The 57,671-nt window shown below is 47.4% G+C and carries 40 protein-coding genes (1 of these 40 running past the window's edge); 12 read left to right on the top strand and 28 right to left on the bottom strand.

The genetic code is table 11. The features are described from left to right. From U9S71_RS12530 to U9S71_RS12515, 4 genes are all read left to right on the top strand, one after another. On the top strand, window positions 1–560 hold the final stretch of the coding sequence (locus tag U9S71_RS12530) for an NADP-dependent malic enzyme (RefSeq protein ID WP_326327846.1). The gene continues 1,747 nt to the left of window position 1, outside the view; only the last 560 of its 2,307 coding nucleotides appear in the window; its start codon lies off the left edge, out of view; it ends in the stop codon at window positions 558–560. Between the two features lie 6 nt (window positions 561–566). Further along, window positions 567–1,148, top strand: a complete 582-nt coding sequence (ruvA, locus tag U9S71_RS12525; RefSeq protein WP_326327845.1) for a Holliday junction branch migration protein RuvA — start codon at window positions 567–569, stop codon at window positions 1,146–1,148. Window positions 1,149–1,259: 111 nt separating this feature from the next. Beyond that, window positions 1,260–8,243, top strand: coding sequence for a T9SS outer membrane translocon Sov/SprA (gene sov / locus U9S71_RS12520; RefSeq protein ID WP_436410327.1), 6,984 nt, complete (start codon window positions 1,260–1,262; stop codon window positions 8,241–8,243). Window positions 8,244–8,291: 48 nt separating this feature from the next. Then, on the top strand, window positions 8,292–8,789 hold the full coding sequence (locus U9S71_RS12515) for a hypothetical protein (protein ID WP_326327843.1): 498 nt from the start codon (window positions 8,292–8,294) through the stop codon (window positions 8,787–8,789). An 85-nt stretch (window positions 8,790–8,874) separates the two neighbouring features. Here the strand turns inward: U9S71_RS12515 and U9S71_RS12510 are convergent, their stop codons facing one another. The 27 genes from U9S71_RS12510 to U9S71_RS12380 all read right to left on the bottom strand — a co-directional run bounded on the left by U9S71_RS12510 (window position 8,875) and on the right by U9S71_RS12380 (window position 49,494). Then, a complete protein-coding gene (locus U9S71_RS12510) occupies window positions 8,875–10,104 on the bottom strand; it encodes a DUF4998 domain-containing protein (RefSeq protein WP_326327842.1) in 1,230 nt (409 codons plus the stop codon). An 18-nt stretch (window positions 10,105–10,122) separates the two neighbouring features. Then, the gene (locus U9S71_RS12505) at window positions 10,123–11,337 is read right to left on the bottom strand and encodes a DUF4959 domain-containing protein (RefSeq protein WP_326327841.1); all 1,215 of its coding nucleotides are present in this window, start codon (window positions 11,335–11,337) and stop codon (window positions 10,123–10,125) included. Between the two features lie 15 nt (window positions 11,338–11,352). Then, entirely contained in the window at window positions 11,353–13,290 is a 1,938-nt protein-coding gene (locus U9S71_RS12500; protein ID WP_326327840.1) for a RagB/SusD family nutrient uptake outer membrane protein, read from the bottom strand. Between the two features lie 65 nt (window positions 13,291–13,355). Next, on the bottom strand, window positions 13,356–16,820 hold the full coding sequence (locus U9S71_RS12495; protein WP_326327839.1) for a SusC/RagA family TonB-linked outer membrane protein: 3,465 nt from the start codon (window positions 16,818–16,820) through the stop codon (window positions 13,356–13,358). Between the two features lie 158 nt (window positions 16,821–16,978). Then, the gene (locus U9S71_RS12490) at window positions 16,979–18,151 is read right to left on the bottom strand and encodes a FecR family protein (RefSeq protein ID WP_326327838.1); all 1,173 of its coding nucleotides are present in this window, start codon (window positions 18,149–18,151) and stop codon (window positions 16,979–16,981) included. A gap of 94 nt (window positions 18,152–18,245) precedes the next feature. Next, complete coding sequence (locus U9S71_RS12485; protein ID WP_326327837.1) at window positions 18,246–18,773, bottom strand: RNA polymerase sigma factor; 528 nt, start codon at window positions 18,771–18,773, stop codon at window positions 18,246–18,248. A gap of 228 nt (window positions 18,774–19,001) precedes the next feature. Further along, window positions 19,002–20,516, bottom strand: coding sequence for a carbon-nitrogen hydrolase family protein (locus tag U9S71_RS12480; RefSeq protein ID WP_326327836.1), 1,515 nt, complete (start codon window positions 20,514–20,516; stop codon window positions 19,002–19,004). Next, on the bottom strand, window positions 20,513–20,737 hold the full coding sequence (locus U9S71_RS12475) for a DUF6814 family protein (protein ID WP_326327835.1): 225 nt from the start codon (window positions 20,735–20,737) through the stop codon (window positions 20,513–20,515). Before U9S71_RS12475 ends, U9S71_RS12480 begins: the two co-directional genes overlap by 4 nt. 1 nt (window position 20,738) lies before the next feature. Continuing rightward, entirely contained in the window at window positions 20,739–22,316 is a 1,578-nt protein-coding gene (locus tag U9S71_RS12470; protein WP_326327834.1) for an MFS transporter, read from the bottom strand. Between the two features lie 110 nt (window positions 22,317–22,426). Further along, complete coding sequence (locus U9S71_RS12465) at window positions 22,427–23,185, bottom strand: glucosamine-6-phosphate deaminase (RefSeq protein ID WP_326327833.1); 759 nt, start codon at window positions 23,183–23,185, stop codon at window positions 22,427–22,429. 6 nt (window positions 23,186–23,191) lie between these two features. Then, entirely contained in the window at window positions 23,192–24,424 is a 1,233-nt protein-coding gene (nagA, locus tag U9S71_RS12460; RefSeq protein ID WP_326327832.1) for an N-acetylglucosamine-6-phosphate deacetylase, read from the bottom strand. A 30-nt stretch (window positions 24,425–24,454) separates the two neighbouring features. Beyond that, window positions 24,455–25,771 carry a sugar MFS transporter gene (locus U9S71_RS12455; protein ID WP_326327831.1) on the bottom strand — a complete coding sequence of 439 codons (1,317 nt, stop codon included), beginning with the start codon at window positions 25,769–25,771 and terminating at the stop codon, window positions 24,455–24,457. A 10-nt stretch (window positions 25,772–25,781) separates the two neighbouring features. Then, entirely contained in the window at window positions 25,782–27,134 is a 1,353-nt protein-coding gene (locus tag U9S71_RS12450; protein WP_326327830.1) for a Gfo/Idh/MocA family protein, read from the bottom strand. A 166-nt stretch (window positions 27,135–27,300) separates the two neighbouring features. Beyond that, on the bottom strand, window positions 27,301–28,782 hold the full coding sequence (locus tag U9S71_RS12445) for a sialate O-acetylesterase (RefSeq protein WP_326327829.1): 1,482 nt from the start codon (window positions 28,780–28,782) through the stop codon (window positions 27,301–27,303). After that, entirely contained in the window at window positions 28,763–31,150 is a 2,388-nt protein-coding gene (locus tag U9S71_RS12440) for a hypothetical protein (RefSeq protein WP_326327828.1), read from the bottom strand. The genes U9S71_RS12445 and U9S71_RS12440 overlap by 20 nt, the downstream gene beginning before the upstream one ends. After that, on the bottom strand, window positions 31,140–33,491 hold the full coding sequence (locus U9S71_RS12435; RefSeq protein WP_326327827.1) for an alpha/beta hydrolase family protein: 2,352 nt from the start codon (window positions 33,489–33,491) through the stop codon (window positions 31,140–31,142). Before U9S71_RS12435 ends, U9S71_RS12440 begins: the two co-directional genes overlap by 11 nt. 49 nt (window positions 33,492–33,540) lie before the next feature. Then, window positions 33,541–34,347, bottom strand: a complete 807-nt coding sequence (locus tag U9S71_RS12430) for an SGNH/GDSL hydrolase family protein (RefSeq protein WP_326327826.1) — start codon at window positions 34,345–34,347, stop codon at window positions 33,541–33,543. A gap of 39 nt (window positions 34,348–34,386) precedes the next feature. Then, entirely contained in the window at window positions 34,387–35,751 is a 1,365-nt protein-coding gene (locus U9S71_RS12425; protein ID WP_326327825.1) for a putative oxidoreductase C-terminal domain-containing protein, read from the bottom strand. 10 nt (window positions 35,752–35,761) lie between these two features. Continuing rightward, window positions 35,762–37,117 carry a Gfo/Idh/MocA family protein gene (locus U9S71_RS12420; protein ID WP_326327824.1) on the bottom strand — a complete coding sequence of 452 codons (1,356 nt, stop codon included), beginning with the start codon at window positions 37,115–37,117 and terminating at the stop codon, window positions 35,762–35,764. A 39-nt stretch (window positions 37,118–37,156) separates the two neighbouring features. Then, complete coding sequence (locus U9S71_RS12415) at window positions 37,157–38,350, bottom strand: DUF4998 domain-containing protein (RefSeq protein WP_326327823.1); 1,194 nt, start codon at window positions 38,348–38,350, stop codon at window positions 37,157–37,159. A 41-nt stretch (window positions 38,351–38,391) separates the two neighbouring features. Continuing rightward, window positions 38,392–39,585 carry a DUF5000 domain-containing lipoprotein gene (locus U9S71_RS12410; protein ID WP_326327822.1) on the bottom strand — a complete coding sequence of 398 codons (1,194 nt, stop codon included), beginning with the start codon at window positions 39,583–39,585 and terminating at the stop codon, window positions 38,392–38,394. A 16-nt stretch (window positions 39,586–39,601) separates the two neighbouring features. Further along, entirely contained in the window at window positions 39,602–41,500 is a 1,899-nt protein-coding gene (locus tag U9S71_RS12405; protein WP_326327821.1) for a RagB/SusD family nutrient uptake outer membrane protein, read from the bottom strand. A 10-nt stretch (window positions 41,501–41,510) separates the two neighbouring features. Further along, window positions 41,511–44,639 carry a SusC/RagA family TonB-linked outer membrane protein gene (locus U9S71_RS12400; protein ID WP_326327820.1) on the bottom strand — a complete coding sequence of 1,043 codons (3,129 nt, stop codon included), beginning with the start codon at window positions 44,637–44,639 and terminating at the stop codon, window positions 41,511–41,513. Between the two features lie 147 nt (window positions 44,640–44,786). Beyond that, a complete protein-coding gene (locus U9S71_RS12395) occupies window positions 44,787–45,971 on the bottom strand; it encodes a Gfo/Idh/MocA family protein (protein WP_326327819.1) in 1,185 nt (394 codons plus the stop codon). A 20-nt stretch (window positions 45,972–45,991) separates the two neighbouring features. Then, window positions 45,992–47,005: a Gfo/Idh/MocA family protein gene (locus tag U9S71_RS12390; RefSeq protein WP_326327818.1), complete on the bottom strand. Its 1,014-nt coding sequence runs from the start codon at window positions 47,003–47,005 to the stop codon at window positions 45,992–45,994. A gap of 264 nt (window positions 47,006–47,269) precedes the next feature. Continuing rightward, on the bottom strand, window positions 47,270–48,343 hold the full coding sequence (locus U9S71_RS12385) for a LacI family DNA-binding transcriptional regulator (protein ID WP_326327817.1): 1,074 nt from the start codon (window positions 48,341–48,343) through the stop codon (window positions 47,270–47,272). 59 nt (window positions 48,344–48,402) lie between these two features. Beyond that, the gene (locus U9S71_RS12380; protein ID WP_326327816.1) at window positions 48,403–49,494 is read right to left on the bottom strand and encodes an SGNH/GDSL hydrolase family protein; all 1,092 of its coding nucleotides are present in this window, start codon (window positions 49,492–49,494) and stop codon (window positions 48,403–48,405) included. A 342-nt stretch (window positions 49,495–49,836) separates the two neighbouring features. Here U9S71_RS12380 and U9S71_RS12375 point away from each other — a divergent pair, with 342 nt between their 5' ends. The 8 genes from U9S71_RS12375 (at window position 49,837) to U9S71_RS12340 (ending at window position 56,700) form a co-directional block, all read left to right on the top strand. Further along, complete coding sequence (locus U9S71_RS12375) at window positions 49,837–51,168, top strand: site-specific integrase (RefSeq protein WP_068840810.1); 1,332 nt, start codon at window positions 49,837–49,839, stop codon at window positions 51,166–51,168. 4 nt (window positions 51,169–51,172) lie between these two features. After that, window positions 51,173–52,174, top strand: coding sequence for a hypothetical protein (locus tag U9S71_RS12370; protein ID WP_068841432.1), 1,002 nt, complete (start codon window positions 51,173–51,175; stop codon window positions 52,172–52,174). Window positions 52,175–52,327: 153 nt separating this feature from the next. Then, window positions 52,328–52,627, top strand: coding sequence for a helix-turn-helix domain-containing protein (locus tag U9S71_RS12365; RefSeq protein WP_301992429.1), 300 nt, complete (start codon window positions 52,328–52,330; stop codon window positions 52,625–52,627). Further along, the gene (locus tag U9S71_RS12360; RefSeq protein WP_068840808.1) at window positions 52,627–53,673 is read left to right on the top strand and encodes an AAA family ATPase; all 1,047 of its coding nucleotides are present in this window, start codon (window positions 52,627–52,629) and stop codon (window positions 53,671–53,673) included. The genes U9S71_RS12365 and U9S71_RS12360 overlap by 1 nt, the downstream gene beginning before the upstream one ends. Before the next feature lie 69 nt (window positions 53,674–53,742). Beyond that, window positions 53,743–54,696, top strand: coding sequence for a DUF8464 domain-containing protein (locus tag U9S71_RS12355; RefSeq protein ID WP_326327815.1), 954 nt, complete (start codon window positions 53,743–53,745; stop codon window positions 54,694–54,696). A gap of 70 nt (window positions 54,697–54,766) precedes the next feature. After that, complete coding sequence (locus U9S71_RS12350) at window positions 54,767–55,129, top strand: plasmid mobilization protein (protein WP_019974742.1); 363 nt, start codon at window positions 54,767–54,769, stop codon at window positions 55,127–55,129. Next, the gene (locus U9S71_RS12345; protein WP_326327814.1) at window positions 55,110–56,021 is read left to right on the top strand and encodes a relaxase/mobilization nuclease domain-containing protein; all 912 of its coding nucleotides are present in this window, start codon (window positions 55,110–55,112) and stop codon (window positions 56,019–56,021) included. Before U9S71_RS12350 ends, U9S71_RS12345 begins: the two co-directional genes overlap by 20 nt. Before the next feature lie 4 nt (window positions 56,022–56,025). Next, window positions 56,026–56,700, top strand: coding sequence for a hypothetical protein (locus tag U9S71_RS12340; RefSeq protein WP_326327813.1), 675 nt, complete (start codon window positions 56,026–56,028; stop codon window positions 56,698–56,700). Window positions 56,701–57,067: 367 nt separating this feature from the next. Here the strand turns inward: U9S71_RS12340 and U9S71_RS12335 are convergent, their stop codons facing one another. After that, window positions 57,068–57,562 (bottom strand): MepB family protein, encoded by a 495-nt coding sequence (locus U9S71_RS12335; RefSeq protein WP_326327812.1) that lies wholly within the window; start codon window positions 57,560–57,562, stop codon window positions 57,068–57,070. Window positions 57,563–57,671 lie beyond the last annotated feature (109 nt).

Below are 57,671 nucleotides of genomic sequence, written 5' to 3'. Positions count from 1 at the left end.
TGCTGACGGCCAAAGGACCCGTATTCTTTGGCGACACGACGGTAAATGCGAACCCCACGGCCGAAGAACTGGTAGACATTACCATCTTGCTCCACGAAACGGTAACGAAAATGAATATCACCCCGCGTATCGCACTGCTTTCCTACTCTAACTTTGGATCGAATAGTGGCGACGTGCCGGATAAGGTACGTAAGGCGGTCCAGATACTCCATAAATCGCACCCCGACATACAGGTGGATGGTGAAATGCAGGCAAATTTCGCGATGAACAGTGAGTTGCTGGCTTTCAACTTTCCCTTCAGTACGCTGAAGGGTTCGCCCGCGAACACCTTGGTATTCCCCAACCTCGAATCGGGCAATATTGCGTATAAACTGCTGCAGGAAATTGGCGGCGCAGAGGCCGTGGGTCCTATTCTTCTGGGCATGAACAAACCCATGCATATTCTGCAATTGGACAGCTCGGTACGCGAGATCGTCAATATGGTCACCATTGCCGTGGTCGACGTACAGTCGAGAGAACCCCAAACCAGTAAACAGACAAATAACCAGAAAAAGAAATAACACGACATGTATGAATACCTGAATGGGAAACTGGCGTATAAAGCCCCCACGCATGTGGTCCTCGATGTTGGTGGCGTGGGTTACCATGTCCATATCTCGTTACACACCTACACACAAATCAAGGACAACGAACAATGCAAATTATTCATCAGCTTCCAGGTACGGGAAGATGCACACACGCTCTTCGGTTTTGCGGAAGAAGGTGAACGCCGGTTATTTGAGCACCTGATATCGGTATCGGGCATTGGCCCGAACACGGGTCGGATGATCCTTTCGTCGATTACGCCCGAGGAAATACAAGAAGCTATCATACAAGGAAATGTACCCCTCATCAAACGCATCAAAGGGATCGGTCCGAAAACGGCACAACGGATGGTCCTTGAATTGCAAGACAAACTGAAGAAACAGGGGCCAGACGCGTTGACCGTGGTACACCGGCACCAGAGTATACCCGAAGAGGCCTTGAGTGCCTTGGTTATGCTCGGGTTTGCCCGCATACAAGCCGAAAAGGTGCTTGCCGGCGCACTTCAAAGTAATCCCGACTTAACCGTAGAAGCCTTGATTAAGGAAGCGCTAAGGAAACTTTGAGGTTTTTTATATAACTTGGCCGCGTAAATTGCTGTTTCGCGTATTATAAATAACGTCTACTTGGAAAGAACATTACGAATCCGTCTTTTGTTACTGCTATTGCCGCTATTCATGGTGGCCATAAATGGACGTGTACTAGGTCAGGTGCGCGATTCGCTTGGCCGAGATAGCATCAAGCTGCGGTACCCGATAAACGACCTTCCTTTCCTCAATCTTTACCAAAAAAAACAAACGCTCGACCTTGGTACGCCATCAAACATCGAACGGGAGGTGATATTTGATCCGGTGACCCGCCAATACATTATCCGTGAAAAATTGGGAAACCGATTATACCGGCCATCGCAATACCTCACCATTGATGAGTATCGGGAATACGAGCGTAATTTACTGAAACGGGATTATTGGCGCACGCTCTCCGATCAGCAACTAGCTGACTATAGGCAAGATCGGTTAATACCGACCATCTATGTTCAAAGCGAAGCTTTCGAGAAGATTTTCGGTGGTAATACCATCGATATCATCCCCCGTGGGAGTGCCGATATCAGCATCATGGCGCAACGAAACAAGAACGCCAACCCCATGTTCAACGAGCGGCAGCGGCGCCAGTGGGGGTTCGACTTCGACCAGCGCATCCAAATGAACTTGACCGGGCAAATCGGTGATCGGTTGAAGCTAACGACCAATTACAACACCGAAGCACAGTTTGATTTTGAAAACCAGATCCGGTTGGACTACACCGGAAAGGACGACGATATTATCAAGCGGATCGAGCTGGGAAATGTGAGCATGCCGCTCAATACCACACTCATTAACGGCACACAGGCTTTATTTGGTGTTAAAACGCAGCTGCAATTCGGCCGATTGAACGTAACGGGTATTTTCTCGCAACAGCGATCGCAGCAGCGAGAGATCACCATCAAGAACGGCGCACAGGAAAGCGAGTTTGCACTGAAGGCCGACGAGTACGAAGACAACCAACACTATTTTCTCGCCCAATATTTCCGCGATAATTTCAACAGGGCCATGGCCTTGGCTCCCATCTTAACAACCGATGTAAACATCACCCAGATTGAGGTGTGGGTAAGCAACCGGAGTAATTCGGTAGACGACTCGAGAGACGTATTGGCATTGATGGACCTCGGGGAATACCAGCCTTATAATACGGCAATCATCAATCCGGGGAATACGCGCTACCCTTCTACGGGAATACCGGGGGAACCCGTGCAATGGTATTCCAACACCCTCATGCAGGTGTTGCCAGATGATGCGCGGCTTACCCAATCTAATGGTGCACAGCAGTTTTTCCAAGGTAATGGCGCTAATGACAACTACGCGAAGCTCACTTATGCGCGAAAGCTCCGCGAAGGCACGGAGTATACAGTAGACCGCCGATTGGGCTTCATCTCGCTCAATATGCCGCTCAATAATGATCAGGTGCTGGCCGTAGCCTACCGCTATACGGCGGGCGGGCGTGAATACCAGGTGGGCGAATTCTCCACCGATGTGCCGGTGACTCCCTCCCAGCCCCAAATGCTGGTGGCCAAACTACTGAAAAACGAGATACTGAAGACGAACCTGCCCATTTGGGACCTGATGATGAAAAACATCTACTCCATCGGTGCTTACGGCGTGGGACAGAATAATTTCAGATTCAACATTTATCGTATAGAAGATGAAAGCGGCGTGGAACGGCCTGCGATGTACGAAGGGCAGAACACCCAAAACAAACTGTGGATACAGCTTACGGGGCTCGACCGGTTGAACCCCCAAAACGCGCAGCAACCCGATGGTTTCTTCGATTTCCTTCCCGATATCACGATTGATCCTGAGCGTGGCCGTATCATGTTCCCGTTGGTAGAACCTTTCGGTAGCGATCTGGCCAGCCAATTCATGCCGGGAGCCGAACAGGCGCTAATCGACAAGTATACGTACCAAGCACTGTATGACTCTACCAAGGTAATCGCGCAGCAGTATTTCCCCAACCAAAACCGATACCTCATCAAGGGGTCGTATGAATCGGAGGTGGGCACCGAATTCCAGTTGGGCGCCATCAACGTGCCACGCGGTTCGGTACAGGTCTTTGCGGGGCCGGCGCCCTTGCAGGAAGGCGTCGATTTCATGGTCGATTATGACATCGGTCGCGTGCGCATCCTCAACCAAGCGCTCCTGCAATCAGGGCAACCCATCCGCATCAAAATGGAAAACAACCAGCTGTTTGGCCTGCAGCAACGCACCATGCTGGGTGGCCGGCTCGACTATGCGGTAAACGATAAGCTGCAGTTGGGTGGCACCATCATGAGCCTTACGGAGCGTCCGCTCACTCAAAAGGTAAATATCGGGGAAGAACCGATTTCCAATACCATGTGGGGCTTGGATATGGCTTATAATTCACCATCACGGTGGCTCACACGTATGGTTGATAAGATTCCATTCCTTGATACCAAAGAGCCGTCGTCTATCTCATTCTACGGCGAATTCGCACAGTTGCTACCGGGGCATCCCCGGGCATTGAACTTTGCGGGTACGCGCAGCGGCATCACCTACATCGACGACTTTGAAAACAGCCGCTCCTTTATCGATATCAAAGGTGCCTTCACGTGGCAGCTGGCGGGCACCCCACAGCTCTTCCCCGAAGCCCAATTGACGAACGATCTCCAATACGGATTCAACCGGGCACGCTTCGCTTTTTATAACATAGACCCGATATTCTACCGCGACATCAACCTCACGCCGAAAAACATCGGCGAAACGGAACTGTCTAAACATCGGGTGCGCGAAGTGTTGGAACAGGAGGTTTTCCCCTTCCGCGAATCGACTACCGGCCTACCCATTTTCCTATCCACATTAGACTTGGCGTTTTACCCAACAATACGCGGGCCCTACAATTACACCGCGACGGGAGTAAACGCCGACGGCACGCTGGCTAACCCCCGCAGCCGTTGGGGCGGCATGTTCCGCAAAATCGATGCGCCCGATTTCGAAGCCCAGAACATCGAGTTTGTGGAAATATGGATGATGGACCCCTTTCTAACCAATCCCGATTCGGATGGGGGTGATTTGTATTTAAACCTCGGCAACATTTCGGAAGACATCCTGAAAGACGGACGGAAAGCCATCGAAAACGGCATGTCCCCTTCCGGTGACCTGTCGCAGATCGACGAGACCAACTGGGGCCGCGTACCCCGCAACCAACCCGTTATCCAGGCATTTGATAACGACCCCACAGCGCGGGCGCGTCAGGACATCGGTTTAGATGGCCTCATCGATGCAGACGAGCGTGGATTCCACGGTGATTTCCTCAGCCAAATGCAAGGCTTGCTGATGCCCGATGCCTCACAAGAGCTCACGAACGACCCATCGGGCGATAACTTCCAGTATTTCCGCGGCCCGGAACTCGACGGCCAGGACGCAGGTATCCTCAAACGGTATGAGCGGTTTAACGGACCAGAGGGCAATTCGAGAACACCCGAACAGTCCGTGGGTGTGGAGACTTCAGCATCGACGCTGCTTCCTGATGGCGAAGACATCAACCGCGACAACAACATGAATGAGGCCGAGGAGTATTATCAATACCGAATATCGCTCCGGCCACAGGACATGCAAGTAGGCGAGAATTTCATTTCCGACATGCACACCGCCAAGGTGGAGTTGCGCAATGGCAGTACAACAGACGTAAAGTGGTACCAATTCCGCATCCCACTCACCCAATTCGAAGATCGTGTGGGCGATATCCGCGATTTCAAATCCATCCGGTTCGTCCGCATGTTCATGACCGATTTTGCTGACACCGCCGTGGTCCGACTGGCACAATTACAGCTGGTGCGGGGCGAATGGCGTAGGTATAACGCGGAAAACAATAACGCGAAAGTAATCGCCGACCCCAGTATGGGGGCCGTACCGCTCGATAACTCGACCATTGAAGTTGCTGCTGTAAACATTGAACAGAACGGCAACCGGCAGCCCATTCCTTACGTGGTGCCACCCGGTATTGAGCGCCAGCTCGACTGGGGTAACCTCAACAACAACGTACAACTCAACGAACAGTCGCTTTCGCTCGATGTGGAAAACCTTCGCGATGGCTATGGCCGCGCCGCCTACCGTACGGCCACCAATGATTTCCGGGCGTATGGTCGACTTGAAATGTTCATCCACGCCGAGGGGCAGTACTTGGAAGACGGCGAATTCCGGGCATTCGTACGGGTGGGCACAGACGACCAGTACAATTACTACCAGTATGACATGCCGCTGAAAATAACCCAGCCGGGCACCCGTGACGCGGAACTGATCTGGCCACAGGAAAACCGCATGAACATACGGATAAGCATTTTCCAGGAAGCCAAAGAAGCACGCAACAACGCGACCCTCAACGGGCAGCCGTGGCCCTATAACGAGCCGTTCACCTTCTTCGATGGCGACAACCGCGTTACCATACTAGGACAGCCCGATATCAGCAAAATACGCTTTTATATGCTCGGCGTCATGAACCCCTTACGCGATAGCGAAGTAAGCACACCCGGCGACGATGGCCTGGATAAATCGGGCCTGTTTTGGTTCAACGAACTGCGGCTCACCGATTTTGACGACAAAGGAGGCTGGGCCGCCACAGCACGGATGAATGCCCAACTCGCCGATTTTGCAAACATTACGGTATCAGGCAGTAAGAGCACCATCGGCTTTGGTTCCATCGAACAGCGCATCGGTGAGCGGAGCCGCAGTGACGATCTGTATTTTGACTTGGTGACCAACGCCGAACTGGGTAAGTTTTTCCCGGCCAATTTCGGACTCCGGATACCGCTTTTCTTTAGCTATACCCGCCAGGTGGGCACGCCCGAATATAATCCGTTGATACCTGACATTGAACTGAACAGTGCATTAGCGAATCTATCGCGCAACCGAAGGGATTCGTTGCTGCGCGCTACGCAGGATTTTACCACGCGCAGAAGCTTAAATTTCACCAATATACGTAAGATACGCACCAATATCGAGAAACCGGTGCGCCCGTGGGATATTGAAAACTTCAGTGCCACCTACGCCTATTCACAAAATTACCACCGCGATTACCTTACGGAAACCGCGCTACAGAAGAATTACCGGGCAGCGTTGGATTATACATTTGCGAGCAATGATGACCTTACGTTTGAGCCCTTTAAAAAATTGATCAAAAGTAAACACTTGGGTATTCTTAGCGACTTCAACTTCAATTTGATGCCGTCGCTGCTCAATTTCCGGATCGATGTGAACCGCATATACAATGAAAATACGTTGCGCGTAAATAACTCGGCCGACAACTTCCTGCCGGCCATGGGCACGCTGTACAATAAGAATTTCACCATGAACCGTATTTACGGGATCAGTTGGAACCTATCCAAATCGCTGAAACTCGATTTCAACGCCACCAACTATGCCATTGTGGACGAGCCCGATGGACGTTTGAACGGACTCAAACGAGATACGCTGTGGGAAAACTTCTGGCGCCTGGGCCGTACCACCGATTACAACCACATGTTGAACATTACCTATACGCTACCTATCCATAAATTGCCGGGGTTGGACTGGATGAATATCGATGCGCGCTATGGCACACAATTTAACTGGCAAACCGAGCCCCGATTGTCTATGCTCAGTGCTGACATCAACATGGGTAACAGCATCCAGAACTCGCGTACCATACAGGTTAACCCCACCCTCAATATGGCGGGCTTATACAACAAGTTCGGATTCATCCGGAATAATACCGGTCTGGATGCCAGTGGTACGGCGGCCTTTTTTACCGGTCTTTTAACGAGCATCAAAAATGTCAATGCCGCCTACACGCGGGTGCAAAATACGTTCCTTCCGGGCTACACACCACGGACCAATATGTTCGGGTATGATTTTGACCGTAATGCACCCGGTTGGGGCTTTCTTTTCGGAAGCCAACGCGACATCCGCCAGCGAGCTGCCGAGAACGGATGGATTACCACGGATACGCTGCAAACCCAATTGTACATGACGTCGCTCACGGAAGACCTATCTATCCGGGCGATATTAGAGCCCATCCGCGACCTGAATATCGAGTTGACAGCGGTAAAGCTCAACAACGAAAATTACACGACCTCGTTTCAATATTCGACGGCGGCCAATGATTTCCGGAGCCTCACCCCTGTTACCACGGGTAATTACAGCATCTCCTACCTTACCCTAGGCACTGCGTTCAAGGACCATGAGGCATTGTTCCGCGAATTTGAACGCAACCGTCAAACCATTTCCCGGCGATTCGGCCAGCTCAACCCGAATTCCCTCGGAGAAACCGATGGTTACGCGGACGGATACAATCGCACGGCTCAGGATGTCGTGGTCAACTCGTTCCTTGCGGCTTACCGTGGAAAAGATGCCCGCAGCGTCAAACTCGGTAGTTTCCCGAAAATACCCATACCCAATTGGAACATTACGTACAACGGGCTGAATAACATCCCGCTGTTCAGCGAGTTCCTTACGTCGCTGACCTTACGGCACGGGTACAACACCCGATACTCGATAAACGGCTATAACTCATTGATTCGATATAACGAAACCAGTGGATTCCCATCCGAACGGGATGTTAACACCAATTTCCTCCCTGAGTTCCAGTTCCAACAGGTGTCTATTTTCGAGCAGTTCACGCCGTTGATCGGCTTTGATGCCCGATTTAAGAACAACCTCACGGCCAACGCCGAGTACCGAAGGGCACGCACGTTGAACCTCAGCCTGCAGAACAGCCAACTGGCGATGCTCAGCGACCAGGCGTTCGTATTCGGCGCGGGCTATCGTGCCACGGGTTTCCAGATGCCCTTCGGCTGGTTCAGCGGTTTCCGTATGGACAACGACCTGAACTTCCGGTTGGATGTATCGATCAACGATCTGAAAACATTGGTGTATCGGTCAGACATCAACGAGTCCGAAGTGTCCGCGGGCAACAAGAGTATCTCCTACCGGCCATCGGTCGACTATGTAATCAACCAGCGATTCAACATCAGGCTGTTCTTCGACAGTAACTCGGTACGGCCATACACCTCACAGACGTTTGCAACTTCGTATGCCAACTTTGGGTTTAATTTACGGTTGATGCTGCAGTAGCGTAAATACATTGCTGAGCTGGAAGCCAATGGTACATATTGGGATAACTTGGGAGTGCAGGGGACGGCTCCGGGAAAATTAAATGAAGAGACCGCGCACGGCGCAGCAGGTGCCGCGCGTCATTGCGGGGGCGCAGTGAGTCATTGTTGGGGCGCAATGGAATGCGCCGGGGGTGCAGCGCCACCCGGAGGGGCTGCGGCGGCACATGGCAGTAGTACGATGAAGCAGGACGGGGCTACAGTGCCCCGGTGCGCTTGGACAACGCTAGCCAGCAGGGGTACCAACGAACGTTGCCGGGGCATAGCCCCGCGTTACGGCGGGACAACGGACCGCTACAGGATCATATCGAACGACTGTCGGGCCACCGGGTTCCACAACAGGGTAACACGGCCGCAATGCGAAGGAACGGCAGTCCGCCTTGCCCACGAAACGCTTTTAAGGGACGCGACAGTGAAACGCTGCCCCGATACTACAGCTCGCTGTCCGCCTGCGGCGGTGCATCGTCATCCCTGCGGGGCGGCTTTCTCCGCCTACCCCATTCCGTGACATGGGCAATTTATAACTATCGTTACCAAAAAAACCGCCCCAAATTTTACTTTTGAGACGGCTTCTTCCAAATGCTAAACTTATTTTATTTCACTAACGTTCCCCAGAGGCTGATTTCCGCAAGTAAAATTCGCGGCGGCTGCGTAGGATTGAAATGCTCAAGACTTCTGAATCTGATGTACCTGACCGTTGCATCGGGATCGATACCATCGCCCGGTACAAATTCAAATTCCAAACCATTGTCAGAAAGGGCAATATCTTCAGCTGTGGGAGCCTGCCAAGGATCGGCTATTCCATTACCCGACGGTTGAACACATTCAAATTGACCCAAAAGCGTCCAGCTGTCATCCAGGCTACCGTCCGGATTCGGGTCTAATGATCCGTATATTTCAAATACCCTCGGATGGCCTTTGCTCCAACGATCGTCATTACTATTGCGTGGCCACAGCTTCATCTTACTCAATTTCGCTTTCAAGCCCAAATCCCACGTGAATGTAGTTGGTAAAGTTACCGGATTTTCGGAGTGCATGAAATTGGTTGTATTTCCATCCCAAAACCGCGGCAGGGGATAACTACCATTCATTCCCATATCGCCCGGCAGATTCTTTTCGCCCCAAGTCGTCTTTGGGATTAATAACACCGGATCGATCATTCTTTCGATCGTTGCCGCTTGGAACACATCGATGGCCAGCGAGTCTGGTTTATGTGCCGTACTGTAGGATAACGGCTTAGCGATGTTGAAGTAGGGAAGCAGGGTTTCGGTTTCCGACGTATCGACTTGCGTGGTCTGGCTGGCACCGTTTATATCCGTCCAGTTCAGCTGGATGCCCACTTCAGAGCTTTCGACATCCCCCCAATTCAGTTGAAGGTCTTGTCCATCGTAATAGGTACTCTTCAACAAACGATTGGTCAGCAAGCCCCGATAACTGTCGCCATACACCGTACCCAGTATTTCAATCGGGATAGACTCATTCCCTTCATCGTCATAGGTATGAATCATAAAGGAATAGGTGTTTTCGCTGATTGGGTCAATAACATAGCTGATCGTATCCAAGTCTGCAGCCACCGGTAATTCAACCGAGTCGGTGTAATTATTCCAGAATATTTTCGCTTTCTGTATTCTGGGATCGGTACCCCGCAGCCACGATATTTTGATGCGCTTATTGCCGGGAGATGCAATCGGTTTCTGCGCCGGCCCCGGATATATCAATCCGTTCGGAACAATATAACCCTCGTATATGTCCGTTTGGCTATCGCATGAAGAGAATCCTAAAATGACCCCAATAAAGATGACAAATATTATATTCTTCATCATAAATGATTTTTAATGACTTTAATCAATTAATTCCCCCCAGAAGCTCAATTCCAAGACGTGTACCGTCGAAAATGATGCATTGGCATACGTAGATACCGTCCTGAACCTGATATACCTGATGGGGGTAAAGGGATCCGGAGCAAAATCACTCACGGCAAATTCAAATTCGATGCCTTCATCTGCAAAAGCGATGTCTTCCTGGGTAATTTGTGGTCCGGGCCCGGATGGTTTCAAGCTCTCGAACCGTCCGAGCGGTATCCAACTGTCATCGAGCTCGCCGGTAGGATTGGGCGAAACCGAACCCCATATTTCAAACACTTTTGCATGCCCCCGCTTCCATCGGTCGTCGGCATGCTCGCGCGGCCAATATTTTAAACGGCTTAATTTGACGGTCCTCCCTAGATCCCAGGTGATGTTGTGCGGGAGTACTTGCGTTTCCATGCCATGAAACCCACTACCGGTATACACGTCATCCCATATTTTAGTTGTGGGATAACCTGTGTTAACCGGAGGTATATCACTGGGCAACGTATAAGCATTCCACGTAGCTTTGGGAATATACTCCTCAAACCACGGCGTTACCTCAGCGGTTATGGTATCGGACAAATTACCCCACCTATCGCGAATGTACATCGAGAATTCTTGTTCTACCGGATCTAACCCGTCAACCCCGCGATAGGTAAACGTTCCTTTCGGCGTAGAGGTATAATACGTGATCAACTCACTCATATACCCCAAATTTGCCGTATCCGCCATCAATACGATGGCTAGGTTTGCTTCTTCAGGGTTTTCGAAATCGATCGCTACGCCGCCGAACGTATCCCTGAATTTTTTGCTCGCCAGTTGTACCGGAGCCGTTGTCGGGTTAATCTGTACCGTATACGGGGCCGATTCTTTTTCATTCTTCCCTACCGAATACAGCTTAACGTCGTACGTGTCTGGGATGCCAAATCCTTCTAAAACTAAGGAGTCTTTGAAGTACGAAGACTTTGTTTCGCGGATGACGCCGGATTTGATTTCATATTCCGCACGGACGTAAAGCATATTTCTATCCACGGGCAGGGTATATCTCAACACGGCTCCGCCCGGTCTATTGTCTACCGTTACATTGGTCACCTGACCGGGAGCTGCTGCGGCATCGTCGATAAAATCAATACGGCCCTCTTCTTTGCAACTGAGCCATAACATCGACGTTAGTAGGATAAGGATATATATAATACTATTTTTCATCATATAATATTTTAGTCGTTACCACCCAATATTCTGTACCAAATTTGGATTCACTTCAATATCAGCGGTTCTGATCGGCCAGAAATAGTCGCGGATGCCGAATTTTTGTTCTAACAAAAGCTGTGGTTGGTACATCATCCGGTTCACTTCTTCTTCGGTTCCATCAATGGTAGACACCATCATGTTCCACCCTTGCAGCGGAGTGTGGTATTCGCTCGGCGCCGTTTTCCAACGCCGGATGTCCCAAAAGCGTTGTCCTTCGAACGAAAGCTCGATCAGGCGTTCCTTTTGAATGATTTCACGCAAACCAACCTGGGTATTGTACTTGGAGTTATTGGTATAGGTATCCCACGATTCCTTCACGCCTTTCAACCCGGCACGGGCGCGGACACGATCGATATATTGAAATAGGTCGGCACTATTGGATCCACTAGGGCCCTCGGCTTCGTTAATCGCTTCGGCATATAACAGGTACAGATCGCTCAACCGCATAATCGGCCAGGCATAACTGGGTGACGATATGCTGTTTATCGCATTAAACTGCGCCTCGTAGGGGATGAATTTTTTAGGGATATAGCCGGTCCAGTTTCCCTGTCCCTGCGTGCCATCGGTTTCGCCCATTTTAAACGCAAGGTATCGCAACGATGAGGCATCTTTGTCGTTGTATTGCCCTGCGCCGAACCACACACCGCCGTCGAAGCCTACCCACGCGTAAAAACGGGGCTCGCGGTCGAAATGCATATCAACCGTGGTTCTTCCCTGCCGGATATAAAGTTTATCCTCGGCCTGTGCCGTTCGCAGGTTATAAAGGTTTCCGATACTCCGCGTCTTATCCTCCTCAAGCGGCACACCATTTTCGGTATAAAACATCTCGGCTATTTTGATCGGCATACCCAACCACTGGCAAACGTCGTTACTATTGACATATTCGGGGTTCAATTTTGGCATGGATGCATGGATCATCCCTCCGCTTGTGGGAATGGAAATCATTTGCGTGTTTGCCCAGATCACTTCACTACTTGAACGGAAATTAAACGCATTTCGGAGGGTTACATTCAATACGGTGGTATCGTTGTATCTGTCGGCCGCATCTTCAAACGTATATAACATGATCCCCGCTTCGTGGCAAATATCAATGGCTTCCTTACATGCGACCATTGCTGCGTCCCATTTTTCGGCGCTGAATTCTGCATCGAACAGCGGCGTACCATCATGGTTTCTCAACGTTACCTGATCGTTATTACCGTTAAACAACGGGCTTGCAGCCGTGACCAGCACTTTTGCCTTCAACGAAAGCGCAATAGGTTTGGTGATACGCCCATAGTCACTTGCCGGATCAAGTACAATCGTGGGTAGCTGGTCCCCCGCAGCTGCCTCATCCAGTAACTGCACGATGTAATCGAAACATTCGTCTACGGGTTGCCGTTCTACTTTCACCGCATACACATCCGCATCTACCGGCATATTTTCCCGGATGATAGGAACCGGACCATACATCTGTACCAGGCTAAAATGATAATAGGCCTTCAATACTTTGGCCTCTGCCGCCCATTGTTCGCGTTCCCAAGCAGGTAAGTCGGGCACTAAATCGACATTTTCCAAAAACGTATTGCAAACACGCAATGCCTCATACATACTGCTCCATCTTGCCAGTATCGGACTGGTCGCATTTTGAAATCCTTCACTGATATCCAGACCGGCAAGCGAGAAACGGTTAGAAAAGTGGGTGGTTCTTCTCGTCCATATATCGTCGCCCCCTAAGGTGGTCGGGTCGCCTGACCCACCATTTTTCGGCATGTATGAATAACAGGTCGCCAAATATTTACGAGCCTGCGTTCTCGAATTGAAGGCCATATCTAACGTAGCAATCCCGTCGGGCACCACGTCCAGCCAATTGCCGCAAGCAGCGGTTAAGCTCACTATAGCGGCAAATATTATGATTCTTATTTTTTTCATCTGTCTAAATTTTTTTTTCCATGGCGATGAAGCTGTCATGGTTCAATCATCGCTGACACACTTAACTAGTTGAAATCAAAGTTTAACCCAATATTAAACACCCGCTGGTTAGGATATCCGAGCCCATTACCAGCCATTTCTACATCCCACATTTTAAACTTACTGAAAACAAGCAGGTTCGTTCCGCTGAGGTAGAGCCGGAGATTATTCATCTTTATCCGTTCCGTTAACCGACTGGGTACCGTATACCCCAACTCCATCTGCTTAACGCGCAGAAAATTGCCATTGCGCATAAACCACGTATTCCGTTGGTCTGCGGCCCATTGTTGGTTACCATTTCCATCAATATAGGCTCCAGGAACATTGTTTGTGTTGACTCTGGTATCCAGTCGAGGCCAGGTAGCGTATAAATTCTGGTTTTCTTCAGACCAATAGCTATCAGCATACGCTTGAAGAATCTGAGCGTCATTAAGAAAAGGAGCTGTACTATATGCATTGATCCAAAACGACTGTCGGGCTGCTCCTTGGAAAAGTACCGAAAAATCAAATCCCTTGTATCCCATGGAAACCCCAAATCCGTAGACAATCTCGGGGACTTCAGGATGACCTAGGGGAACCCTATCCGCTTCGGTAATCCTACCATCACGGTTTACATCCAGGTATTTGATATCTCCGCCGCCATATTCAGAAGTACCCACATATTGCGGAGGCGAACTGGCCGCTTCTTCATCGTCTACAAAAAGCCTTTCAGCAATATACCCCGTTACCTGCTTTAATGACATGCCTACTCTTGAGCGCCAAGGTTCGTTGTATTCGGGTTCTTCATACACATCATACTGGCTGGTCGCGTACGTGAAATTTGCACGTGCTGAGGTCCAAAAATCTGGATTCCAGCTTTTCTGGTATTCCAACATCATATCGACCCCTTTGCCCGATGCTTCGCCTACATTTGCGCGCGGTGTGGCCGTCAACCCCATGGTGTTGGGAATACTGGCCCTCGTCATCAGGATATTGTCTCTTTTTTCGGTAAAATATTCCGTAACGATGTTCAAATCGTTCCACAAACCCAGTTCGAGCGCAAAATTCTGTTTATATGACTTCTCCCACGATATGTACGGATTGGCGTAACGGCTAATCGTGATGCCATTATAAACCGTATTATATTCTGACCCGAAGATGGCCCGTCTTCCGGCATTGTTCATATTGACTTCGGAAAGATAGAAAAACCGATCTTCGCGCGTACCAATTTGGTCGTTTCCGATTAGACCATAGGTATAACGCAGTTTGAGGTTACTAACCACGGGTTTTAAATCGTCCCAGAACGGTTCGTTGGAGACGAGCCATGCAACACCTGCCGATGGGAAAAACCCAAAACGGTTGTTTTTATCAAAACGTTCGCTTCCGTTATACCCGAAGTTAAATTCGGCGAAATACCGGGAGTCGTATGAATACGTTGCACGCCCCGCCACACCTAAATTTCTGGAAGGGAGCGACAATTGCAACGAGCCGGCGTTGGCGGTCAACGTCTCCCGTGCCTGAAACACCAACATACTACTGATGTTATTTTTTCCGAAATCACGGACATGGTTTAAGCTTCCTTCAAAATAGAACGTGGAATATTGTTCTCTGTCATTCTGCAATTCGCCGTATCCTAAATATTCCGTACCAATCTCCGTTTCAATTAATTTGTAGTCTCCTGTCAACCGGTTATACCTACCAATTTCATGATAAAACGGCGTGTATGCCCTGTTGACTGCAAATTGCGATAAGCGACTGATATTTAACATCCCCCGGCCAGTCAGCCCCGGAGTAATGAAATCCAAATCCTGCTTCAATTCTAACTGAGCCAATATCTGCGAGCGCGACTTCTCTTTGTAACCGCGAACCATTTCGGCATAGGGATTAATTTTGCTATTGTTGAAGTTACCGAACAGTATGTGTTCTGCATATTGAAAGTCTTCGTCTGCCGGGTAATAAGCAGGGAACAGCACCGGATTGGAATGTACCATTAAATTATACATGTCTGCTCCGCCACGCAAGGGGCCTTTGTATTCTTCGAAATTGGCACTTAAACGGACAATCAACTCTGTCCTTTTGCTCAGGTCAATATTTACAGTCGAACGCAAGTCGTAATTATTGATGGCAATATTATTGTTGAAATTATTGCGCTTGTCGACGTTAAGGATCCCGTTGTCGCGATTGAAGGAACCGGCAACGTAGTAACGAGCAACACCCCCACCGCCGCTGACATTCACATTGCTGCGCTGATTCATCGTATAATTCTTAAACAACATTGATTTCCAGTCGTTCGCCGGATAGATAAGCGGATACCGGCCTTGCTCGGTCATCTCAATCTTTTCCTGCGAATAGAGAATACTTCCCTCTGGATCTCGGGTTAGGATCGCTTCGTTATGCATTTTCATATACGTCACGGGATCCGCCACATCAACCGTCCGCGTTGGGGCTGATATCGAATTTTCAAAGCGGAAGGAGAATTTTGCAGGGCCTTCTTTACCTTGTTTGGTCGTTACCAAAATCACCCCGTTTGCACCGCGGGAGCCGTACAACGCGGTTGCGGTCGCATCTTTCAATATAGAAAAACTTTGAATATCGTCGGGGCGAAGGCGGGCCAGGTCATTTGCGGAGAGTTCGATCCCGTCGATCAATATCAACGGGTTGGTGTTTGTCCCAAACGTCGTGATACCCCGGACAAAGAAATCGGCATTATCTTGCCCCGGTTCGCCACTTCGCTGATATGCAATGATACCCGCCGCCTGGCCCGCCAATGCCGTGGTGAGGTTGCTGGAAGGCACTTTCAGGTCGCCGGGACTAACGGACGTGACCGAGCCGACCACCTCCCTCTTTTTCTGCGTACCGAAGCCGACCACCACAACGTCGTCAAGCATGGAAGCCGACATTTCAAGCACCACATCGATTTCTTTTCGGTTGCCTACGTTTATTTCTTGGGTTTGATACCCCACCATCGTAATTACCAGAACGGCATCTTCCGGCACCTCCAACACATACCGGCCATTTACGTCGGTACTGGTTGCCATATTTGTCTGATCTTTCACCGACACCGTCACCCCCGTGAGCGGGGTTCCCGATGTATCGACGACAATCCCTGAAACAGTGGATTGTTGCCGTAAGCTGGCCAGGATTCGTTCCCGCTTTGCTTTACTGGTATTCCTTTTCAGAATCACCACCTTCTCGTCTTCCTTCACCAGAAAGTCGAGGGGAAGGCCTTTCAAGCTTTCGGCAAGTACCTCGCGGATGTTATCGGATTCGATGGAAATATTAACCGCATCTAGCGCCATGATATCATCGCGGTTATAGAGAAAGGCGTATCCGGTTTGCCGCTGGATATCTTTAATCAATGCCGTTACACTACCGTTGGACATATCCAAGCGGACAGTCTGCGCCACTCCCTTTGCATGGATTTGAAGAGACGCGAGTACGATAAAAAAAGCGGTGACTTTCAAATACAATAAAAAACTAGTGACAGGGGATACGTATATATTTCTCCCCATAAAAGAAAAAAATTGCATAATTTTGATTTCGTTTAGTTATATAACACATAACCTAAAAGTGATTGCAAAAGCTTTATAGGTGTTACTGAACTGGACGAATCTGCCACACCGGTTGCCCCCGGTGTGGTTTTCTCCAGATTGATATTGGATAGTATGCCTTATGTCATAACGGTAATCCTCCTCCCATCGATCATAAATTTGACGTGTCCGGTCAATTCCAGCAACTCCAGCAACCTGGAAATAGAGAAGCTCCGAGGGAGCATCAATATGCTGAATTGTTCTTTAATCTGTGTTTTATATTCAACATCTACATCGTACCACCGGGCAACTTCCTCCATGATCGTCTTCAATTCCGCATTTTCAAAATTGAAATAGCCATCTTTCCAGGAAGTTTCGGTATTCAGTGCTACCTTTTGTTTCAACAGTATCGGGTTGGCTACGTGGGTGGTCAGTTGTATTTGCTCACCGGGTTTTATGAGCAGGGCATCTTCCCCCGCTTTGAACTTGACCGTGCCTTCTTCCAATGTTGTTTTCATGACGGTGTCGCCGGGGTATGCCTTTACGTTAAAGGACGTGCCTAGTACCTCGATTTGCGCCTGATTCGGCAACTTTACCACGAAGGGCCGCGCTTTGTCTGACACGACATCGAAGTAAACCTCTCCCTGTATTTCTACCACGCGCTGTTTATGGCCAAAAAAAGCAGGAAAACGGATGCTCGACGCCGCATTTAACTTTGCCGAACTGCCATCCGGCAGCACCACACGATACTGCCCACCCTCGGGCGTTCGAACCGTATTAAAACCATCCGATTTTTCCTTTTCTAAGGGCAAATAGGTAATCTGTCCTTCCGACAGTTCAATCCCCGAAGCTCCGTTCTGCGTGGACTTATTATTTGTTGATATGTCGCCGAGAAAAAGTACGTTGCCGCCCGCCAACGTGGCCATTGCTTTATCCGAACCTGCGTCGATATCGTTCTTATACCGCTCCTCGCGGGTTAAGGGTGCGTCGACTTCGACGAGATGATTTTTGTAAAGCCAAGCGGCTGCAAACAAAACAAAGAAGAAGGCCAAGCCTGCAACCAACCGTGTCGAAGAAAGAAAAAAATACGTTTTGCGGCCCGAAGTTTCCTTAGGTTTGGCCTCGTCAATCCCAGCGAAATCAGCCCACTCACCACGTAAAAAAGAATCGTCATCCTCGAGCGCTGTATACAACGTATTCAATTCCGGATATTTCCGTAAATACCCGTGCAATTCGAGCTGTTGTAACTCAGTGAGGTTACCATCCATATACAACCTGAACAACTCTTCTATTCGTTCTGATTCGGGGTTCATATTTAATCTAGTTTCCTTATTATAACAACTGACATGGATTTTCAACCCAAGGAATCGAACTTATTTTTCAAAAAAAACAATAACGTTTTAACCACTACACCAAACCCTTGTGTGCCAGTGATTTCTTGATAGAGTGAAGCGCACGGCTTTTGGCATTTCGGACATTTTGCTCCGAGGTGTTCAGCTTTTCAGAAATTTCTTTCGTTGAAAGGCCATCGAGATAAACCAGATTGAAGACGACCCTAGTTTTGTGCGGCAACTCTTCAACTTTATGGTAGATATGACTAAGAAGTTGGGCTTTCATGATCTTAGCCAGGATAAAATCTTCCGTGTGTTCAGATAAATAGAGGATTTCGTCGTGCGCTATTGACCGTACTTTCAGTGATTTCAGGTAGTTGAGTGCCGCGTTTTTGGCGGCTTTATACAGAAAGGCTTTTATGGATGGCAATTCATGGAAGTTCATTCGACTAACCCACACTTTTTGAAAACATTCAGAAGTGATATCCTCGGCCTGCTGTATGTCATTCGTCAATTGGAGAACAAAGTAGCAGACCGGCCGATAATACCGCTTGAACACCTCACTGAAAGTCTGTTGCGATATTCCCTTTTCGTTGGATAACATAAGTCAAGATCAAGTTTATACCAAAGGTTCGTTTTATTACCCCATAACAGGTTCACTTCAGTTGCCCAACAAGTTGCGTTGACCACAATGGCAGTTTACCTTCTATGGTTAGTTAAGCATACAAAGACGCTTCCCGTATGCACGTAGCAAGTCTACACAAAATGGTATGAAAAACTATCCTGCTGTATCCTGCACGAAAAAGCAAGTATTGAGATACGGTTAAATAGGTTACGGTTTATTCAGCGATACCCGATATAAATCGCTTCGTCGATCAATCAGGTTCTTTACCGTGCCGTATTGGTTGAGTTCTTTCAATAAATTCAAATCCACATCAACAACCAGCACCATCTCGGTATTTGGAGTGGCTTCGGCTTTGACGGCATTCATTGGAAATGCAAAATCAGAAGGGGTAAACACGGCCGATTGGGCATATTGGATATCCATGTTATTTACCTTGGGCAAATTACCGACCGCACCAGCAATGGCTACATAACATTCGTTTTCAATGGCACGCGCCTGGGCACAATTTCGAACACGGATGTAGCCGTTCTCGGTATCGGTCAAGAAAGGAACAAACAGCATCTGCATTCCCTGATCGGCAAGTATCCTACCCAGTTCCGGAAACTCGACATCGTAGCAGATCAGTATACCGATCTTGCCACAGTCTGTATCAAAAACACGGACCTCGTTACCGCCTTGCATTCCATAGTATCTGGTTTCATTAGGCGTAATGTGTACCTTCCTGTATTCGTCGATCTTGCCGTTGCGCTGGCAAAGCAACGATACATTATATAGCTTACCGTCTTCTTCGACGACGGGCATGGTGCCGGCGATAATGTTCACATTGTACGATATGGCCAGTTGCTGGATATGCTGTTGGATATCGGCGGTCATGTTCGCCAGCTCGCGCATTGCTTCCGTAGTGGGCAAGTGGTTATAGGGGCCCATCAACGGTGTATTGAAAAACTCGGGGAAAAGGGCGAAATCCGCACCATACCCGCTTACCGCATCCACGAAGAACTCCACCTGATCGTAAAAGGCCTGGACATCTTTAAATGTACGCATCTGCCACTGCACCAAGCCCAACCGAATGGTCTGCTTGGATGGTGACGATGCTTTCGTTTTCGGTTCGTAATAAATATTGTTCCATTCAAGCAACGTGGCGTACTCTTTCGATTCCGTATCGCCAGCAAGGTAATTTTTCAGTATCTTTTTTACGTGAAAGTCATTGGCCAGCTGGAAAGTCAATACCGGATCGTACACTTCTTTTTGCTTCACTTTCTCGATGTACTGCTTGGGCGTCAGCTCGTCGGCATGTTCGTGGTATTTAGGCAACCGTCCACCCAGTAGGATACCTTTCAAGTTCCAATGTTCACACAGTTCCTTTCGGGCATCGTAAAGCCGCCTACCTAACCGCAGGTCTCTAAATTCAGGGTGCACAAATGCTTCGATACCGTATAACACATCGCCTTCGGGATTATGGGTAGAAAAGGTTCCCTCAGCGATAATTTCGCGATACGTATCTGTAATATCCGTCTTTTTGGTATCGATAACGATGGCCAATGCACAGGCCACCACGCGGTCATCCACCTCAACACACAATTGCCCTTCGGGGAAGAGGCCAATCAAGTCTTTGATGTTTGTCCGCGTCCACAACCCGCCTACACCGCCATAGGCTTGATTCATTGACTCGATGAGGTCATTGAAGTCTTTCAGCGATAATTTTCTGACTTGAATATTCATACCGTTTCATCATACTCACCATTCAGTGCATACCATCCAAAGATGCAAAGTCCCCCTGTGATAATGGGCATAAGTATAAACGTATAAATGATAGCGGGCACCAAATCTTCAGACCGGTCACTGGAAAATTGGGGAATTGCCTGACTGATAATCAAATAATACCCGGCGGCCAAACCGAGGGCAATCCAAACAACACCTAATATCTTTTTTATCGTGTTCATGTTACTGTACGTTTTGGTTTTTGTTTTTGAGATAGAGTAACCCGATGATAAAGCTGACACCCGCGATAATAATGGGATACCAAAGCCCTTCCAAGTAGGGTTTTTCGTTTGGCAAAGCATGGCCTGCCGCCGACATCGCATCATTGGCGAACTGTGCTTTAGCAACCAGGTATGTGGCTACCGCCGGAAGCAAACCGCCAAAAATACCGTTACCAATGTGGTAGGGCAGCGACATCGAGGTGTACCGGATCCGAACAGGGAACATCTCAACCAGGAACGCCGCGATAGGACCGTAAACCATCGTGACGTATATGACCAATACGAACACGAGCAGCACTAATGTTGCGAAAGTGCCCGACCCCACATGGATATGTGCTGCGGCCGTAGGTGCGGAGAACTCCGTTTGGCCGGCGACCTTCAATTCCTCCTGTACAACGGTATGCACAGACCCATCGCTGTAGAAACGCTCCGAGGTGGTTACCCGCAAAGAATCTCCCGTTTCGCCGTGCATTTCTACCTGTTGGTTGGTGGTATACGCATCTACCAGCTCCTGTTTATTTGCTGTATCTGTCAACTGGTAGATCCGATCAAATATCGGCCGGTAAGTGAGGATGGCCAGCAACATGCCGGCTAACATAACCGGTTTTCGACCTATCTTATCAGACAACCACCCAAAGAACACAAAAAAGCCTGTGCCGGCCAACAATGCAGCCCCGATGATGTAATTGGTCTGGTCGAAATCTACCTTACAAACGCTCTGAAGGAATGATAAGGCATAAAACTGACCGGTATACCAAATAACCCCCTGCCCCATGGTAGCACCGAACAAGGCCAACAAGACGAATTTGAAATTATACTTTTTACCGAAGGATTCTTGGAGCGGGTTGGCAGATGTATTTCCCTCGCTTTTTGCCTTCTTAAACAACGGCGATTCGTCCATATTTCTACGGATGAAATATGACACCACTACCATAACGGAAGAAAGCAAAAATGGCAACCGCCAGCCCCACTCATCAAACGCTTCCTCAGACATGCTTCCTTTTGTCAGCATAATGACCGCCAACGAGATAAACAACCCGAACGTGGCCGTGGTTTGGATCCACGACGTGCGATAGCCCCGTTTTCCGGGTTCGGAGTATTCCGCCACATAGGTAGCGGCACCGCCATACTCACCGCCCAACGCTAACCCCTGCAGAAGACGCAGCAGCAGCACGATAACAGGGGCCGCAAACCCGATGGTTTCGTAACCCGGCACCAACCCGATGGCACAGGTAGCTAATCCCATCACCAGCAGGGTAACCATAAATGTATATTTACGACCGATAATGTCACCGAGACGGCCGAAGAACAGCGCACCGAATGGTCGTACCACGAAGCCTGCGGCGAAGGTGGCCAAGGTGGATAAAAATGCAGCTGTAGGATTATCGGGCGGAAAAAATTTGGTGGAGATGATAATCGCTAGACTGCCAAAAATATAGAAGTCGTACCATTCAATGAGTGTGCCGAGTGACGATGCACCGATGACTTTCCATAGGTTTCTTTTGTGCGTAGCGGTGTCGACAGGGGAAGATTCTTGCATATATGATTTTTAATAACTGGTCAAAAAATATCCCATTCTGTCAAAAATGGGATACTAAGGGCCTAAATTAATTACAATTATTCAATCCTGATAGCATAATTATAAAAAAATTATAATTTCGACGCACTCTCCTTATCCATATACAGGATCGCGTTGCGATGGGACCTCAGGATCGTGGAGGGATATAAGGGTGTTATCGCGTGTAGCAAGGTGTAACGAACGGCATCGGCCTTATTGGTGCCGGGCACGATACAAAATATATGGTCTGCGGCCATCAGTGCGGGGATGGTCAATGTTAGCGCATGGGTCGGGACATCGGACAGCATCCCGAAGCAGTTATCATTCACCTGCTGTTGTCGGCAGGCGTTGTCCAGATCGACCACTTTCACCCACGCGGGGTCTGCAAAGTCCGCAACGTGCGGATCGTTAAATGCGATATGGCAATTTTCACCAATCCCCATGCACACGATATCGACGGGGTTCTCCCCTAACAGATTAGCATAGCGCTGACATTCGCCATCGACATCCGCGGCGCTGCCATCCAGGTAATTGACCGACCGAAAAGGCAGCTTACTGAATAGGCGGTCCCTTAAAAAATTACCGAAGCGCTGGGTGGCATCTATGGGCAAGCCTACATACTCGTCCATGTGGAAAGCATTCACCCTTTTCCAGTCAATATCTTCACGACGCACCAGCGCGGCTAAAAACTCGTTCTGGGAGGGGGCAGCTGCGAATATCATATTCACGGTGGATTGCGTGGCCAAAAGGTCCAAAAGCGTTTTCGCCATCTCCTGCGCCGCTGCTTCACCCATTTCAACACGGCTGTCAAACTGTTTGACAACCAACGAATCTACTTTCTTATCCATCATTTTTTCTCAGCTGGCAATTTCTCTTTTAGCTATATTTGACGAGGCACCCTCGGTACTATCGTAGACCACCTGTCCTTTTACCATGGTCATTTTAACATTGATATGTTCGTCAAAGCATATGATATCGGCTTCTTTCCCAGGCACCAAGGTTCCGACGCTTCGGTCGACACCAAGGATACGTGCCGGCGTCGCCGTCATCATTCGTATGGTATCGATAAGGGGTATCCCCGCTTCTTCTACCAATGTGCGCACCAGGCGGTCTGCCGTTGCCGTACTACCCGCAAACGCCGATCGGTCGGGCAACTTAGCCACCCCCTCTTCTACCAGCACCTCGATTCCGTCTGTCAAACTACCTAACGTGCTTAGCCCTTCGGGCATGGCCGCAGCACGCATCGCGTCGGTTATCAGTGCGGTGCGGTCGGGCCCTTTTATCTTATAAACCAACTGGAGTAATTCAGCGGGCAGATGCCTGCCATCCGCGATGATTTCCACGTCCATCTCATCGATCAGAAAGGCGCTCTCGACGACGCCACCATATCGAAACGCATTTCGCCGGGTAACGCCCGACATCGCCGAATACAAATGGGTAGCCAGTGAATAACCGTGTTCGAAGGCCTGAATAACATCGCTATAGAGTGCATCGGTGTGGGCGATAGATGGCAAGATCCCGCGCTCGCGCAAGACATCTCCAAACGGTATCGCCCCCGCACGTTCGGGCGCGACACTCCAGCGCCTGATGGACGATGAACTATTCAGGATATCCAAATATTCAGCCGGATCCGGATCTCGGATGTATCGCGGGTCTTGGGCCCCCCGTTTTTCCATAGAAAAGTAAGGCCCTTCGATATGCACTCCTAAGAACCTCGCCCCCCTTACATTCGCTGCCGCAGCCTGTTCGTAAACGGCCAATGACCGGATAATTTCCGTTTTGGTACTGGTCAACAGAGTAGGCAGCATCGCAGTCGTACCGAACCGTGCGTGTGTTTCGGCCACTCTCAGGAATGCATGTATATCATCGTCCATGAAATCCGACCCACCCCCACCATGAACATGGATATCGACAAATCCGGGTGAAACATAAGCTCCTTTCGCATCGATGATTTCCGCATCGGGCACGTTAATTTTACCTTCACTTACGGCTTCAATCTTTCCATCGGCAATCAAAAGCTCGCCGTTTCTTATCATGCGATAAGGGGTAATAATGCGCCCGTTTATAATTTTTATATATTTTTTTGACATTGGTATTTTTAGTAAAATAAATAATGGCGTTTACCACTTTCTAAGTTTGTGCCCCCACATGGCATAATAAATGAGGTAAAGGTAACAGGGCAATAACACCCAATAAGCTTCCCTTAGCCCAATCGTATCGGCAAAATAACCATATACAACGGGCAATATGGCGTTGCCGCATAACCCCATAATCAACAGGGATGCCCCTACCTTGGTAAACCGCCCCAGTCCATCGATAGCCAGTGGCCAGATACCTGCCCAGGTAAGCGAGTTCGGAATACCTAAAAGTACAATGAACCAAATGGATATATCCGTTTGATGCCCGAATATACTAACGTCGCCGCGCGTAAATACGATCAACAACGAGAGAACAGCCCCCATAATAGTAACCAGCCGCAGCATATTCTTTTGGCTTATCCAGCGTGGTATAACCGAAATGCCAAGAACATAGCCAACGATGGCCGTTCCTAACGTGTAGGATGGGAAAACCTTCGCCTCGATGAGCGATACGCCCATTGAACCCGCATAGTTAATAATCGTGTCGATGGAAATAACTTGGGCGCCAACGTGGATGAAAATCGCTACGGCACCCAAAACCAAATGTGGGAACTGAAAAATCGATGTTTTACCATGATTAGCTGCCGATACTTCTTCCGATTCTTCCTCGGTGTCAATTTCGGGCAATGGCGAATAGCGTACGCCGATTCCGATCAGCAACAGGGCCGCTCCGACAACGGTGTAGGGTACAATAACCCGTGCAATGAGTTCATCCAAGGCCGCTGAACGTGCCACGTCGGTCATCGATGCCAAACTATCGAAGAGCGTCTGGTCCGTGGGCCGCAATACGGCCGCTGCGAAAAGCAAAGGCGCTAAGATTCCGGCAAATTTATTGCAGATCCCCATGATGCTGATGCGCTGCGCCGCCCGTTCTTTTGGTCCAAGAATCGTAATGTACGGATTGGCGGCGGTTTGCAGGATCGCTAAGCCGACACCGATGGTGAACAGCCCAATGAGAAAGATCTCATACGTGCGCGTCATCGCCGCGGGCACAAAGATAAAAGCCCCCACGCTCAGCGCAAAAAAACCGATCATCATCCCTTTTTTGAAGCCTACAGCTTTCAATAGGTAAGATGAGGGCACAGACATGACGAAATAGGCGATATAAAACGCGAACGCAACGAGATACGACTGAAAATGGGTGAGCTCGCACGCGATTTTAAAATACGGAATAAGAATAGCGTTGATCCACGATAGGAACCCGAAGATGAAAAACATCCCGGCGATGATAATAATGGAAACCGTGGTGTCGCGCCGCGAAAGCGACGCAACATTTATTTTGGTGTTTGAAACTGCCATTGGAATCCGCTTAAATGGTTGGTTCCCACCCGCGCTCGTAGTCACGGCGCCATAGTTTCTTCGCTTCTCTGTTGTGCAGGATATGACCATTGGATGGGTCTGTCTCCAGCATACCCCCGCTACGCTGCGCGATATTGCCCAGTTGCACCAGCAGTGTGCTAATATGGCCGCTTTCGATATCCGATGCCAATTGGCTGCCATTTTTTATACCATCGAAGAAATTCTGGATGTGGATGGCATCAAGGGCCTGTGACGGGCTCGTTACGTTACGAGCGTCGACCGTTACGTCATTCTTCACCTCTTTTATAACTTTCCCTTTGAGATCAAGCACGGTATAGGCATTGCCTCCCGCAATCTGAACGGTCCCGTTTTCGCCATAGAACGCCACTCCCACCGTGGATCCATCGGTCGTTTGGCCATTGCAACTACGCCCTTCCCAGGTAATTAAGCTTTTGTCGGCAAACTCCAGACTGATAGACTGCGTATCGGGGGCTTCCCAGTCATCCTGGTAGCGATACCGCCCACCCGCAGATGTCACCTTAGTTGGATAATCCACTTGTAAACCCCAGCGGGCAAGGTCGACCATGTGGGTACCGTTGTTCAGTGCCTCGCCGGTGCCCCAATGCCAGAACCAATGCCAATTGTAATGGATAACGTTATCTTTGAGCGATCGCCGGGGCGCTGGCCCCTGCCACAGCTCATAGTCCAACCACGATGGAACGGCTATTTCCTTACCTACCCCGATAGACGCCCTGTTATTGGAATACCATGTTTTCGCGTAGTATGGCTTGCCAATAATGCCGCTGTGCAGTTCATGGATGGCTTGCGCTACGTTGGGCCAAGACCGGCGTTGATTGCCCATCTGGATCACATTTTTATATTTCCGTTGAGCGGCCACCAACAACTCCCCTTCATGCGGGTTGTGACTCGCCGGCTTTTCGAGGTAAACGTGTTTACCTGCTTTAGAAGCCAAAATGGCTGCCGGTGCGTGCCAATGGTCGGGTGTAGCTACCACCAACGCATCAAAATCACTGTATGAGAGCAATTTGCGGATATCAGCTTCCGATTTCGGACGCGTGCCTTGGATTTTCTCTACCGTGCCAATGCACTTCTCCGCAGCTCGCGTGTCTACATCACAGACATAGGCGACTTCACTATTTGATTGTGCAGAAAAATTACGGGCCAATGCCAAACCACGCGCATTCACCCCCATCGCCGCCACCCGTATGCGCTCATTGGCACCAACGATATTTGCATAGCTCTTCGCACTGAAAGACGGCAGGATACCTCCGAACGACAGTGCCGTTGCACCGACCACCGCTTTTTTAATAAAGTCCCTCCTAGAATCAATTGATTTTTTCATCTGTATATAATTTGTTTTCTATTGTTATACCGAAACGACAATTGGCTTACCCTTTTCAAAACAGGCTTAATGATATTTCGTGTACGTACACGAAGATATAAATTTAAAATTAAAATGCGTGCACTTTTTCTTTTTTTGTTTCAATTTCAGTTCTTCTCTGCCCACGCTACCTCAACCGCCTAATGCGGATATTCCTGAATGACGCCCCATCTCCATGGTCCTGTAGGAGGATATGCCCCGATGCGGCCTCGCCATAGCCCATCCCGTATTCACTAAATTTCGTTCCACTAACCAGCTGGCGGAAGGCGTCTGACCCTCTGTCGTAACTCAGTATCCGCTGTCCGTTCAGCCAATGTTCCACATGGGTGCCCTTTGCGACGATTTTTGCGTGATTCCACTCCCCCGACTTATGCAAAACCTTATGTTGGGGTGCGTATAACAGGTATAGTGATCCTGTACTTGTTTCGGGGCTTTTGTTGTCACTAACCGATGCGTGTTTAAAATCATCAATCAATTGGTATTCTGGGCCATTTAGTACCGTTTTCCCTTTTGCATTTTTTAACGGTGCCACAAAGTACTTCAGCCCGGTATTGGCCGAATCACTGAGCATGAAATCAAACACCAGTTCGAAATCAGAAAATTGTTCCCGCGTAATGATATCTCCGCCTTTCCGGCCGGGTAAAACCGAGAGTGTCCTTTCTTCTACTCGCCAGCCTTCATCGGGAAAACGATCTCCTTTGATGCTCCGCCACCGAACATTCGGGTCATTACCCGCAAATAAGTGCTCCCATCCTTCCGTAGCATCTGCCGCGTTGGGCAAGGGGACCGCAGTTACTTTTTGTAACGCTAACATACCTTTGGCGAAACGCCGTCCGAATTCCGACGCCGATGGGCTGTCGAAATGCGTACCATCACCGCGGTGCCACAGCCCTTCGGATGATACGACGGTTGTGTACGGTACCGTGTTTGGTAGTTTCAACAATTCGCTGTTGATCAGTTGATATCCCGCACGGTATCGTGCCAGTTGGCCGACAACAAAAGGTAAGGTCGGGTCTCCAACCAATGTACGGACACGTCCGATAAGCGTTTCCAACTTTTGGAGGTATACGCTTGCCGACGCCGGATTACTGTCCCCCTCGCCCTGATGCCAAATCACCCCTTTGATCATACCGGTCTCCATCGCTTTGCGGATCCGCGCCGCCGCATCATCGTACGGATGGGTATGTGTCTTTTGGTCATACGCCCCCGGGGCCCATTTTGCTATGGGTGTGCCCCCTACCGCACAAGGAACCAATCCGATGACCGCATCGGGGGTTGCGTTGGCCATGGCGATACCGAATGTCAGGCCCGGCCCCACCCCTGCGACCTTCGGTTTATCGAAATGAAGCGGGTGCCGGGCGGGCACCCATTCTCCAGCCTGGTTGAGCATAATCAGCCTAGGGTGGCCCTGCTTCGCATAATCATCGGTAACACTACCCCTGCCTGCCATGTTTGACTGCCCCATTAAAATATAGATATGTACCTTTTCCGGCGATTGTTGTTGAGCAAATACGCCCGTAACAAAACACCCCAAAAACAAATAAAAACAGCTGGCAATAAATGACTTTTGCATATGGTAGTGGTCTTCTTTATGATGCTTTCCCTTCATCTTCTTCTATATCCGTCGCTTCGAGTTCATGATGCCCTTTCAGCATGGCGACGAAAGCGGGCCGGAGTCGAATCCCCTTTTCTTTACAGTAATGAAGCATATCATTTCCCAGTCTGGAATTTAAATGATTATATTTCACTGTCTTATTTATGCGGACCGCGTCCACAAGATACAATAAATCCGGCCGGCTTTGCCCGCCTATTTGAGGGGCTAAAAACACACAATTGGAAAAGGCTACACCTAACGTTGCTGCCAAGTGCATGGATTTTCCATCTGTTCCAAGTACCGGTTTAAATTTACAGTTTCCAAAATAAATATCGCCTTGCACCTCGCGCTGTTCTCCAACATTGAAGGCATGGAGGGTGCAATTTTCAAATGCAAGACTCAAGATATTGTTACCAAAACATCCGCGAAAATGACGGCAGTTTCTAAATGTGATTTGCGGCAACAACTGCGAAGCGCCGGTATCTCCGGATGATGTTCCCAGGTTAATATGTAAACCCGGCTCCTCGATCGTGGGGGCGAGTTCCTCCAATTGGATATCTTCAAATATCAACTGTGCATTAGGTGTCAGGGTCACTCCATCGTAGCTACCTTGACGAAGCGCGTAGTATCCGTCCATGTAAGGCAAATTCATCAACCGTACGCCATTTCCTCCACCAACCACCCGTATATTTCTGAATACGCTGAACACAGGGAAGAATAACGGGCGTCCGGGAGCTGGGCGATAAGTAGTTGTACGCATCACCCAACAACCCCGCTCCTTATCCGCCATCCCGCTATAATCTACCACAAAATCCTCCACCTTAATCGAATGCGCATACCCTATGGGGTACTGGTAATCAAAATTGGCCGACAAAAAAGACAAGATGGAAATATCGGTCGATTGATTCGGGGCCAGCCGGCAATTGGTAATGTTGATATTCCCGGCCCACTTCCCGCCGTAATCGTACCGAAAATTGATGAAACGGGAGCTTCGACACGTTGTATTCGTAACCACCAGTTCGCCACCACCGGTAATCGAAATCCCTTTATATCCAATTTCCGAATCGCTGATCGACAAATTCCAGCAATGGAAATGCACATCTACTCGATTCAGTTTACACCGCTCAATCCGGAAATTCTTATTCATATTGGTGCCGAACACCCCCCAATGCGTCATGCTGCCTTCCGCGGTGATATTCCGGAAGACCACATTAAGCATCCGGTTACCGCCTAACCCATATGTACCTTGGGGCACGCTGGCTTCTTTGCTTCCGCGGTCTTTTTCCCAAGGAATCAGCCGCACATTTTCCAACAAGCAGTCGTATACCCTGCTGAAGGAATAAAACCCGTTCCTCGGAGCCATGGAAACATCCCGCTTTCCCGCATCCAAACCAACCCACTGATTACGGATAATCGTACGGCTGCGACTGATACTGAAGCCGTTTTGGACATATTGCACCTTCTTACTTCCGGGATCGTCACCAGACACATAAAACGCACCACCCTCAATGGTGAGAAAACTCTCGTCTGCCGGGTACGCGACGAATGAGGTATAATTTTTAAATGCCCAAGCAATATCCCCAATGATGCGCCCATGTTCTTCCACATAACATAGTTCTTCGCGCATACGGGATACTCGCCCACCATACGTTTTGCCAGCCCGGTATCCGATGCGGTCGTTTTCATCCGCAATGACCAACAAGCAGTTTTTATATTTCGAAAGCAGGGGAATGATTCCGACACCGGGCCTGAATTGCTCCAAAAACATTTTTTTCTCTTCCTCCGTCAAGTCAATGGGAATGGGCTCGTGTTTACTCGTAATATGGAATCGCGCTGACCTGCCATTATACTTCTCATTGATATGAAATTTGGATTTACCCCAGACCACGTCCGTCTGGACAACAATGCCAGTGGTTTTCTCAATCCAATAGTCCCCCCGCAAATTGACAACCGGTACATCCATCTTATTGGCGTAGGCATGTGCAGCCTTGATGTTCTCGCCATCGTCATGCTTACCGTCTCCTACGGCACCGAACATTTTATAATTTACGGTCTTTATATCGACAAGTGTTGCGATGTAACCGTTTGCCAATGTCACCGCCGTATGCTTATCCACCGTTAGCGCGGTCTCCGACGAAACCAGGTAGCTCGCTCCTCCACCGTCTCCCACATGGTAAAATCCTGATGTATAAACCAGGTCGCCCTCTTCGAGTCCTTCATCGCGTATCAAATGCGCGATGTTGGGGTAAAAAAAAGTACGCATTCGATTTCCGGCAGGGGTTACGTTACCACCGGTTGCCGCAAGGCCAATTGTTGACACCGCCGATAGCCCGGTTACACCGACCGCAGCAAGCATTTTTCGTCGGCTCAGCTTATTCTCCATGCACCCCTCCCTTATACAGCTGCTGAAAAAATGCCCCCACTTCTTCATACATTTCCACGGTCATGCGATTGATTTCATGTGGCTGTTTCACCACTAACCGTTGTGGATTGCCATACAAGCCATATACCGTTTTGACCGGCTCCATCATTTTACGTAATGCGTCGTTGTCTGTATGTCTATCGAGATCGGGAGCAATGATCAGCATCGGTTTGGGTGCAGCCGCTGCGATGATTTCCCCGAAATCCACGGGCGCTTCCTCCGGGCTGTCTGCAAAGAATCCGAGCCTGGGGATAAAGCCGTGCAAATGGGAATAGGTTTTCAACGACTCGTACCGACTATCGGAGGTACGCCATGGCGAAAAAGCTGCAACGGTGGCTACGCCGGCTACCCGGTCGTCCAGTGCTGCCGTAAGTATGGATACACTGCCACCGATGGTATTACCCAACAAATAGACGTGCGAATCATCCAGGTAATCGATATCCTCCACGGCGTCAATACAGCTTTTGACATCCCGTACCATCTTCCCCATTTTGGACCAACCGGGGTATCGCTCATAAAAATTGACCGCTTCTTCGATGCGTGTACCGAAACCATACATATCGATCGCCAGCACGGCAAACCCCTGTTTGACAAGCTCGCGAAACAACCCTGCCGTTCCTTTTTTCCCATCTTTATTATACCCTTTGGAAAATCCTGTTGAGTAGGCATACTGATGCGAATAGATAATAACGGGAAACCGACCACTTGCGGGCAGATCAAGTTCGCCCGACTGGTCCGCTGGACAATATAATACACCGGCAATGTGATCGCCGATTGCCGTGTAAGGCCCCAGGTAAATTGCTTTGGCCCCTGCAACTTCCGGGCGCGGCACGATACTTTCTATCCAATCGTACCGGGGATTTTCCTCGGCCTTTACCTTAGTTGCCCTTACGCCCGATGGCTCCTCGCCCAACAGCCAATTTAACTTGTTGATAATCTCACTACGTTCTGCTTTGAAAGCACCGCTATCTGCATACTTTTCTTTGAGCACAACGGGCCTGATACGCGCAGCCGCCACTCGCTCTTCCGCGTGTTTTCCCTCCCATTCGTTGTAATCATACGTATAATACAGCTCGTTGGTCCACTGGAGGTCGCTCCGGTTAAACTGAATATCGAGGAAATCGATCGTCGCTTCCACATCTCGGGCGGCCACAGCATGCCTGCCCATCCGCGTGTGCACACCAATCCGCTCGGGAGTACCCAAAAAATCATACACCGTTTTTACCGAGTAATAATTCTGTTCGTTCGACCAGGAATTCAGGCCCGGTTCCACGATAGAATAATGGAACAGCAGCGCCCTCGGGGCAATCAGCGCCGCCAACGAATTTTGGTCTACCGGCAATTTATCTTCCCGCCCCGAAAAGAATCGAAGTCGAGGGTGAAACCAATGCCCATTCCAAGCGGCTACATAGTCTAGTGTTTCACTAGCATACTGTGGGTCGCAATACCGCCAAGGCATATCACCCCCGGTGCTAGAACTGCTGGAGACCACGGCAGCTATCCGCTCGTCGAAAGCTGCGGCCCACAACGATTGTTTGCCGTTACGCGAATGCCCGGTAATGGCGATTTGATCCTTATTAACGATTTCGCGTGTCAGCAGGTAATCGACCACTCGCGATGCCCCCCACGCCCTACGCATCAGTCCGCTGAAATCATAGTCGGGATACAGTGTTTGGTAAATGTCTGTATCGTCTTTCATATCTGCGGCAGCATAAACACACCCGATATACCCGCGCTTTACCGCCAATTGGGCCCACCCGCGGTGGTTCCACTGGGTCATGAATACGGGAAAAGGGCCCTTGCCTTCGGGTATGATGAGTTCAACGGTCATCGTTGCTCGGAATTGCGGACCGAAGCTGAGTTCGATTAGTTGTACCCGAGTGCCATCAGCCTCCGTGGTATCCGAAAGCACCGCCGCCCGCACCTTAGGTGGAGCAGGTGGTACGTGCCCCGATATCCATTGTTGGTACTCTTCCTTAATCCATTCGCGCTGTTCACGCCATTCAGCTGGTGTGGCAATAGTCTTGCCGTTCCGATGGGACAGCAACGGATCGGGAAGCATAGGCACCGATGGCATCGTCGCGAAATCCGGGGGCAATTCCCCGGTCCGTTTCAGCCAATCTTCCCATGTACTATCTTGTAAGCTGACCCGTCGGGTGTTTGCCCGGAAGCGTTGCTTGATATTGATTTGGAGGACCTCCTCCAGGTATTTCTGCTGTCGTTCGATCTTGGACTGTGAAAACGAATACGGAGCAGTTAGTAATAAAAATGCGGCACAAATCAAAAATGCATTTCGTATCATGTTGATGAACAATTTATGGTGTATAACCCGTTCTTTTATAACAGCGGCTTTATAAGTCAACAAACGTCTGCCGTACCTTAGCGACGACCATTTTGGCGATTTTCTCTTTTGCTGCACCATCTTTCGGATGCAGCCCATCCCTTAAATCCCTACCTTCTTTGCCTTTTGTTTCGAAGTCCGAGACGATGCCGCATTTGCGGCCATCGATAATCTCAAAGCCATAGGCAATGGCCATCTCTTCCAGGGCATCATAAAGCACCTCAATATGCTTCCAATTCCACGCTGCCCGCTGTATCGGCAGCATCACATACGTTTTGCAATCCCAGCGTTGCCTGACGGTGTAAAACGCATACCGGATGGCGTCATACATGGTATCCTCGATGGATAACTCCCCGATGTCTTTGGCCATGGCCTCATCGAACGAGCCGACAATAGGGTTGTTTGAGCTGGGTATCGACGCGTTAGGATTATTGTGGTATTCATTGGTGCCTAAAGCGATAATGACGATGTCTACATTTTGCTCGTCACTGGCTTTTTCTAACTGATCGGGCATATCTTCCACGTTTTTTATCGAACGCCTACGGAATGCCGCCCCGCCATCGGCAAAATTGATCCAATTGTTGTTGTCCAAAGCCGTCATCGCCGGTTGGACCCAACTTGTCTTTTCTCCTTTGGTGTCGGTAATACTATCGCCAAAGATCAGTATTTTTTTTTCGGGAAATGTGGGATTAAGCGACAGGACCATCTCGCGGAGCCATACGAATCCGGTATGCACAAATCCGGGAATAGCCGAATAGCCATAGCACGGCACTGCCAGCACAATGATCATCAACGCCCATTTAAAAAGCCTCTTCATCAGCATTACATTTGAGGTTATACATGCCACCATTAACATCTACAAGTCTGGGCGCTCCAGCCAATCGGCAGCCGCATCCGCCTGCGTAGTGATATAATACTTCGCCAGCATGCGGTCAACCTCTTGTTTGGAAGGTAGAACCAAACGGGTTTCTTTACCTACCGACCGCTTTTCGGAGGTGATTCGCCATCCCTTCTCTTCCGGATGCAAGGAAATAAATGGATATATCACCTGCCATTGATCAACCTTATCGCGGAGTACATTTTCGAAGTCGGCAAGCCGAACACCGTCTGCCGGTTCAATATATAAATCGAGCGGGTAGCCCGGCTTGATGCGCAAGGTAGCCCGGGTACCCCTTATGACGGACTGGTGGGTATCAGACTTACCCGCCGCCGCTTCGAATTCCCAACGGGCGGTAAAGCGGGCATAAACACCTTTTATCTTGGTGACGATCTGGCCATTGGAGAAAACTTCCAACACACTATCTTGCTGATAAGGCTTAAGAAAATCGGGGTACGCGTCCACCCGTGTTGCCTTTTTAAATTGCGTTGGGGTAATCGTGGTAGGCCACAGTTCTGCCGATACGATTTCAATATCGGTATCGTAGCGAACTGCTTGCGTAGGAAAACAGGTCCACAGCACAAGGTCCGCCAAATGGGTAGTCACATCGGTAACCCCATTGCCCTGTTGTTTTACATCAAAAAACCACGCGGGCCGTTTGATACGTTTGTAATAATAGTGCATGTTTTCCTGAACGATCGCCGGGTCTTCGGCCGATCCCTTTTCCAACGTGCCGAAAATTTCAGGGATAGAAACCAGTTCTTTCTGTAGGATACAAGGCACCCAATTTCTCATGGACATGGCCGGTAAATCGGTGACGAACCGACCCTGTTTTTCGGCTTCAGCCATGGCCAACCGCAGTTTTGCGAAACCGGAAGAATTGAGGGCCATGGGCTTATCTGCGATGATACCCAGGCCCGCTTTTGCAGCTTCCAGTATTTGGTCAGCTTTCTGTTGGTTGTTACTGGCAATCATCGCCACATCACCTTTTTGCTCTTGTAGCATCCGCTCGATAAAGTCGTCTCCCACATACGTGTGCACCTTCCAAACCTCATCAGGGGTGGCCGAACGATTAAGTCGATTGATGGAGTTGAGGTAACTTGCCTGCAACTCATCCGCATGCGGAGCGTACACATATACGTCACGTTGAAACGTTTGCGCTAAGGCGAGCTGGATTTGTACACCGTGCGGATGGGCTGGAGCCAGCACAACGAGGCGTGAACGCCCTTCCGGCGGTTGCTGTGCCCATGCATGCAATGAACAAAGCCATAGTAGTCCACACAGGCAATGGGCGGATAGCCTTATCGCCTGACGGGCATGGTTAGCTGTTGGCCGTATCATCATCGCGCGAATACTATACTGTTGGTTCGAATGCGGGATGATACTCCTTTTTCCATAAGCCGATAGCCTCATGATTGTCTAGGATGTTGCCACTAACTGAATCTATTTGCAAGCTGCTCCGTGTCCGGTAGGCGATATTACCCAATTGGCATAATAGCGTGCTTTTAAACCCGTCTTCAACACCTCCTTTCACTGGCACACCTTCGCGTATACCGTTGAAAAAATCCTGAATATGCAGGGCGTCCAGCCGCTGTGAAGGGCGTATCCGATTCATCGGATCGGCGGCAAAGTTGCTTTTCACATCCTTGATGACCTTTCCTTTGAGATCGAACACCGTATATTCATCGCCCTGCCCGATCATCAGCGAACCCTTTTCGCCATAGAACATCAAACCAACAGAATGGCCATACAACGGCGTGCCGTTACAGCTACGCCCTTCCCACGTCATCGCCATATCGTCGGCAAACTCAATGTTGACCACTTGGGTATCGGGTGTCTCCCAATCGTCTTGATACCGATAACGCCCTCCTGTTGATGATACCCGCGTGGGGTAGTCGACCTGCATCCCCCATCGCAACAGGTCGAGGATATGGATTCCGTTGCCCGGGAGCTCCCCTTTGCCGTAGTGCCAAAACCAATGCCAATTATAATGAATGAGATTATCCTTGTAAGGCCTGCGGGTGGCGGGTCCTTGCCACAATTCATAGTCGAGCCAAGCGGGCACCGCCGCTTCTTTGCCAACGCCGATAGGCTTCCGGTTATTCGCGTACCAGCCTTTACCAAAATAGGGGCGGCCAATGGTGCCACTATGCACTTCTTGTATGGCGGCAATGACGTTCGGCCATGATCGTCGCTGGTTTCCAATCTGTATGACGATATCCGGGTATTTGGCCGCTGCCTGTCGCAATAAATCGCCTTCGTGGGGGGTGGTGCTAACGGGCTTCTCCACATAAACGTGCTTGTCCGCTTGGCAGGCCAATAACGCACCGGGGGTATGCCAATGGTCGGGCGTTGCCATAACTATTGCATCGATCGATTTATCGGCTAACAACCTTCTGAAATCCGGTTCGCCCAGCGGCGTGTCGCCTTGTATTTTTTCAACATCGGTGATGCATTTTTTTATGGCCCGCGAATCGACGTCTGCAATATGGGTAACCCGACAGGCCGCTTGGTGGGCGAAATTGACCGCCAAAGCCCGCCCCCTGCTGTTCACCCCCATCACAGCGATGGATAACCGTTCATTGGCACCTACGATACGGTTGTAACTATTAGCACTGAAACCGGGCAATACACCGCCCGCGGCCGTTGCCGCGATACCTGCGAGTGTCTGCTTTACAAAGGTCCGTCGATTCGTCTTTTTTTTCCTCATCACGTCTATCCTGTCGTTATCTATTCGTAATACACTTAACTATTCAATCGGACCGCTGATTGCCCAAAAGGTGGCTTTTGAGGTTTTATCGGAACTGTTCGATCGCAACAACAATAAGTTGGCGTTTACGGTTATCCTTCCCGACTCCAATGGACCCTTATTGACAATTTGAAACTGGGCTTCTTCTTGATTTAGCACAGGCCCGCCGCCATTTGTCTGTACTTCCCAATTCTGGATGCGCCAATTTATACCGGAGCTTTCCGAGGCATTATCCGGGTTATACACATACTTAAATGCGACATAAATCTGTTTGTCGTCATCGCCCATCAACCCCCATAGGTCAAGTGGCCCCCAAGGGGTAACCACCCGCTCTTCTGTGGGGAAGGGGAACTCATCGGTAATTTCCCGCCACGTGGCTGCTTCTACGTTTTCAACCGCGTATACACCGTCAAAATCCGTCGAAACCCAAACCGTGAGCTGGTCGGGTGGCGTGCCGTATCGAGCTTCTAAGGAGAACGTCAGATTTCGCCCGCCCATTGACGAGTCATCAACCGTTGCAGTGGCAAAATCGGTGTAAAATGTATCCAATGCCACGGGGTCCGGAAAGAAAAACGACCGGTAAGAAAATGTACCGTTAGCGGGGAAATTAGGAAATACATACGTATTCAATAACTTCGAGATGATGTGGGTTTCCTCCTTCCCTTTGTTGTTCACGTATTTCACCTCCACACCGGCCAACGTCTCTTCGGCCGGTGTCCAGCTCACTTCCAGGTCGTTCTTACCCAAACGGAGCATGCCGTTATACGTTCGATTTAATAAGGTTTGCTGATATTGTTCGCCGTATACCCGACCAAATACGTTCGCCGGCACGGATGAATTACCGTGCTTATCAAACATCTTTATGGTAAAGTGATGGAGCCCCTCTACCATATTGTCCAGCATTACCTTCACCGTATCTATCTGGTCGGTTTTGGTCACTTGCCCCACTACGGAATCCTGGCCATTATTCCAAGATAATGTATAGCTGTCAACTTTGGGGTCGGCTAATAGCAACCAGCTGATTTCGGCTCTATTGTAACCACCCCGGACCAAAACGGAATCGGCTTTCCCAATGTAGATGGTTTCTCCGCCCCCGATAAACTGCTTATAGGTGTCTTCCATTTTTTCACAACCGGCAAGGAGTATTGCCGACAATGTGCTTAACACCGCTGCTATTTTAAAAAGTCTTTTCATGACGTATGTTTTAGTCGTTATCCAATTTTAGTACGCTGTTATCATCCACCGGTTTTGGGCTCGCCCCAAAAAGTAAGCTCCTGCAGCATAAAATCTGGTCGGGAACCCCACGTATTAATTATTTTGAATCGGATGTAACGATAGGCATTATCATAGTTGGAAAACTTGTGGTCTTCCCCCGCTAAACCCGCGGCAATATCTTCGGCTGAATTTTGACCGGTCGGGAGTCCGGATGGTTTGATCGACTCAAACCGATCCAAAAGCGTCCAACTATCCCAAGAACCATCCAATGCGGGATCATTGCTACCCCAAATTTCAAAAATCCGCGGTGTACCACTCGAATAGAACCATTGGTAGTTGCTTTGACTCGAATTGATAGCGTACATCTTCATACGGCCAAGTACAGCCGTTTGCCCTAAATCAACCGTAAACCAAACCGGCAATTCAATACCAGGATAAGGCCCCATCATGAAGTTTTGATTGGTACCGTCCCAGAGGTTGCTCAGCGCGCGGTTAGTATACAACGGGACGTAATTATCGTTATCTAGCAAATAATGGGTCCATAGGCTTTTGTCTAGCTCTTCTTCATACAAGGGAGTCATCGCCTTGAACAGGGTATCCGATCGATTCTGCCACTTATCTAAGAAAAAAAATGCAAAATCCTGAGGTTCCGCTGGCAGGCCCCGCGAGGTGTAGCTTCGTTCCTTCGCGCTTGAGTATAGCCTGTCGTGGACTTGCCAGTTTTCGCTTTCATCTTTGGTAAGGATATAAAGCACATATTCATTTTCCTCTTCGTTGACAAAATTCACGCCGACGCCCCCGAAATCGGGCAACGCTTCCAGCGATGCGTATGTCAATTCTAATGGAGATATAAGCGGCTTTATCGTCACCTGCATGGGGTCGGAGCGTTGTTCCGACCGATTGACCGTATATAATGTTACCGGCCGTTCCTCGGTACTTACAAATCCCTCCAGAACAACGGAGTTTGTAAAAACGGACGACTTAACGATATTCGTCTCGCCCTGCCCCAGCTTATATTCTGCCACCACGTACAACAAATCCTGATCGTCGGGCAGTGTATACGAAATGGTTGCACCGCCATGCTGATTCTCGACTTGGATATTGGTCAGTTGACCCGGTTTTTGGCCATTTTTCACCAACGGCCCCAAATCGCGCTCCTGGCAGGCCATCGCCGTCAGTAAGCAAGTTGCGAATAATAATATTGTTGATTTCATGAGAATGCTTTTAAATTTACCAACCTGGGTTTTGCACGAGATTTTTGTTGACGATCAAGTCACTCTCGCGTATGGGCCAGAAATAGTCTTTGAGCCCAAACTCCTGTCTGAAGATAAACCGCTCCCGATAATACCCTTCATTGGTTTCCTGGTCCACATCCCATCCCGTGATGGGCTTTGCGGCCTCTTCCGGAGCAGTCTTCCAACGGCGGATATCCCAAAATCGGTGTCCCTCAAATGCCATTTCAATACCGCGTTCTTGTTGGATAATCGCTCTGAGTCCTTCCTGGGTTGTATATTTCTTCGGATTGCGGGAAAAGTTCTCCCATGCAGACTGAACGGTGGGCAAGTCGGCTTTTGCCCGGATGATATTGAGGTACTGGTACACCTCGTCACTGGGTCCGTAAGCTTCATTCATGGCCTCCGCGTACAATAAATAGAGGTCGCTCAAACGCAACATCGGCCACGGATAGTCGATGGTGTTCCAGGTATTCCGATTAATCGTAGTATTGGTGTAGTGGTTGTGCCTTTTGGGATAGTAGCCGGTTACGGAGTGCCAACTGATTCCTGTCTTACCTCCAAACTGTCCCAACTTTCCTTCGTACCAATAGGTATCATCATCATCATACTTACCTTGCCCGTACCAGATGCCACCGTCGAAGCCCAACCCACCATAGAAGCGGGATTCCCTGTCGAAATTAAATTCGGCGGTGGTGTACCCTTCCTTAATACTATAGCGCTCTTTCGCGGTGCCTACCCGAAGCTCATACCGGTCATTGTAGCTCCATGTGTGGTCTTCTTCTATGGGCACACCATTATGGGTATAAAATAAGCTAGCTATCTTCATCGGAACGGAAGAATAGCCACGCGGCTCCTGGAAACCGATCATGCTGGCATCCAATGCACGTGGTGTTGAATACCGTTGAATGTTGCGCGTGGTGCTATTGGTAAGTGCCCAAATAATTTCCGAATTCCAGCGCTCGGTGATGACACTTCGGTAGTTTAACTGCGTGATGGTCGTGTCCGAAATATTCCGCTGTTGGATACCCGGCTCAAACTGGAAGGGACCATACCCCATCTCGTGGGCGACATCGATCGCTTCTTTCGCCGCTGTGGCCGCCCGTTCCCACTTTTCGATACTAAAGGTTTCGTTGAATAACTTTACGCCATCCTTTCCCACGAAACCGATATAATCGGGGTTACCATTGAAAAGCGGACTCGCTGCGAACACCAGTACCCGGGCTTTTAAACCCTTGGCTATCGGCAGGGTCATCCGGCCCAGTTCGGAGGTCTCATCAAGCACCTCCGGGCGCAAATCAACACTCGCCTCATCGAGCAGTTCAACAATGTATTCGAACACATCGTCTACCGGCTGCCTGAATACCCTAACTTCCTCGCCGGAGGCCGAAATCGGAAGATTCTCGCGCATAATGGGAATCGGACCATACATGCGCAGCAGGTAAAAATGATAGAATGCTTTGAGTGTTTTCACCTCCGCAATCCACTGCTTTTTCTCCAGTTCTTCCATATCCGGAACGCTACCAATGTTTTCGAGGAATACGTTGCATTGGCTAATGGCCGTCCATAATGGCGTACCGCTGCCCGATCCATTCCAATAATCGTGGTAGGGCGAGTTTTTATTCTGTTCGCCCCGTGCGATTCGCGTGGCGTTGCTATTGATTCCGGTATTGAGCCACAATTCGTCGCTCCCGAATGTAGCTACGTTACCGCTCGTTCCGCCTAGATCGGGAATAAACGAATAACAAGTTGCCAGGTATTTTTCGGCCGTGGTCCGCATTCTGAATGCATACTCCAAGGTAGCCACATTGTCTGGCACAACGTCGATAAATGAATTACATCCCGCTGCGACCGTCATTAACCACACAGCGGCACTAAGTTTTATACATCTCTTCATGGTAAGCATATTAAAAGGAAGCATTGATACCAATATTAAACACCTTCTGCAGCGGATAACCAAGCCCATTGCCCCCCATCTCAACGTCCCACAGGTCAAAATCGCTCACCGTCAACAGGTTTGTACCACTCACATATACGCGCAGGGCACTCATACGCATCCGAGACAACAATTGTTGTGGTATAGAATACCCAATCTCCACTTGCTTTAACCGGATAAAATCGCCGCTGTTAAGCCACCAGGTGCTCCGCTGCATATTATTGCTGTGGTTGTCTACACTTAGGCGGGGCCACAACGCATAGATGTCCGGATTATCCAGCGAATAATGATTGTCCGCAAATGCTTTTAAGATTTGTTTCCCCTCAACGAAAGGCTGCACATTCACCGGACCGGTTACACCGTCGACCGTGCCACCCATCCAGAACGAGGAATTTGCCGATCCTTGAAAAAATGCGGAGAGATCCAACGCTTTCCATCCGAACGAGAAACCAGCACCGTAGACAATTTCCGGCATGGTAGGAAAGCCGATCGGTACCTGATCCAGCGCGGTGATCTCACCGTCACCATTAACGTCTTTGTATTTGATATCGCCGGCAATGTTTGGCGAACCAAAATTTTGTGCCGGCGAATTGCGCACTTCATTATCATCCACAAAAAGGCGTTCGGCGATATACCCCCATTGCTGCTGTATGGGGTATCCTATCCTGGATTTCCACCATTCTTTCACGTAAACGGGCTCCTCATACACCCGGTATTCACTTGTTGCATAGGTAAAGTTTCCGCGTGCCTGTAACCACATTTGATTGGAGAAATTGTGGGAATAATCGACAGAAACATCCATGCCGCGCCCGGCTGCTTCGCCCACATTGGCCCTTACCCCTGCGGTAAGCCCCATCGTTGAGGGTATATCCGCCCGGTTCATCAAAATATTCGTTCGCCTTTCCGCAAATAAGTCAGCCACGATATTCACTTTGTTGAATAGGCCCAGCTCAATGGCCAGATTGGTTTTATATGAGGTTTCCCACGTAATATCCGGATTCGCATAGCGATCAATATTTACGCCGGTAATGTCGTGGTCACTTTCACGTCCAAAGATGAACTCCCGCGCATCCGAATCCATGTCCACCTCAGATAAATAGAAGAACCGATCAGACGCCGACCCGATAGCGTCATTACCCACCAAGCCATAGGTTGCCCGTAGGCGAAAGTTATTCACTTTATCTTTAAGCGGCTCCCAGAACTTCTCGTTGGAAATGCTCCACGCTACGCCCGCAGAGGGGAAAAAGCCCCACCGCTTACTTTCGTGGAAACGTTCCGAGCCGTTGTAGCCAAAGTTGAATTCCAAGAAGTACCGGCTATCATACGAATAGGTGGCCCTCCCCGAGAGGCCGAGGTTGCGCGAAGGCAACGACAATTGTAAGCTGTTTGCGCGCGCATTCATATCGGAACGCATAATGTATACCAGCAATCCGCTCAACGAATGCCTATCGTCGAAAACCCGACTGTAATTGAGTGCCGATTCCATATAGAACGTAGAAACTTGCTGGCGCAATTCATTATTCACACCGAAATCAAGAAACTCCCGGCCACTGGTTTCATTGAACGAATAAATCGCATACTCGCCGGTACGGCGGTCGAAATATTCCAAATCATAGTAAAAAGGACTATAGGACCGTTCGATATCAAACCGGGATATCCGGTTGGTATTGAACATGGATCGGAACGTGAGCCCTTCGGTAAAAAACGACAGGTCTTGCTTAATTTCCATCTGGGCCATCATCAACGATCGCGTATAGTCTTTATACCCGCTCACCATATCGGCATAAGGATTCAGGAAATCTCGCTCTGCCAATCCGCCGAACATGATGTGCTGTACATGCTGATGCGCATCATCTACCGGATAGAAAGGCACAAAGTCGACCGGGTTGGTACGGATAACTTTATTATACATGGCGGACCCACCTTCAACCGGACCCGTATAGTCGTCGAAGTTGCCGTTGAGCCGCACAATCAATTCGGTAGATTTCGTTAAATCGATATTCACATTCGCCCGAAGGGTGTAGCTTTTCAAATCAATATTGTTATTGAAATTATTAACGCCGTTTACGCGCAACACACCGTTATCTTGGGCATAGGAACCGGCGACGTAATATCTGGCTATTTTACCACCACCACTTACGTTGAGATTATATCGATGGTTGAATGTTTGGTCTTTGAACAACGTTTTCCGCCAATCGGTAGCGGGGAATAGAATCGGATTGACGCCCTCGGCCGTAGCGTCAATTTTTTCCTGGCTATATAGCGGCGTCTCGAATGGATTGCGCCCCACCAGTGCATCGTTATAAAGCCGCATAAATGTTACCGGGTCGGCCAGCTCCACGTCACTGGTAGGCATAGACAAGGAGCTTTCGGCACGGAATGATATCGATGCCCGTCCTTCCTTACCTTGTTTTGTCGTGACAAAGATCACACCGTTTGCTCCTCTGGCCCCATACAACGCGGTCGATGTAGCGTCTTTCATAATCGAAAAACTTTCGATGTCATCCGGACGTAGGCGCGCGAGCTCGGTAACGCCAAGCTCAACCCCATCAATGAGGATAAGCGGATCTACCTTTCCCGTACCGAATGAGGTGACCCCGCGAATAAAGAAGTCCGCATTATCCTGTCCTGGCTCGCCGCTTCGCTGGTAAGCGATGATACCCGCTGCTTGCCCGGCCAGGGCAGTGGTCAAATTGCTCGACGGTACACGCAAATCATCGGGCTTGACCGTGGTTACCGATCCGACCATATCGGTACGCTTCTGCGTGCCGAATGCGACCACCACGACTTCCTCCAAACTAGCGGGATCCTGGTGCAGCACCACCGTGATTTGTTGTCGGCCATTGACGGCAATTTCTTGGGTTATGAACCCCGTGTACGTTACCGTAACCACTGCATCGACAGCCAAACCCGGAAAGGAGAAGCGCCCCGCATCGTCCGTCTGCGTACCTACCGTCGTCCCTTTAATCATCACCGTTGCATTGGCCAGAGGGGCGTCGTTCGTATCCACCACTACCCCATGGAGCTCCGCTTGCAACAGATTAGGGAGCGGTACGGCAGCAGAAGATGCCGCCAAGACGCCATAACCCGGGCATGCCATGAAGGCAAATAAAAGGAACATCCCGATCCGTCCGCGGCCAACACGTCTGAAAAAGTCCGGGAGAAATTTACGACTCCCAGTTCTGTAAAATGTTTGCATCACAATTTCGGCTAATTGGTTAAACCATATTTAAAATTCAATTCATATTTAATTCCAATGGTGTACGCGGCCACTTTCTGCGGCCTGATTCGCTAGCATCACCGCCTTTGCCGTATTCCTACCCGTTTCCACATTCGAAAAAGGCTTCCTTCCCTCACGCACGCAGGCAGCAAAGTCCATCAACGCATAGGCTGTGGGGTCTCGGTCTTTGTCGTCCTGATTTTGAAACACCAATTCCATGGGTTTCCCTTGCCCCCAGCTTTCTGCCGTGGCGCCGGTGACACCATCCACCGTCGCCAACTCCGCTTTCAGCCGTTCGGGGTAAGCCAGCGCCTTGGTGCGCTGAATTTCTATGGTGCCCCGGGTACCCAACACCCGTATGGAGTAACCTCGGTACGCGTTACTTAATATGGAGCTGACGTGGGCTTTCACACCATTCGGATAGGCGTATAGGGCACGGATATTATCGTAGGTTTCGCGGCCATCTTTCCAATGGTCAATACCACCCATCGCCACAACGGAGAGCGGGTGGCTGCCGTTAAACCAATTAAGGATATCGACCTGATGCGCGCACAGTTCGGTCATCAAACCACCTGAATACTCTTTATACATGCGCCAGTTAACCTGTCTTTCCATGGATGGGTCGGCAACCGGCCTGCGCCAGTCTGAATTGCGGTGGTACTGGCATTCGTACTGCTTCACTTCGCCGATATAACCTTTTTTGATGACTTCCAACACTTTGTGATACAGTTGGTAATAGCGGTACTGGTGGCCGATTTGCATGGCCTGCGCCGAATGACGCCCAGCTAACGCCACCAGCTGATTGGCTTCATCAATCGTGTGGGTCATGGTTTTTTCCAAATACACGTGCTTTCCGGCTTGTAATGCATCCACTGCGACAGGAAAATGCAGGTACTCGGGCACCGCAATCACAACAGCTTCGACCGACTTATCGTCCAGCAACGCACGATAATCCTTATAAGCCGTTGCTTGTGGAAACCGCTTCCCGGCCAGGTCCAATTGCTCCTTTCGGATATCGCTATAGGCACCTACCTTTACGCCCGGTATGGATTTGATAACATTAGCTACGCCCCCACCCCGGCTCCCGAACCCAATAACTCCGATGTTCAATGAGGGTGATTGGTGGGATAAAGCCTTCTTTAATGGTAAGGTTCCCAGGGTAATCCCTGCCAATCCGTAAATTCCGCCTTTTAAAAAAAATCGTCTTTCCATTCTAGCTGCTGATGCGAATACTAATCGACTTGCTTTAACTTCACCGCTTTTCCTCCCTGCCGTTTGCTTTCGTCGGCAGCCGCCATAAAGGCAAAAATTTCCAACGTCTCCGTCGCATCGACAGGCGACACACCGGTTTCGAAAAATTCGACAATCTGATAAAGCAGTGACGTGTAACCCTGGTGCTTTGCTATCGGCACATGTCCTTTTTCACCGTGCACGATTCCACCATAGCCGCGGTGCCCCGTTCGTGTACCCCGAAACGTACCGATACGTCCATCGTTCCAAGTCCCCACAACGATGTCCGTACCTTCATTATGTGTGCGCGATACGCTCACACAACCCGTACCCATAACGGCATAAAGCATCTCTACCCCATGGATACCGTACCAAAATAGATCCGGGTGTGTCGGCTCAATAACCGCTGGACTGTACGTGTCAGCACCTGTTACTTTACCAATCAGTTCGCCCGACCGGATTGCCGCTATATTATCCGTGTATCGCAGCGAAGAGGACGAGAATACCGGCACATCATGCGCTTCGGCGGCCTTAAAGATCGCTTGGGCGTCTTCCAGGGATGCTGCGATCGGCTTATCAATAAATAGCCGTTTACCTGCTTTAATCACCGGCAAAGCCTGTTCCAAGTGCAACCTGCCGTCGTTGGTTTCCAGCAGCACCACATCCACCTGTGCCAATAGTGCATCTATTGATTCCACGATGCTCACGCCATACTTTTTGACATCATCGACGTACCCCGGTATGCGCTTTGCGCTACTCTCGATGGTCCTGCTCCCATACGGATAGGCCGCGATGACCTTATAGCCGTTTAGCTTCGCATCAGGCGTAGCCGCGTTTAGTGCCTTCGTAAACGCCACACTATGCGACGTATCCAGCCCAATAATGCCGACCCGTTTACCTGTTGCATGGCGCATGGGGGTACTACGGCCAAATACATCCAATCCGCCCATCGTCAAACCGACGCCCGACAAGGCTGCCGTCTTAATAAATGCTCTTCTATTTGATTTCATCATCATCGTGTGATCGTTTTTTTAACCTGTTGTTGTTTATTTGCGTTATCCGACAGATAAGCTACGCTAAGACTCACCAATTACAAACGTGTACGTACACGTCGGAAAATCGGAACGTCATGTTTTGGTATATTATCTGCATGGCATGAGATTTTATATTGCTTATAATTGTCGTTGCGGTAACGTACCCGCTAAATACGTAATTATATTTATCAGTTCCAAATTATTTGTAAAAAAATTACCGTGCCGGTTTAGGCGGTTATGAATGGCTTAGTTCTTATAAAAGGCGACGTTCTCACTCGTTATGATATCAATGGGCATATATTGCTCTTTGGTAACCTCCCTCCCTGCAATAACATGTTGAAACAATGTCGTTATTCCGGCATAGCCCTGCTCCTCTGGTTTCTGGCCAATCAGGAAATCAATGGTTCCATCCTTCAGGTAACCTACGTTTTCGGCGATTAGGTCATAACCAACGAGGATGTGGTGTGCGGCGGACTGCTCACGCAGGTATTTCGCTACGCTCCGCACCCTCGAATTGGTCACGAAGAAAGCAGCGATATCGGGGTGCTGCTTCAAACATTCCCCCAGTGCCTCACCCACCGCCTGGTCTGTGGTATTCGTGATATCTATTTTCTCTATTTCAATACAGCCACCTTCGGTATTGGTTGCCTCCATATAGGCACGAAAACCCTCTTCCTTGCGCAGGAGGTGATGGTAAGCATCGATCTCCTTTGATATATTGACAATGAGCACCTTCCCTTGCTTTAAGCCAAACCGCACCAATTGTCCGGCCAAGTATCCGCTTTTAAGTAGATGCGGACCAATATACGCCAGTCCTTTTGCATCGGGTATATCCGAATTAATAAATACGTAAGGCAACTTCCTTAACTCGCACGCCGCGGTAAATTTGTGTGCCTCGTCAACAAACGAGGGGGCCAGTACAACCCCATGGAACCCACCATCCAGGATTGCCCTTGCATGCTTCTCAAACGTCTTCTTGTCATTCAGGTCAAAGAGAAACAACTCCAATTGGATACCGTATTGTTTAATCTCCTGGTATGCGCGCTCCACCCCCTTGCGCGGCGACTCCCAATAATCCGTTTCCTTTGCATTGGGTATAAGCACGGCAAATCGATTGGTCTTCTTCGAAGCCAATCTGCTCGCCAGTATATTCGGCTGGAAACCGATTTCCTTAATGATGTCATTGATCTTCTGCCGCGTGGTCTCAGATACCCCTTTCCGGTTATGAATCACCCGATCTACTGTTGCTATGGAGACATTCGCTCGCCTTGCAATTTCCTTTACGCCCGAAAGTTGCCGTGTTGGGTTATCTTTTTTCATATAGCGCTCCCTAGTGGGTGGCCAAAGTTAACCGATTTATATCGATTTTTAAATCGCGGTCAAATCCCATACTGCTTGAGTATCTTCAGCACCGCAGGGCGTATCTTTTGCAGCATGCGGTCAAAGCCGAGATCGTTGGGGTGGGTGCCGTCTGTCGTGGCTTCATGGTCGTCGCCTAGCAATCCATCTGCCGTGATCAGGTAAAGATCATCGACTTCTTTTTGCAATTGATCGATTTCGTGCTTGAAATTGGCATTTTGATCTGCTACACGTTTCGCTATCGATTGGTTGAAGTTGCCCCCTTCACGCACGATGCTCTGTATGGCAATAATAGGCACGCCGGGATGGTCGGCCCGGATGGTTTTCACGAGGTCGGCCGTGCGCGCCGTCACCTGCGCCGGGGATGAATTCGGCACACAATCCAAGATGAAGGCGTCCATATCCATTTGAGCGAGCACTTTGGCTACCTCAAGCTCCATCTTTGCATTCCCGCTCACACCGAAGTTTAAAAAATGATAACCCGTCTGGCGGGAGAGCCGTGCCGGATAGGCCAAACCCGGGCGGCTGGCCGAGGCACCATGTACGATGCTCGAACCGTAAATAACGATGTTCTTCTTAAATGGGTTAGGTCTTGCCGCGATTTCGGCATCCGCTTCCACGCCGATTTGCAGCGACGTCGTTTCGTCGTACAGCGGGAGATAGAGCAAACATTCTTTATCACCCGGCTCCATGTTCTGCACCAATGTATATGCATTACACTGGTTGGTGTCGGGGCGGGCTACGCCTGCATATTGCCATTGACCGTCCCTTTTGATGTATAGGTCCATTCCTTCGAAAGCGATCGCCGTCATGTTATTCCCCGGTTTGCGCGAACTCGTGCACCATTTTGCGGCGATCTTCGTACTGTTGGTACTGAAGCTCACGGCCAATCCCGCCGAGTGGGTCAGCAGACGCTTTACCGTGAGCGGTATCGCCGGAAAAGCCGCCGTATCCAGACGGTGGTAGAATGGTCCGCCCGGCAGTGGTTTACCGATGAGGGTCAATTGTTTAGCGTCCGTGTAATGCAATGTATCTGCTGTTTCCGCAAACGAGGTCCCCATCATGCCAATGAGTATGCAGTATACCCATACGTATTTAATTCTGCTGATCATATCGTTATTTTAGCTTTCTAATTGGCGTTAAAAGTAAGAAAATTATTGCTGGCACCAACACGGCTTGCAGAATATCTGCCCACTGTGTGGATGACAGGATTGGCTGCATCCCTCACGCACGCTTGGCCGAACCGCTGCATAAAAAAACCCTTGCTTTCGCAAGGGCTCCATTGGATTGGTCGGGATGACAGGATTCGAACTATATTTACAGATTAATACAAATTATTATACTTAATACTGATTATTAAGTAATTACAAAAATAATTTCATAACTTTACTTAACCTTACAAAGGTAATATATAGTATTATTAAGCTTTTTTGTCCGAAATATGTCCGAGAATTATGAAAGTAAATTTTTATTTAGACAAACCCTATAACCCAGAAATAAAGCCTGAGAAGATCAAGCTAGAACTTAACAAAGTGGAAGGAAAAAAGAAAAATCTCGCAACACGATTCTGGAACCCCTCCCCTACAGCACTGTATTTATTTTTTACACCAGACAAATCCTGCCGAATAAAATACAGAACGAACTACAGAATATTACCCAAAAATTGGGATTTCGAAAAAGAGAGACTTAAACCAAGCACCAATGGAGCATTGGAATTAAATATTGAACTTAATGACCTAGCAAACCTTTGCACTCGAGAAGCAATGAGTAAAAAGGATAAAAATGAATTTCTTTCCAAAGATGATTATCGGCAAATCATTCAGAACTGTATCGATAAAGATAATGCCGTAAACAACGAAATATCCATATCGCATCTGAAAACGCTATTTCTATCCTATAAATCAAATTTTGTAAAAGAAGGTACACTTAAAGAATATAGAACTGTATTTAAAGGCTTAGAAGACTTTGAGAAATACAAAAACACAAAACTTATTCTTAGAGAATTGGACAGTAAATTTTTAGACCAATTTGAGGTCTTCCTCAGCAAAAAGAAAAACACAAATAATGAGGATAAAGTTGGATTACTAAACGACACTATTCATAAATATATATCCACCTTAAAGGTCTTTCTAAAATGGTGTAACGACAATGACTATCTAGTACACCCTGATGTCTTCAAAACACAAAAAACAAACTTTAAAAAGAAAGCATACAATGAGATCATTGCGCTGTCCGAAAAGGAAATCGAAAAAATACTAAATCATGATCTTTCAGACAAACCTAGTCTTGAAAGGGTCAGAGACCTATTCTGTCTATTATGCTACACTGGGCAACGTTTTGAAGACCTGATAAATTTTGATCCAAAGGACATAAAGAACAATTCATGGGATTTTATTTCGGTAAAGGTAAAGAAAAGAGTAATCGTTCCCTTTGAGGGATATATAGCACCTGCAAAAGATATTTTAGAACGTATTGGATACTGTGTACCTAAAATATCGAATCAAAAATTTAATGAATACATAAAAACAGTAGGTAAATTGGTAGGTATGAACGAAATTATAAAGATTACGAGGTATTCTGGCAAACAAAAACTGGTGATAGAAAAAAAGAAGTATGATTTCCTGTCAAGTCATGTCGGCAGGCGATCAATGGTTACAAATCTATTAAGTAGAAACGTACCTATCACACTTGTACAGAAACTTACTGCCCACTCCGATATACGCACTTTAATGAAATACGAATCAGCAAGCACAGATTCGTTAATCGATGCACTTAATAAATTTTAATATTATGAATAGTAAATATTTCAGCAGGAGGAAATTCTTCGATTTTAATCCACACCCTCTGGATGTTGGAGTTCTTTTTTCCAACAATAATACACATGCAGATGTCCATTTCCTAATAAAGATTCAAGAACTTCCTGAAAGTGAGTTAGAAGATCTTTTTTTAAGACATTTCAATTACTATAAAAAGGAATTTAATGATACTGATGGTAAAGTATTTTTTAAAGAATTATGGGAAACAATAAACTATGAACTAAAAAAAGAACGCAACAAGTTGTTGGAAAAACTTTCACCCAAACAAAAAAAAAGAAATGATATTAGAGTACAGAAATTCCAATACTTTATCGAAAATGTATTACCCAAATACGATCGATGGAATCTTACAATAAACTTGTCAAAAAAGTATGATTTAGTCAGTGAAAAGATATTGCAGGAGGTAAGAAGTAAAACTCAAATAGAATTCCAGCGAACACAGGAGCTAATCGATGCAGCATTTACGAAACTTGTTAATTCATCCAATGCGAGTACGGAAAGCAATATAGAGAATATAAAAACTATTTTGAACAACTATCTAAATTCCAATAAAAAAGAAAAGGAAGAATTGAAAAAGAATTTTATCGAGAAACAAAATCTCGATCGTTTATTAATACAGTATAATTCTACACTAAAAGAATTAGATGAATTTAAAGAACAGATAAAAACGCTTAAAAAAGAGAAATCCAAACTCAGTACTTTAGATCAACACAAAATTGATATTGTTCATGGAACAAAAAAAAATCTAATTGCAGTATTTCAAACTCTTGTTAATACAGATATTATTATCAATGGAAAACCAAGATATTTTTTAGCCAATCGTGCTTCTCTTACATGGGCGAAAATTATTTCAAATCATTTTACTGAAAATGGAAAACCAATCCCGTTTGGTACCGTAGAAAATTATTACAATGATGGGAAAAGTACAAACATTGAGGAATCAGACCATAAATTTAAAATAACTCCTATAGAATAGTCCTTATAAACATCTAAGACCTATTTCAAAATGCCGTTCAGAATTCTGAACGGCATTTTTTATTGTATTTCTTATCCAACTTTGCTCATGTTAATTCACTCGAAGAAAGTGGCCACGACTTCGGATCATTAAACGTGTAAACATGAATAAAGTATGATTCAATTAGACCAAAATGCCCTTAGAGATTGTATCCGAGATGCAATTAAGGAAGAACTTCACATTTTTATTTCAGGCATCCGAAATACTGTAGATAATACAGAAAGTACATCATCTGAAAAACTACTAACCAAAAAAGAAATGGCGGACGAACTTGACATTTCTCTTGTTAGTTTGACAGATTGGATGAAACAAGGTAAAATTCCTTACATGCGTATGGGTAAACGCATTTATTTCAAAAAAAATGAAGTTGTTAATTCTATGGCAAACTTCAATCATAAAAAAGGAGGTAAATAATGATCCCATTCAATCAAGAAACGGTAAACGCACTCGGAAAAGCCATAGTAGAGATAACAGATAATTTCTTAGAACCACCTATCATGATAACCATCAACAAATCCGACTCTGTCATTGGTACACTGGGCAATTTCAGTGCGTCCACTGGGAAGGCAAAAAGCAGAAAAACATTCAATGTAATTTCATTGGTCGCAGCCGCATTGAGTGGAAAGCAGATATTACAATATAAAGTTAAAGTTCCTCCAACCCGTCCAGTTATACTGTATTGTGATACAGAGCAGAGTAAATTCCATTGCCACAGGCTACTTTCAAGAATATACAAGCTCATCGACTACCCTACCACAGAAGTCCACGATAATTTAAAGTTCATCTCCTTAAGGGAATACCCGACGAAGGAACGTATAAATATCATCGAATATGCACTTTTCAAATATGCAGATAGGATCGGACTGGTCATCATAGATGGAATTAGGGATTTGGTTTACGATATCAATAACGCTACCGAAGCGACTGAAATCACTAATAAACTTATGAAGTGGTCACAGGAACTCAATATCCATATTCACACCGTATTACACTTAAACAAGGGAGATGATAACACTAGAGGGCATTTAGGAACAGAATTGAATAACAAAGCCGAATCAATTCTCCAGATAACTAAAAGTGATCTAGATGCAAATTATAGTACAGTAGCACCAAAATTTATCAGGGATATAGAATTTGAACCTTTCACCTTTTTTATAGATGATGGAATACCCGTACTGGACGAGAATTTTGACACAACAAATCTCAAATCTAGAAAAGGATTCAGTTATCAGGAGCTTTCCGAAGAAAATCACCGCGAAGTACTGCAGGAAATGTTCAAGGATAGCGAGATAAACTGTACCTACGAAGAGTATATAACCAAATTAAGGGATGCTTATTTATCAAAAGGATTCAATTTCGGAATCAACAAAGCCAAACAATTAAAAACTTTTTTGGAAAACAAAAGGATGGTCGTCAAGAATGACAAGACCTACAGATTCAACCCTGAATTTTACTATTAAAAACAGGTTTAGTTTAGTCTGCCCCTATATAGTAATAGACTAAACTAAACCTATATAAAAATTATGATTATGACATGTGATGAATTAAAGCGTATACCGCTAATATCTATTTTACAGTACCTACAAATTCCATGCTCTAAATTAAACAGTCGTGAAGCATGGCTTAAAAATCCATTCAATGGAGGTAAAGAAAAAACACCTTCAACAAAAATTGATATTCGTAGAAATATCTGGTATTCTCATTCAGAAGGTTACGGTGGTAACAACGTCGATTTTCTTATGAAATTTTTCAATACAGATAACCTATCAACAATACTCGATTGGGCTGATGAAAGAAAAAATATCCTTTCATTTCACCAGCAAACTGTATTAGACAAAATTCCGATCATCCAAGATGAAAATGATCGGAGTTACACCATACTCGCTATAAAACCTCTCAAAAACAAAGCATTAACGGATTACCTGACTAATGTTCGCAAAATAGATTTAGAAATTGCCACAATCTATTGTCAGGAAATCTATTACCGTACTGCAAAAGGACAGACATTTTTTGCCGTATGCTTTAAAAATGATTCAGGGGGATTCGAACTGCGCAACAGTTACGACAAACGTTCGCTACTAACTAAGGATATTACCACAATCAACAATGGTAATAAGGACGTTGTATTGCTTGAAGGCTTTACCGACTGGCTTTCCTATATGACTTTAAAAAAGAACGCTAGTAAGCCGTATTTAGACACTAATTACTGTATCCTGAATACGACAGCGAACCTCCAAAAATCATATCCATTCTTAGAACGACATAACGGAATTACATGCTATCTGGACACAGATAACAGTGGCTTAAAATCGTACCATACCTTACGAAGCCATTTTAAGAAGACGCAAAACGTAAAAAATGGAATGGAAGAATTGCAGAAACGGTATAATGAAATAAAAGATGTAAATGATTACCTGATTTTCAAATCATCCAAAGAACAAACATACAATATCCAATCGGGAAGAAAACTATCGAATAGGTAGGAAGCAAGGTTGTGTTTTGGTGACCCCAAAACCGATTGGCTCCCGATGGTCACAGCTAAAAAGAAACAAGATGAAAAATAACAAGAAAAAAGGCGGAAGACCCGCACTCGAAAATAAAAAACAGTTCAGGATCAATGTCCGTTTCGATGAAAGCGAACATAACAGAGTTTTGCATAATGCAAAAATTGCAGGTATGAGCAAATCGGAATGGGTACGCAAATCTGCGATCCTACGAAAAATTACACCTAGGTTTACCGAAGAACAATTGAAAGCTTTTCGGGCGATTACTGGGGCTTCGAACAATCTAAATCAGCTAACTAAAAAAGCACACCAGTCTGGACTGATTGAGGTGGCACAGGAATGCAAAAATACGATCCATCACATTAACCATTGTATCAATAAACTACTGCACCATGATAGCGAAGATAATTGAGGGCCGATCTTTCGGCGGATGCGTTGGATACGCCCTGAAAAAAGATAGTGAGATTATCCATGTAAATGGATTACGGACGGATTCGGCAAAGACCATCACACAGGACTTTAATTTTCAGCGGATGCTGAATCCAAGATTGGGCAAGGCAGTCGGACACATTATTCTTTCGTGGAATACAGAAGATAAAAACAAGCTGAATAATGACATCATGCTATCCGCAGCTAAGCGTTATTTATCAAAATTAGATATTAGGGATACCCAATGCTTAATGGTGCGCCACCACGACCGCCAACATGATCATATCCATATTATTTTTAATCGGGTAAACGATCATGGCAAAACTATCTCCAATAGCAATCAGCGGTATAAGAGCTTTAAAGCTTGTAAAGAATTAAATGCATTATATGGCTTTAAGCAGTCCGAAGGAAAACGAAATGTCAACAGAGGTAGACTGAAAGGTAATGATCTAACGAAATACCAAATTTACGACACCGTCAAGGCAGGCATACGACACAGTAAAAACTGGAAGGAACTACAAAATTATATCCGTTACAGAGGTGTGGAAATGCAGTTTAAATATAGATTGGGGTCGGATGAGGTTCAAGGTATTTCGTTCATCAAAGATGAACAGACATTTCGGGGTTCTGCCATAGACCGCTCATTGAGCTTCGGACAGATCGATAAAGCCCTAAACGGTATAGATAATTCGAAAGAACTCTACTACACTCCTTTCAGTGACTCACCTGCAAGTTTATCTGCTGATAACAGCATCGGAAAAGCCATCGGTGAAGTTGCATCCGCTTTATTTACGATCCCTGAAATTGCACAAGAACAGGAAGATCCATTTATCAAGAAGAGAAAAAAGAAAGAGAACTACAGATTAAAACTTTAAGAATATGCGTACAGAATTAGAAAACTTACAGCAACAGGTAAACACTTTAGAGGAGAATGCAGACCTTATTACGCAGGACATCGTACGGATCATGCCGACAATCGTATCCCTGCTTTCCGAAAACGAGAGGAATATGAAGGATCTTCATGAAATGCGAGCAAAGGATCAGGAACTACTACAACAGATCAAGCAATTTATTAAAAGAGAAAACGATGTACTATCTAAGATCATTAACGATTATGGGACACTTCAGGATGTAGCTAATGAAATCTCCACAATAACTAGACAGGAATTAGCTGTATTAACAATCAAAGAAAAAGACATTGTTTCAAAGATAGCTGAAATTCCTGATCAGGTCATTGTAAAACATCATTACGGCATTGATCTCAAATCAACACCTCTGATCATTGTTATGATAGCATTATCTACCATTATTTCGCTAGGTCTCGGTGTTCTATACGAGAAGAACAAACAATTAGACGATAGAAAATCGTATGAAATGCGTTACCGAATGATAGAATTGGAGCTACCGCATGTAACATCGCATATCGATTCTACTTATTCTCTTAACCCTAAGAAATTCCATAATTTGGTGATTAAAAGAGAGGAAGAAAATAAACTATTAAACAGTATAGACCAAAAACGTCAGGAGATCAAAAACTTAAACAGTCCTGAATAATGGCTCGGCGACTTGGCGAAGTAGCGAAGCTGTATCGAAGATACAAAAGCGGAGCTATTTAGCCAAGTCGCTTGTTGTAAGCAGTCCGCGAAGCGGCGGCTTACGGCAAGCGACGTAAGTCGCCGAGCCATTGTTAGCAAGGAGCGCAGCGGATTGCTAACGGGCCGCGTATTGGCGATAGTGGCGGATTAGAAAGCCAAAACTTTCAATTTTGCACTAAGCTAAGCAACAGCCTTTTATTATTTTCTAAATTTTAAGAAAAAAAGAAATATAAAAGGCTGTTGCGACTAAAAAAAGAAACTTTCAATTTCTCCACTAAACCGCCATTTCGCCAATACGATGTTAGCTGTAGTGCGAGATATTTGTCTTAATTTAATATTGACTTTAGTTTTTCAATATTATTTTGTTCGTTGTTTTTCAAGTCAATGAAATATTCGGTTTGCCAAGATTGAGTTTTTTCAGCTTGCTTATTTTCCGTTTTTACCCAAGTAGGGTAGAGTCTGAAACCTCTTTTGCCTTCTTTTATTTGTGTCGATAAAATATTCTTTTCTATTAAAATTTTTTTCGAGAAAATGAAGAAACCAAACTTTTCATCTTGTTCTGAAACAAAAATGAAAAAATCAAAATTATCGGTTTCGTTAAACGGTTCGGTTTGTCTTTTTGAATTTCGTTTCCAAAGCGTTACAAATTGACCGACTTTTTTAGGAGTTATTTTCGACTTTCTGAATTTGAAATTTAGCTTTTCAATTTGAAAGTTAAACCCAAAATATTCATCGCATTCATATTCAATTGTCAAGTTAGTAATTTTCTGTCCATAATTTTTTATAAACAGGCTTTCAATTTTGTTTAATTCTTTAATCACTTTTTAATTCTGAATTTTGGACTGGATTTTATATACTTTCTGAATACGCATTACAGCTAACGGCTGGCAAATTGGCGATGGAGCCGACTTTTAGCACAAATGTTGAATA

The organism is Parapedobacter flavus (genome assembly GCF_035818675.1).
Lineage (GTDB): Bacteria > Bacteroidota > Bacteroidia > Sphingobacteriales > Sphingobacteriaceae > Parapedobacter > Parapedobacter flavus.
The sequence above is the reverse complement of the archived record's forward strand: the minus strand, read 5'-3'. Positions and strand labels throughout refer to the sequence as shown.

Excerpts from the sequence above, each read along its gene's own strand:
- U9S71_RS12385 (WP_326327817.1), bottom strand. The coding sequence starts at position 48,343 with ATGAAAAAAGATAACCCAACACGGCAACTTTCGGGCGTAAAGGAAATT.
- U9S71_RS12510 (WP_326327842.1), bottom strand. The coding sequence starts at position 10,104 with ATGATGAAGAATATAATATTTGTCATCTTTATTGGGGTCATTTTAGGA.
- U9S71_RS12395 (WP_326327819.1), bottom strand. The coding sequence starts at position 45,971 with ATGGAAAGACGATTTTTTTTAAAAGGCGGAATTTACGGATTGGCAGGG.
- ruvA (WP_326327845.1), top strand. The coding sequence starts at position 567 with ATGTATGAATACCTGAATGGGAAACTGGCGTATAAAGCCCCCACGCAT.
- U9S71_RS12350 (WP_019974742.1), top strand. The coding sequence starts at position 54,767 with ATGAAAAATAACAAGAAAAAAGGCGGAAGACCCGCACTCGAAAATAAA.
- sov (WP_436410327.1), top strand. The coding sequence starts at position 1,260 with ATGGTGGCCATAAATGGACGTGTACTAGGTCAGGTGCGCGATTCGCTT.
- U9S71_RS12435 (WP_326327827.1), bottom strand. The coding sequence starts at position 33,491 with ATGATACGAAATGCATTTTTGATTTGTGCCGCATTTTTATTACTAACT.
- U9S71_RS12420 (WP_326327824.1), bottom strand. The coding sequence starts at position 37,117 with ATGAGGAAAAAAAAGACGAATCGACGGACCTTTGTAAAGCAGACACTC.
- U9S71_RS12500 (WP_326327840.1), bottom strand. The coding sequence starts at position 13,290 with ATGAAAAAAATAAGAATCATAATATTTGCCGCTATAGTGAGCTTAACC.
- U9S71_RS12400 (WP_326327820.1), bottom strand. The coding sequence starts at position 44,639 with ATGGCATGCCCGGGTTATGGCGTCTTGGCGGCATCTTCTGCTGCCGTA.
- U9S71_RS12480 (WP_326327836.1), bottom strand. The coding sequence starts at position 20,516 with ATGAATATTCAAGTCAGAAAATTATCGCTGAAAGACTTCAATGACCTC.
- U9S71_RS12495 (WP_326327839.1), bottom strand. The coding sequence starts at position 16,820 with ATGGGGAGAAATATATACGTATCCCCTGTCACTAGTTTTTTATTGTAT.
- U9S71_RS12475 (WP_326327835.1), bottom strand. The coding sequence starts at position 20,737 with ATGAACACGATAAAAAAGATATTAGGTGTTGTTTGGATTGCCCTCGGT.
- U9S71_RS12490 (WP_326327838.1), bottom strand. The coding sequence starts at position 18,151 with ATGAACCCCGAATCAGAACGAATAGAAGAGTTGTTCAGGTTGTATATG.
- U9S71_RS12405 (WP_326327821.1), bottom strand. The coding sequence starts at position 41,500 with ATGAAGAGATGTATAAAACTTAGTGCCGCTGTGTGGTTAATGACGGTC.
- U9S71_RS12440 (WP_326327828.1), bottom strand. The coding sequence starts at position 31,150 with ATGGAGAATAAGCTGAGCCGACGAAAAATGCTTGCTGCGGTCGGTGTA.
- U9S71_RS12390 (WP_326327818.1), bottom strand. The coding sequence starts at position 47,005 with ATGATGATGAAATCAAATAGAAGAGCATTTATTAAGACGGCAGCCTTG.
- nagA (WP_326327832.1), bottom strand. The coding sequence starts at position 24,424 with ATGTCAAAAAAATATATAAAAATTATAAACGGGCGCATTATTACCCCT.
- U9S71_RS12450 (WP_326327830.1), bottom strand. The coding sequence starts at position 27,134 with ATGAAAAAATCAATTGATTCTAGGAGGGACTTTATTAAAAAAGCGGTG.
- U9S71_RS12505 (WP_326327841.1), bottom strand. The coding sequence starts at position 11,337 with ATGATGAAAAATAGTATTATATATATCCTTATCCTACTAACGTCGATG.
- U9S71_RS12415 (WP_326327823.1), bottom strand. The coding sequence starts at position 38,350 with ATGAAAAGACTTTTTAAAATAGCAGCGGTGTTAAGCACATTGTCGGCA.
- U9S71_RS12355 (WP_326327815.1), top strand. The coding sequence starts at position 53,743 with ATGACATGTGATGAATTAAAGCGTATACCGCTAATATCTATTTTACAG.
- U9S71_RS12465 (WP_326327833.1), bottom strand. The coding sequence starts at position 23,185 with ATGATGGATAAGAAAGTAGATTCGTTGGTTGTCAAACAGTTTGACAGC.
- U9S71_RS12430 (WP_326327826.1), bottom strand. The coding sequence starts at position 34,347 with ATGAAGAGGCTTTTTAAATGGGCGTTGATGATCATTGTGCTGGCAGTG.
- U9S71_RS12370 (WP_068841432.1), top strand. The coding sequence starts at position 51,173 with ATGAATAGTAAATATTTCAGCAGGAGGAAATTCTTCGATTTTAATCCA.
- U9S71_RS12455 (WP_326327831.1), bottom strand. The coding sequence starts at position 25,771 with ATGGCAGTTTCAAACACCAAAATAAATGTTGCGTCGCTTTCGCGGCGC.
- U9S71_RS12375 (WP_068840810.1), top strand. The coding sequence starts at position 49,837 with ATGAAAGTAAATTTTTATTTAGACAAACCCTATAACCCAGAAATAAAG.
- U9S71_RS12470 (WP_326327834.1), bottom strand. The coding sequence starts at position 22,316 with ATGCAAGAATCTTCCCCTGTCGACACCGCTACGCACAAAAGAAACCTA.
- U9S71_RS12345 (WP_326327814.1), top strand. The coding sequence starts at position 55,110 with ATGATAGCGAAGATAATTGAGGGCCGATCTTTCGGCGGATGCGTTGGA.
- U9S71_RS12410 (WP_326327822.1), bottom strand. The coding sequence starts at position 39,585 with ATGAAATCAACAATATTATTATTCGCAACTTGCTTACTGACGGCGATG.
- U9S71_RS12360 (WP_068840808.1), top strand. The coding sequence starts at position 52,627 with ATGATCCCATTCAATCAAGAAACGGTAAACGCACTCGGAAAAGCCATA.
- U9S71_RS12380 (WP_326327816.1), bottom strand. The coding sequence starts at position 49,494 with ATGATCAGCAGAATTAAATACGTATGGGTATACTGCATACTCATTGGC.
- U9S71_RS12365 (WP_301992429.1), top strand. The coding sequence starts at position 52,328 with ATGATTCAATTAGACCAAAATGCCCTTAGAGATTGTATCCGAGATGCA.
- U9S71_RS12485 (WP_326327837.1), bottom strand. The coding sequence starts at position 18,773 with ATGTTATCCAACGAAAAGGGAATATCGCAACAGACTTTCAGTGAGGTG.
- U9S71_RS12425 (WP_326327825.1), bottom strand. The coding sequence starts at position 35,751 with ATGATGATACGGCCAACAGCTAACCATGCCCGTCAGGCGATAAGGCTA.
- U9S71_RS12340 (WP_326327813.1), top strand. The coding sequence starts at position 56,026 with ATGCGTACAGAATTAGAAAACTTACAGCAACAGGTAAACACTTTAGAG.
- U9S71_RS12445 (WP_326327829.1), bottom strand. The coding sequence starts at position 28,782 with ATGAAGGGAAAGCATCATAAAGAAGACCACTACCATATGCAAAAGTCA.